At 60.2% G+C, this 54,355-nt stretch carries 63 protein-coding genes (1 of these 63 cut by a window edge); 47 read left to right on the top strand and 16 right to left on the bottom strand.

Annotation, left to right across the window (positions count from 1 at the left end; translation table 11 throughout):
- The 26 genes from rplB to bfr form a co-directional block, all read left to right on the top strand.
- A protein-coding gene (gene rplB, locus AC07XF_RS17060) for a 50S ribosomal protein L2 (RefSeq protein WP_003228734.1) crosses the window boundary here: on the top strand, positions 1-195 show its end. It extends 630 nt beyond the left edge of the window; the window shows 195 of its 825 coding nt (coding positions 631-825); its start codon lies beyond the left edge, outside the window; its stop codon occupies positions 193-195.
- Between the two features lie 16 nt (positions 196-211).
- Positions 212-487 (top strand): 30S ribosomal protein S19, encoded by a 276-nt coding sequence (gene rpsS, locus AC07XF_RS17055; protein ID WP_002555486.1) that lies wholly within the window; start codon positions 212-214, stop codon positions 485-487.
- 11 nt (positions 488-498) lie between these two features.
- Positions 499-831 carry a 50S ribosomal protein L22 gene (gene rplV / locus AC07XF_RS17050; protein ID WP_003103908.1) on the top strand — a complete coding sequence of 111 codons (333 nt, stop codon included), beginning with the start codon at positions 499-501 and terminating at the stop codon, positions 829-831.
- A 13-nt stretch (positions 832-844) separates the two neighbouring features.
- Positions 845-1,531: a 30S ribosomal protein S3 gene (rpsC, locus tag AC07XF_RS17045; RefSeq protein ID WP_007970424.1), complete on the top strand. Its 687-nt coding sequence runs from the start codon at positions 845-847 to the stop codon at positions 1,529-1,531.
- A gap of 12 nt (positions 1,532-1,543) precedes the next feature.
- Positions 1,544-1,957: a 50S ribosomal protein L16 gene (gene rplP, locus AC07XF_RS17040; protein ID WP_003228729.1), complete on the top strand. Its 414-nt coding sequence runs from the start codon at positions 1,544-1,546 to the stop codon at positions 1,955-1,957.
- The gene (rpmC, locus tag AC07XF_RS17035; protein ID WP_002555481.1) at positions 1,957-2,148 is read left to right on the top strand and encodes a 50S ribosomal protein L29; all 192 of its coding nucleotides are present in this window, start codon (positions 1,957-1,959) and stop codon (positions 2,146-2,148) included. Before rplP ends, rpmC begins: the two co-directional genes overlap by 1 nt.
- A gap of 2 nt (positions 2,149-2,150) precedes the next feature.
- Complete coding sequence (rpsQ, locus tag AC07XF_RS17030) at positions 2,151-2,417, top strand: 30S ribosomal protein S17 (protein WP_003176419.1); 267 nt, start codon at positions 2,151-2,153, stop codon at positions 2,415-2,417.
- Positions 2,418-2,440: 23 nt separating this feature from the next.
- A complete protein-coding gene (rplN, locus tag AC07XF_RS17025) occupies positions 2,441-2,809 on the top strand; it encodes a 50S ribosomal protein L14 (protein WP_002555479.1) in 369 nt (122 codons plus the stop codon).
- A gap of 11 nt (positions 2,810-2,820) precedes the next feature.
- Positions 2,821-3,135, top strand: coding sequence for a 50S ribosomal protein L24 (gene rplX, locus AC07XF_RS17020; protein WP_003186046.1), 315 nt, complete (start codon positions 2,821-2,823; stop codon positions 3,133-3,135).
- Between the two features lie 20 nt (positions 3,136-3,155).
- Positions 3,156-3,695: a 50S ribosomal protein L5 gene (gene rplE / locus AC07XF_RS17015; protein ID WP_003210069.1), complete on the top strand. Its 540-nt coding sequence runs from the start codon at positions 3,156-3,158 to the stop codon at positions 3,693-3,695.
- Positions 3,696-3,708: 13 nt separating this feature from the next.
- Positions 3,709-4,014: a 30S ribosomal protein S14 gene (rpsN, locus tag AC07XF_RS17010; RefSeq protein ID WP_003176414.1), complete on the top strand. Its 306-nt coding sequence runs from the start codon at positions 3,709-3,711 to the stop codon at positions 4,012-4,014.
- Between the two features lie 209 nt (positions 4,015-4,223).
- The gene (gene rpsH, locus AC07XF_RS17005; protein WP_003186040.1) at positions 4,224-4,616 is read left to right on the top strand and encodes a 30S ribosomal protein S8; all 393 of its coding nucleotides are present in this window, start codon (positions 4,224-4,226) and stop codon (positions 4,614-4,616) included.
- Between the two features lie 12 nt (positions 4,617-4,628).
- Complete coding sequence (gene rplF / locus AC07XF_RS17000; protein WP_003176412.1) at positions 4,629-5,162, top strand: 50S ribosomal protein L6; 534 nt, start codon at positions 4,629-4,631, stop codon at positions 5,160-5,162.
- A 10-nt stretch (positions 5,163-5,172) separates the two neighbouring features.
- Positions 5,173-5,523 carry a 50S ribosomal protein L18 gene (gene rplR / locus AC07XF_RS16995; protein WP_003186037.1) on the top strand — a complete coding sequence of 117 codons (351 nt, stop codon included), beginning with the start codon at positions 5,173-5,175 and terminating at the stop codon, positions 5,521-5,523.
- Positions 5,524-5,526: 3 nt separating this feature from the next.
- Positions 5,527-6,027, top strand: a complete 501-nt coding sequence (gene rpsE / locus AC07XF_RS16990) for a 30S ribosomal protein S5 (RefSeq protein WP_003186035.1) — start codon at positions 5,527-5,529, stop codon at positions 6,025-6,027.
- 2 nt (positions 6,028-6,029) lie between these two features.
- Entirely contained in the window at positions 6,030-6,206 is a 177-nt protein-coding gene (gene rpmD / locus AC07XF_RS16985; RefSeq protein WP_003176408.1) for a 50S ribosomal protein L30, read from the top strand.
- Positions 6,207-6,209: 3 nt separating this feature from the next.
- Entirely contained in the window at positions 6,210-6,647 is a 438-nt protein-coding gene (gene rplO / locus AC07XF_RS16980) for a 50S ribosomal protein L15 (protein ID WP_003228720.1), read from the top strand.
- Positions 6,648-7,976, top strand: a complete 1,329-nt coding sequence (secY, locus tag AC07XF_RS16975; RefSeq protein WP_003228718.1) for a preprotein translocase subunit SecY — start codon at positions 6,648-6,650, stop codon at positions 7,974-7,976.
- Between the two features lie 24 nt (positions 7,977-8,000).
- Complete coding sequence (gene rpmJ, locus AC07XF_RS16970) at positions 8,001-8,117, top strand: 50S ribosomal protein L36 (RefSeq protein WP_002555468.1); 117 nt, start codon at positions 8,001-8,003, stop codon at positions 8,115-8,117.
- A gap of 130 nt (positions 8,118-8,247) precedes the next feature.
- Positions 8,248-8,604: a 30S ribosomal protein S13 gene (gene rpsM / locus AC07XF_RS16965; RefSeq protein ID WP_009045849.1), complete on the top strand. Its 357-nt coding sequence runs from the start codon at positions 8,248-8,250 to the stop codon at positions 8,602-8,604.
- 30 nt (positions 8,605-8,634) lie between these two features.
- Positions 8,635-9,024: a 30S ribosomal protein S11 gene (gene rpsK / locus AC07XF_RS16960; RefSeq protein WP_002555466.1), complete on the top strand. Its 390-nt coding sequence runs from the start codon at positions 8,635-8,637 to the stop codon at positions 9,022-9,024.
- Between the two features lie 18 nt (positions 9,025-9,042).
- Positions 9,043-9,663, top strand: coding sequence for a 30S ribosomal protein S4 (rpsD, locus tag AC07XF_RS16955; protein WP_003176404.1), 621 nt, complete (start codon positions 9,043-9,045; stop codon positions 9,661-9,663).
- A gap of 22 nt (positions 9,664-9,685) precedes the next feature.
- Positions 9,686-10,687 carry a DNA-directed RNA polymerase subunit alpha gene (locus AC07XF_RS16950; protein WP_007970428.1) on the top strand — a complete coding sequence of 334 codons (1,002 nt, stop codon included), beginning with the start codon at positions 9,686-9,688 and terminating at the stop codon, positions 10,685-10,687.
- 42 nt (positions 10,688-10,729) lie between these two features.
- Positions 10,730-11,116, top strand: coding sequence for a 50S ribosomal protein L17 (gene rplQ, locus AC07XF_RS16945; RefSeq protein WP_007970429.1), 387 nt, complete (start codon positions 10,730-10,732; stop codon positions 11,114-11,116).
- Positions 11,117-11,354: 238 nt separating this feature from the next.
- Complete coding sequence (locus AC07XF_RS16940; protein WP_495027372.1) at positions 11,355-12,809, top strand: catalase; 1,455 nt, start codon at positions 11,355-11,357, stop codon at positions 12,807-12,809.
- 149 nt (positions 12,810-12,958) lie between these two features.
- Positions 12,959-13,423, top strand: a complete 465-nt coding sequence (gene bfr / locus AC07XF_RS16935; protein ID WP_007970123.1) for a bacterioferritin — start codon at positions 12,959-12,961, stop codon at positions 13,421-13,423.
- A gap of 166 nt (positions 13,424-13,589) precedes the next feature.
- Here the strand turns inward: bfr and uvrA are convergent, their stop codons facing one another.
- The gene (gene uvrA / locus AC07XF_RS16930) at positions 13,590-16,424 is read right to left on the bottom strand and encodes an excinuclease ABC subunit UvrA (protein ID WP_495027371.1); all 2,835 of its coding nucleotides are present in this window, start codon (positions 16,422-16,424) and stop codon (positions 13,590-13,592) included.
- 191 nt (positions 16,425-16,615) lie between these two features.
- Here uvrA and AC07XF_RS16925 point away from each other — a divergent pair, with 191 nt between their 5' ends.
- Together AC07XF_RS16925 and AC07XF_RS16920 are read left to right on the top strand one after the other, a co-directional pair.
- Positions 16,616-18,013, top strand: coding sequence for an MFS transporter (locus AC07XF_RS16925; RefSeq protein ID WP_495027370.1), 1,398 nt, complete (start codon positions 16,616-16,618; stop codon positions 18,011-18,013).
- A gap of 9 nt (positions 18,014-18,022) precedes the next feature.
- A complete protein-coding gene (locus AC07XF_RS16920; RefSeq protein WP_007984430.1) occupies positions 18,023-18,541 on the top strand; it encodes a single-stranded DNA-binding protein in 519 nt (172 codons plus the stop codon).
- 104 nt (positions 18,542-18,645) lie between these two features.
- Here AC07XF_RS16920 and AC07XF_RS16915 read toward each other — a convergent pair whose 3' ends face one another.
- A complete protein-coding gene (locus AC07XF_RS16915; protein ID WP_495027369.1) occupies positions 18,646-19,194 on the bottom strand; it encodes a cysteine hydrolase family protein in 549 nt (182 codons plus the stop codon).
- A 101-nt stretch (positions 19,195-19,295) separates the two neighbouring features.
- Here AC07XF_RS16915 and AC07XF_RS16910 point away from each other — a divergent pair, with 101 nt between their 5' ends.
- The 3 genes from AC07XF_RS16910 (at position 19,296) to AC07XF_RS16900 (ending at position 22,457) form a co-directional block, all read left to right on the top strand.
- Positions 19,296-20,288: a GlxA family transcriptional regulator gene (locus tag AC07XF_RS16910; protein ID WP_495027368.1), complete on the top strand. Its 993-nt coding sequence runs from the start codon at positions 19,296-19,298 to the stop codon at positions 20,286-20,288.
- A gap of 302 nt (positions 20,289-20,590) precedes the next feature.
- Entirely contained in the window at positions 20,591-21,700 is a 1,110-nt protein-coding gene (locus tag AC07XF_RS16905; RefSeq protein ID WP_495027367.1) for a DUF3182 family protein, read from the top strand.
- The gene (locus AC07XF_RS16900; protein ID WP_495027366.1) at positions 21,690-22,457 is read left to right on the top strand and encodes an alpha/beta hydrolase family protein; all 768 of its coding nucleotides are present in this window, start codon (positions 21,690-21,692) and stop codon (positions 22,455-22,457) included. Before AC07XF_RS16905 ends, AC07XF_RS16900 begins: the two co-directional genes overlap by 11 nt.
- A 130-nt stretch (positions 22,458-22,587) precedes the next feature.
- Here the strand turns inward: AC07XF_RS16900 and AC07XF_RS16895 are convergent, their stop codons facing one another.
- The 4 genes from AC07XF_RS16895 to AC07XF_RS16880 form a co-directional block, all read right to left on the bottom strand.
- On the bottom strand, positions 22,588-23,574 hold the full coding sequence (locus AC07XF_RS16895; protein ID WP_495027365.1) for a lysylphosphatidylglycerol synthase domain-containing protein: 987 nt from the start codon (positions 23,572-23,574) through the stop codon (positions 22,588-22,590).
- The gene (gene clsB / locus AC07XF_RS16890; protein ID WP_495027364.1) at positions 23,561-24,853 is read right to left on the bottom strand and encodes a cardiolipin synthase ClsB; all 1,293 of its coding nucleotides are present in this window, start codon (positions 24,851-24,853) and stop codon (positions 23,561-23,563) included. The genes AC07XF_RS16895 and clsB overlap by 14 nt, the downstream gene beginning before the upstream one ends.
- A complete protein-coding gene (locus AC07XF_RS16885) occupies positions 24,850-25,614 on the bottom strand; it encodes an endonuclease/exonuclease/phosphatase family protein (RefSeq protein WP_495027376.1) in 765 nt (254 codons plus the stop codon). The genes clsB and AC07XF_RS16885 overlap by 4 nt, the downstream gene beginning before the upstream one ends.
- Positions 25,615-25,865: 251 nt before the next feature.
- Positions 25,866-27,077 (bottom strand): MFS transporter, encoded by a 1,212-nt coding sequence (locus AC07XF_RS16880; RefSeq protein WP_495027363.1) that lies wholly within the window; start codon positions 27,075-27,077, stop codon positions 25,866-25,868.
- Positions 27,078-27,430: 353 nt separating this feature from the next.
- Between AC07XF_RS16880 and AC07XF_RS16875 the strand changes: the two genes are divergently transcribed.
- The gene (locus AC07XF_RS16875; protein ID WP_495027362.1) at positions 27,431-29,560 is read left to right on the top strand and encodes a mechanosensitive ion channel family protein; all 2,130 of its coding nucleotides are present in this window, start codon (positions 27,431-27,433) and stop codon (positions 29,558-29,560) included.
- 94 nt (positions 29,561-29,654) lie between these two features.
- Here the strand turns inward: AC07XF_RS16875 and AC07XF_RS16870 are convergent, their stop codons facing one another.
- Positions 29,655-33,968, bottom strand: a complete 4,314-nt coding sequence (locus AC07XF_RS16870) for a DNA glycosylase AlkZ-like family protein (RefSeq protein ID WP_495027361.1) — start codon at positions 33,966-33,968, stop codon at positions 29,655-29,657.
- Positions 33,969-34,272: 304 nt separating this feature from the next.
- On the opposite strand from AC07XF_RS16870, the gene AC07XF_RS16865 reads away from it, so the two are divergent.
- Positions 34,273-35,157 carry a sugar nucleotide-binding protein gene (locus AC07XF_RS16865; protein WP_495027360.1) on the top strand — a complete coding sequence of 295 codons (885 nt, stop codon included), beginning with the start codon at positions 34,273-34,275 and terminating at the stop codon, positions 35,155-35,157.
- Positions 35,150-36,079: an NAD-dependent epimerase/dehydratase family protein gene (locus AC07XF_RS16860; protein WP_495027359.1), complete on the top strand. Its 930-nt coding sequence runs from the start codon at positions 35,150-35,152 to the stop codon at positions 36,077-36,079. The genes AC07XF_RS16865 and AC07XF_RS16860 overlap by 8 nt, the downstream gene beginning before the upstream one ends.
- Before the next feature lie 244 nt (positions 36,080-36,323).
- Here AC07XF_RS16860 and AC07XF_RS16855 read toward each other — a convergent pair whose 3' ends face one another.
- The 5 genes from AC07XF_RS16855 to AC07XF_RS16835 all read right to left on the bottom strand — a co-directional run bounded on the left by AC07XF_RS16855 (position 36,324) and on the right by AC07XF_RS16835 (position 40,478).
- Entirely contained in the window at positions 36,324-37,022 is a 699-nt protein-coding gene (locus AC07XF_RS16855; protein ID WP_007984444.1) for an OmpW/AlkL family protein, read from the bottom strand.
- 222 nt (positions 37,023-37,244) lie between these two features.
- Positions 37,245-37,763 (bottom strand): DUF3299 domain-containing protein, encoded by a 519-nt coding sequence (locus AC07XF_RS16850; protein WP_495027358.1) that lies wholly within the window; start codon positions 37,761-37,763, stop codon positions 37,245-37,247.
- An 11-nt stretch (positions 37,764-37,774) separates the two neighbouring features.
- Positions 37,775-39,040 carry an ABC transporter permease gene (locus AC07XF_RS16845; RefSeq protein WP_116263835.1) on the bottom strand — a complete coding sequence of 422 codons (1,266 nt, stop codon included), beginning with the start codon at positions 39,038-39,040 and terminating at the stop codon, positions 37,775-37,777.
- A gap of 1 nt (position 39,041) precedes the next feature.
- Positions 39,042-39,752, bottom strand: a complete 711-nt coding sequence (locus AC07XF_RS16840) for an ABC transporter ATP-binding protein (protein ID WP_495027357.1) — start codon at positions 39,750-39,752, stop codon at positions 39,042-39,044.
- A 135-nt stretch (positions 39,753-39,887) separates the two neighbouring features.
- Positions 39,888-40,478, bottom strand: a complete 591-nt coding sequence (locus AC07XF_RS16835) for a DUF2796 domain-containing protein (protein WP_495027356.1) — start codon at positions 40,476-40,478, stop codon at positions 39,888-39,890.
- A gap of 135 nt (positions 40,479-40,613) precedes the next feature.
- On the opposite strand from AC07XF_RS16835, the gene AC07XF_RS16830 reads away from it, so the two are divergent.
- Positions 40,614-40,955, top strand: coding sequence for a hypothetical protein (locus AC07XF_RS16830; RefSeq protein WP_495027355.1), 342 nt, complete (start codon positions 40,614-40,616; stop codon positions 40,953-40,955).
- A 104-nt stretch (positions 40,956-41,059) separates the two neighbouring features.
- Here AC07XF_RS16830 and trxA read toward each other — a convergent pair whose 3' ends face one another.
- From trxA to AC07XF_RS16815, 3 genes are all read right to left on the bottom strand, one after another.
- Complete coding sequence (gene trxA / locus AC07XF_RS16825) at positions 41,060-41,932, bottom strand: thioredoxin (RefSeq protein WP_495027354.1); 873 nt, start codon at positions 41,930-41,932, stop codon at positions 41,060-41,062.
- Positions 41,933-42,131: 199 nt separating this feature from the next.
- Positions 42,132-42,785, bottom strand: a complete 654-nt coding sequence (locus AC07XF_RS16820) for a class I SAM-dependent methyltransferase (RefSeq protein WP_007984454.1) — start codon at positions 42,783-42,785, stop codon at positions 42,132-42,134.
- Positions 42,782-43,246, bottom strand: a complete 465-nt coding sequence (locus AC07XF_RS16815) for a YbaY family lipoprotein (protein ID WP_116263840.1) — start codon at positions 43,244-43,246, stop codon at positions 42,782-42,784. The genes AC07XF_RS16820 and AC07XF_RS16815 overlap by 4 nt, the downstream gene beginning before the upstream one ends.
- A 127-nt stretch (positions 43,247-43,373) precedes the next feature.
- On the opposite strand from AC07XF_RS16815, the gene nrdR reads away from it, so the two are divergent.
- The 12 genes from nrdR to AC07XF_RS16755 all read left to right on the top strand — a co-directional run bounded on the left by nrdR (position 43,374) and on the right by AC07XF_RS16755 (position 52,276).
- Complete coding sequence (gene nrdR, locus AC07XF_RS16810; RefSeq protein WP_003228656.1) at positions 43,374-43,838, top strand: transcriptional regulator NrdR; 465 nt, start codon at positions 43,374-43,376, stop codon at positions 43,836-43,838.
- Positions 43,835-44,968: a bifunctional diaminohydroxyphosphoribosylaminopyrimidine deaminase/5-amino-6-(5-phosphoribosylamino)uracil reductase RibD gene (ribD, locus tag AC07XF_RS16805; RefSeq protein WP_495027353.1), complete on the top strand. Its 1,134-nt coding sequence runs from the start codon at positions 43,835-43,837 to the stop codon at positions 44,966-44,968. Before nrdR ends, ribD begins: the two co-directional genes overlap by 4 nt.
- Before the next feature lie 47 nt (positions 44,969-45,015).
- Positions 45,016-45,681 (top strand): riboflavin synthase, encoded by a 666-nt coding sequence (locus AC07XF_RS16800; protein WP_495027352.1) that lies wholly within the window; start codon positions 45,016-45,018, stop codon positions 45,679-45,681.
- Positions 45,682-45,697: 16 nt separating this feature from the next.
- Entirely contained in the window at positions 45,698-46,789 is a 1,092-nt protein-coding gene (gene ribBA, locus AC07XF_RS16795) for a bifunctional 3,4-dihydroxy-2-butanone-4-phosphate synthase/GTP cyclohydrolase II (RefSeq protein WP_007984459.1), read from the top strand.
- A 238-nt stretch (positions 46,790-47,027) separates the two neighbouring features.
- Positions 47,028-47,504 (top strand): 6,7-dimethyl-8-ribityllumazine synthase, encoded by a 477-nt coding sequence (gene ribH / locus AC07XF_RS16790; RefSeq protein ID WP_003228649.1) that lies wholly within the window; start codon positions 47,028-47,030, stop codon positions 47,502-47,504.
- Positions 47,501-48,001 carry a transcription antitermination factor NusB gene (gene nusB, locus AC07XF_RS16785; RefSeq protein WP_008000432.1) on the top strand — a complete coding sequence of 167 codons (501 nt, stop codon included), beginning with the start codon at positions 47,501-47,503 and terminating at the stop codon, positions 47,999-48,001. Before ribH ends, nusB begins: the two co-directional genes overlap by 4 nt.
- Before the next feature lie 27 nt (positions 48,002-48,028).
- Positions 48,029-48,994 (top strand): thiamine-phosphate kinase, encoded by a 966-nt coding sequence (thiL, locus tag AC07XF_RS16780; RefSeq protein ID WP_495027351.1) that lies wholly within the window; start codon positions 48,029-48,031, stop codon positions 48,992-48,994.
- Positions 48,991-49,494: a phosphatidylglycerophosphatase A family protein gene (locus AC07XF_RS16775; RefSeq protein ID WP_007970166.1), complete on the top strand. Its 504-nt coding sequence runs from the start codon at positions 48,991-48,993 to the stop codon at positions 49,492-49,494. The genes thiL and AC07XF_RS16775 overlap by 4 nt, the downstream gene beginning before the upstream one ends.
- A gap of 52 nt (positions 49,495-49,546) precedes the next feature.
- Positions 49,547-50,287: a substrate-binding periplasmic protein gene (locus AC07XF_RS16770; protein WP_495027350.1), complete on the top strand. Its 741-nt coding sequence runs from the start codon at positions 49,547-49,549 to the stop codon at positions 50,285-50,287.
- 155 nt (positions 50,288-50,442) lie between these two features.
- Positions 50,443-51,060, top strand: coding sequence for a GTP cyclohydrolase II (gene ribA, locus AC07XF_RS16765; protein WP_007984463.1), 618 nt, complete (start codon positions 50,443-50,445; stop codon positions 51,058-51,060).
- A complete protein-coding gene (locus AC07XF_RS16760) occupies positions 51,057-51,476 on the top strand; it encodes an MFS transporter (RefSeq protein ID WP_495027349.1) in 420 nt (139 codons plus the stop codon). The genes ribA and AC07XF_RS16760 overlap by 4 nt, the downstream gene beginning before the upstream one ends.
- Positions 51,476-52,276 (top strand): cobalamin-binding protein, encoded by an 801-nt coding sequence (locus AC07XF_RS16755; RefSeq protein ID WP_495027348.1) that lies wholly within the window; start codon positions 51,476-51,478, stop codon positions 52,274-52,276. The genes AC07XF_RS16760 and AC07XF_RS16755 overlap by 1 nt, the downstream gene beginning before the upstream one ends.
- Before the next feature lie 108 nt (positions 52,277-52,384).
- Here the strand turns inward: AC07XF_RS16755 and AC07XF_RS16750 are convergent, their stop codons facing one another.
- Complete coding sequence (locus tag AC07XF_RS16750) at positions 52,385-54,244, bottom strand: TonB-dependent receptor domain-containing protein (RefSeq protein ID WP_495027347.1); 1,860 nt, start codon at positions 54,242-54,244, stop codon at positions 52,385-52,387.
- Positions 54,245-54,355 lie beyond the last annotated feature (111 nt).

The raw sequence follows: 54,355 nt of genomic DNA, 5'->3' as shown, positions 1-54,355 counted from the left end.
GCCAAGCGCTGGCGTGGCGTTCGCCCAACCGTTCGTGGTGTTGCCATGAACCCGGTTGACCACCCACATGGTGGTGGTGAAGGTCGTACCTCTGGTGGTCGTCATCCGGTATCGCCATGGGGCTTCCCGACTAAGGGCGCGAAGACTCGTGGTAATAAGCGTACCGACAAAATGATCGTCCGTCGTCGCAAGTAAATAGAGGGATACGACAGTGCCACGTTCTCTGAAAAAAGGTCCTTTTATCGATCTTCACCTACTGAAGAAGATCGAAGTGGCGGCGGAAAAGAACGATCGCAAACCGGTGAAAACCTGGTCGCGTCGTTCGATGATCCTGCCACAAATGGTCGGTCTGACCATCGCAGTACACAACGGTCGTCAGCACGTCCCAGTTCTCGTGAACGAAGACATGGTCGGCCACAAACTGGGCGAGTTTGCCGGTACCCGCACTTATCGCGGGCACGTGGCAGACAAGAAAGCCAAGCGTTAAGGGGTTAGGAAATGGAAGTAGCCGCTAAGTTGTCGGGCGCTCGAATCTCCGCCCAGAAAGCCCGCTTGGTCGCCGACCAGATCCGCGGGAAGAAGGTGGGCGAAGCGCTCAACCTGTTGGCTTTCAGCAGTAAGAAAGCCGCCGAGATCATGAAGAAAGTGCTGGAGTCGGCCGTAGCCAACGCCGAGCATAACGAAGGCGCAGACGTTGATGACCTGAAGGTCAGCACCGTTTTCGTCAACGAAGGGCGTTCGCTGAAGCGCATCATGCCACGTGCCAAAGGCCGTGCTGATCGCATCGTCAAGCGGTCTTGCCATATCACTGTCAAGGTTGCTGACAAGTAACGGAGTCGAAGAGATGGGTCAGAAAGTACATCCCATTGGCATTCGCCTGGGAATCGTCAAGGAGCACACCTCCGTCTGGTACGCAGACGGTCGGACTTATGCGGACTATTTGCTCGCAGATCTGAATGTGCGTGAGTACCTCCAAGACAAACTAAAAAGCGCGTCCGTAAGCCGTATCGATATCCATCGTCCGGCCCAAACTGCACGCATCACCATCCACACCGCTCGTCCAGGTATCGTTATCGGGAAGAAAGGTGAAGATGTTGAGAAACTGCGTCAGGACCTGACCAAGCAAATGGGTGTGCCTGTGCACATCAATATCGAAGAGATCCGCAAGCCGGAGCTCGACGGTATGCTGGTTGCGCAGAGCGTAGCTCAGCAGCTGGAGCGTCGCGTAATGTTCCGTCGTGCTATGAAGCGCGCCGTACAGAACGCCATGCGCATTGGTGCCAAAGGCATCAAAATCCAAGTGAGCGGTCGTCTCGGCGGTGCTGAAATCGCACGTACTGAATGGTATCGCGAAGGTCGTGTGCCATTGCACACCCTGCGTGCCGACATCGACTATGCCAACTACGAAGCTCACACCACTTACGGTGTGATCGGTGTAAAGGTTTGGATCTTCAAAGGCGAAGTAATTGGTGGTCGCCAAGAAGAACTGAAACCACAAGCACCAGCGCCTCGTAAAAAAGCTGCTAAGTAAGGGGTACGCCAAATGTTGCAACCAAAGCGTACGAAGTTCCGCAAGCAAATGACTGGTCACAACCGTGGCCTGGCATTGCGCGGTAGCAAAGTCAGCTTCGGCGAGTTCGCGCTGAAGTCTGTTGCTCGTGGTCGTCTCACCGCTCGTCAGATCGAGTCAGCGCGTCGTGCACTGACCCGTCACGTAAAACGTGGCGGCAAGATCTGGATCCGTGTATTCCCGGACAAGCCTATTTCCAAGAAGCCACTCGAAGTTCGGATGGGTAAAGGTAAGGGTAACGTCGAATACTGGGTTGCCCAGATTCAGCCAGGCAAAGTCCTGTATGAAATCGAGGGTGTTTCTGAAGAGCTGGCGCGTGAGGCTTTCGCCCTGGCTGCTGCAAAGCTGCCGCTCGCCACCTCCTTTGTTAAACGGACGGTGATGTGATGAAAGCGAATGAACTTCGTGAAAAATCCGCACAGCAGCTGAACGAGCAACTGCTCGGCCTGCTGCGCGACCAGTTCAATCTGCGTATGCAGAAAGCAACTGGCCAGTTGGGGCAGTCTCATCTGCTCTCGCAAGTTAAGCGTGACATCGCTCGCGTGAAGACTGTGCTCAACCAGCAGGCAGGTAAGTAATCATGGCTGAAGCCGAAAAAACTGTCCGTACGCTGACTGGCCGTGTTGTCAGCGACAAGATGGACAAAACCATCACCGTTCTGATCGAGCGTCGCGTTAAGCACCCGATCTACGGTAAATACGTTAAGCGTTCGACTAAGCTGCACGCGCACGACGAAACCAATCAGTGCCACATCGGCGACAAAGTCACTATTCGTGAAACTCGTCCTTTGGCCAAGACCAAGTCTTGGGCGCTGGTTGATGTTCTCGAACGCGCTGTGGAAGTCTAAGGACTAGGGGTCGGAGAAATTATATGATTCAGACTCAATCCATGCTCGATGTGGCCGATAACAGCGGCGCTCGCCGTGTTATGTGCATCAAGGTGCTGGGTGGCTCCCATCGTCGTTACGCTGGTATCGGTGACATCATCAAAGTTACCGTGAAGGAAGCAATTCCTCGCGGTAAAGTGAAAAAAGGCCAAGTGATGACTGCTGTTGTAGTCCGCACTCGTCACGGCGTACGTCGTGCAGATGGCTCCATTATCCGCTTTGATGGCAACGCTGCTGTTCTGTTGAACAACAAGCAAGAGCCGATCGGCACCCGTATCTTTGGGCCAGTGACCCGTGAACTTCGTACTGAGAAGTTCATGAAGATCGTCTCGCTCGCCCCAGAAGTGCTGTAAGGAGATCCGACATGCAAAAGATTCGTCGTGACGACGAGATCATCGTGATCGCCGGCAAAGACAAAGGTAAGCGCGGTAAGGTGCTGAAGGTTCTTGCTGACAACCGTCTGGTTGTTGGTGGTCTGAACCTGGTCAAGCGCCATACCAAGCCTAACCCGATGTCGGGCGTACAGGGCGGTATCGTCGAGAAAGAAGCGCCACTGCACGCTTCCAACGTCGCCATCTTCAACGGCGAAACCAACAAGGCTGACCGCGTTGGTTTCAAAGTAGAAGACGGTAAGAAAATTCGTGTCTTCAAGTCGACCCAAAAAGCGGTTGATGCTTGAACACTGCTAGGTAGAAGACCATGGCACGACTAAAAGAGATTTACCGGAAGGAAATCGCTCCGAAACTTAAGGAAGAACTTAAGCTTTCGAACGTGATGGAAGTTCCGCGCGTTACCAAAATCACCCTGAACATGGGTCTGGGCGAAGCGATCGGCGACAAAAAAGTCATCGAGCACGCTGTTGCTGACCTGGAAAAGATCACCGGCCAGAAAGTCGTTGTGACCTACGCTCGGAAATCCATCGCTGGCTTTAAAGTCCGTGAAGGTTGGCCGATCGGCGTCAAAGTGACCCTGCGCCGTGAGCGTATGTACGAGTTCCTGGATCGTCTGCTGTCGATCTCCCTGCCTCGGGTTCGCGACTTCCGCGGCCTGAATGCCAAGTCCTTCGATGGTCGTGGCAACTACAGCATGGGCGTGAAAGAGCAGATCATCTTCCCGGAAATCGACTACGACAAGATCGATGCTCTCCGCGGTCTGGACATCACCCTGACCACCACTGCCAAGAACGATGATGAAGGCCGCGCTCTGCTGCGTGCGTTCAAATTCCCGTTCCGCAACTGATTGGAGTAGGACCATGGCCAAGATGAGCATGAAAAACCGCGAGCTGAAGCGTCAGCTCACGGTTGCCAAGTACGCCAAGAAGCGTGCAGCACTGAAAGCAATCATCGTTGATCTGAACGCAAGTCCAGAAGCACGTTGGGAAGCTACAGTAGCTCTGCAGAAGCAGCCACGTGACGCAAGCGCTTCGCGCATGCGTAACCGCTGCCGCCTGACCGGTCGTCCACACGGCGTTTACCGCAAGTTCGGCCTCGGCCGTAACAAACTGCGTGAAGCTGCCATGCGTGGTGACGTACCGGGTCTGGTTAAAGCCAGCTGGTAAGTACTGTCAAAGTCTCGGTGTCCAGGATCGCAAGATCCTGACCACCGGTGGCCTTGAATCTGGATCAAGCCCCTTTTGGGGCTTGATTCATTTCTGGGGTGTGTCTAGAATACCCGGCTCGCCTGAGCCCGTGTTTTTCATGCCCGGAGATTCTCGGCGACACGTAATAGCCGCAAGGCTAATTTTTTTGTATTAGGAGCGTCTAGCCCATGAGTATGCAGGACCCGTTAGCGGACATGCTAACTCGTATCCGTAATGCCCAGATGGCTGAAAAGTCCGTCGTAAGCATGCCATCTTCCACGTTGAAGGTAGCTGTTGCCAAAGTCCTGAAGGACGAAGGTTACATTGCGGGTTATCAGATCAGCAGCGAAATCAAACCACTGCTGTCCATCGAGCTGAAGTACTTCGAAGGCCGTCCGGTTATCGAAGAAGTGAAGCGCGTTAGCCGTCCAGGCCTGCGTCAGTACAAGTCCGTCGATGATCTGCCAAAAGTTCGTGGCGGTCTCGGTGTGTCTATCGTCTCCACCAACAAGGGTGTGATGACTGATCGTGCTGCGCGCGCTGCCGGTGTCGGCGGCGAAGTTCTTTGCACTGTGTTCTAAGGGGGGATAAGCATGTCTCGCGTCGCTAAGAACCCCGTTAAGCTGCCAGCCGGTGTCGAAGTAAAATTCGCAGGCCAACAGCTTTCGGTGAAGGGTGCCAAGGGCACTCTCGAACTGAACATCCATTCGTCCGTTGAGATCGTTGAAGAAGCTGGTGAGCTGCGTTTCGCTGCTCGCAATGGCGATCAACAGACTCGCGCAATGGCTGGTACCACTCGTGCGTTGGTAAACAACATGGTCCAAGGCGTAAGCCAAGGCTTCGAGCGCAAGCTCCAGCTGGTCGGTGTTGGTTACAAAGCGCAAGCAAAAGGCACAGTGCTGAACCTGGCTCTTGGCTTCTCGCACCCAGTGGATTACGAACTGCCGGAAGGCATCACCGCTGAGACTCCTAGCCAGACCGATATCCTGATCAAGGGCATCGACAAGCAGCTGGTAGGTCAAGTGGCCGCCGAGATCCGCGACTTCCGTCCACCAGAGCCGTACAAAGGCAAAGGTGTGCGCTACGCGGACGAAGTCGTCCGTCGTAAAGAAGCCAAGAAGAAGTAGGGCATAGCAAATGACCGACAAAAAAGTTACTCGACTGCGTCGCGCTCGCAAAGCACGCCTGAAAATGCACGAACTCGAAGTCGTGCGTCTCTGCGTGTTCCGCTCTTCGCAGCACATCTACGCCCAGGTCATTTCGGCCGACGGCAACAAAGTCCTGGCAAGCGCCTCGACTTTGGATAAAGAACTGCGTGATGGTGCCACCGGCAACATCGACGCGGCCACTAAGGTTGGCCAGCTGGTCGCTACGCGTGCTAAGGCCGCTGGCGTCTCGCAGGTGGCTTTCGACCGCTCTGGCTTCAAGTACCACGGCCGCGTTAAAGCGCTGGCTGATGCTGCTCGTGAAGCTGGGCTGGAGTTCTAAGTTATGTCAAATAACGACCAAAAGCGCGACGAAGGCTACATCGAGAAGCTGGTTCAAGTTAACCGCGTAGCCAAAACCGTTAAAGGCGGCCGTATCTTCACTTTCACCGCGTTGACCGTGGTTGGTGATGGTAAGGGCCGTGTTGGCTTCGGCCGTGGCAAGTCGCGTGAAGTGCCTGCTGCGATCCAGAAGGCAATGGAAGCTGCTCGCCGCAACATGATCCAGGTTGATCTGAACGGCACCACCCTGCAGTACGCAATGAAGTCCGCTCACGGCGCTTCGAAGGTGTACATGCAGCCTGCTTCTGAAGGTACCGGTATCATCGCTGGCGGCGCTATGCGTGCTGTCCTCGAAGTTGCTGGCGTTCAGAACGTTCTGGCCAAGTGCTACGGCTCGACTAACCCTGTAAACGTGGTTCACGCCACTTTCAAGGGTTTGAAAGCAATGCAGTCTCCTGAATCCATTGCCGCCAAGCGTGGCAAAAGCGTCAAGGAGATCTTCTGATCATGGCTACCGTTAAAGTTACGCTGATCAAAAGCATGACCGGCCGCATCCCTAACCACAAACTGTGCGTTAAGGGTCTGGGTCTGCGTCGCATCGGTCACACTGTAGAGGTCCAGGATACTCCCGAGAATCGCGGGATGATCAACAAGGCTTACTACATGCTGCGTGTCGAGGGTTAATCGATGAAACTCAATGATCTGAGTCCAGCGCCGGGTTCCCGTCGCGAAAAGCATCGTCCGGGCCGTGGTATCGGTAGCGGTTTGGGTAAGACTGGTGGCCGTGGTCACAAAGGTCAGACCTCTCGCTCCGGTGGCACCATTGCTCCAGGCTTTGAAGGCGGTCAACAGCCGCTGCATCGTCGCCTGCCGAAGTTCGGTTTCGTTTCCCTGAAAGCCATGGACCGCGCAGAAGTGCGTCTGTCCGAGCTGGCTAAAGTGGAAGGCGACATCGTCACCGTGCAGTCCCTGAAAGATGCCAACGTGATCAACGTCAACGTACAGCGTGTGAAAATCATGCTGTCCGGTGAAGTGACTCGCGCTGTCACTATCGGCAAGGGAATCGGCGCCACCAAAGGTGCGCGTGCGGCTATCGAAGCAGCTGGCGGCAAGTTCGAGGAATAAATGGCTAAGCAAGGTGCTCTCTCTGCGCTCGGCAAAGGCGGTATGTCTGAACTCTGGGCTCGTCTGCGTTTTCTGTTCCTGGCGATTATCGTCTACCGAATAGGCGCACACATCCCGGTTCCAGGTATCAACCCGGACCGACTCGCGGACCTGTTTCGACAGAATGAGGGGACCATTCTTAGCTTGTTCAACATGTTTTCCGGCGGCGCGCTGGAACGGATGAGCATCTTTGCACTGGGGATCATGCCGTACATCTCGGCATCGATCATCATGCAGCTGATGACCGCCGTCAGCCCGCAGCTGGAGCAGTTGAAGAAGGAAGGTGAAGCTGGCCGTCGCAAGATCAGCCAGTACACCCGCTACGGCACTGTCGTCCTCGCTCTCGTTCAGGCTATTGGCATGTCCATTGGTCTGGCGGGGCAGGGCGTTGCGTTCACTGGTGACTTTGGCTTCCATTTCGTCGCGGTATCCACGTTTGTGGCTGGTGCGATGTTCATGATGTGGCTGGGTGAGCAGATTACTGAGCGTGGTGTTGGCAACGGTATCTCGATGTTGATTTTTTCGGGTATCGTCGCCGGTCTTCCGAGAGCGATCGGGCAGTCTTTCGAGTCTGCGCGTCAGGGTGATATCAATATCTTCGCCCTGGTTGCCATCGGTTTGCTGGCAGTAGCGATTATCGGTTTCGTGGTGTTCATTGAGCGTGGTCAGCGTCGTATTGCTGTTCACTACGCCAAGCGTCAGCAGGGCCGCAAGGTCTTTGCTGCGCAGACCAGCCACTTGCCGCTGAAGGTGAACATGGCCGGTGTTATTCCGGCTATTTTCGCGAGCAGCATTTTGCTGTTCCCGGCTTCGTTGGGTGCCTGGTTCGGCCAGTCTGAAGGTATGGGCTGGTTGCAGGACATCTCGCAGTCGATCGCTCCTGGTCAGCCGTTGAATATTCTGCTGTTTAGTGCAGGGATTATTTTCTTCTGCTTCTTCTATACGGCGTTGATGTTCAATCCGAAAGACGTAGCGGAAAACCTGAAGAAGTCCGGTGCCTTTATTCCGGGCATCCGTCCAGGTGAGCAGTCTGCGCGCTACATTGATGGCGTTCTGACTCGTTTGACCATGTTCGGTGCTCTTTACATGACGGCCGTGTGCCTGCTGCCCCAGTTCCTGGTGGTTGCAGCCAACGTACCGTTCTACCTTGGCGGGACCTCGTTGCTGATCGTCGTCGTGGTTGTGATGGACTTCATGTCCCAAGTACAATCGCACCTCGTTTCGCACCAGTACGAATCCCTGATGAAGAAAGCCAACCTGAAGGGTTACGGCAGCGGCATGCTGCGCTGACCCATAAGGTTCGAGGAGTTGGTGATGAAAGTTCGTGCATCGGTGAAAAAGCTGTGCCGTAACTGCAAGATTATTCGCCGCGAAGGTGTTGTTCGAGTAATTTGCAGCGCGGAACCGCGTCACAAACAGCGCCAAGGCTGAGTGTGATTGTGCTTCAAGCCCGGCAGCTAGTGCGCTGCCGGGTTGATTATTTGTTATTACAGCGATATTATCTCGCGCCCTATTTCTTGGCTTCCGGGGCGTAGGTAGCTGTCAATTGGAGTCCCACTGAATGGCCCGTATTGCAGGCGTTAACATTCCAGATAACAAGCATACTGTTATCTCGCTGACCTACATCTATGGTGTTGGTCGCACTACTGCACAGAAAATTTGTGCAGAGACTGGGGTAAACCCAGCAGCAAAGATCAAAGATCTGAGCGACGAGCAGATTGAACAGCTGCGTGGCGAAGTGGCGAAGTTCACCACTGAAGGTGACCTGCGTCGCGAAATCAACATGAAAATCAAGCGCTTGATGGACCTCGGTTGCTATCGCGGTCTGCGTCATCGTCGCGGTCTTCCAGTACGCGGTCAGCGTACCAAGACCAACGCGCGTACCCGTAAAGGTCCGCGTAAGCCGATCCGCAAGTAATCGCCCCAGCGAATCGACAGGAATTTAATCATGGCAAAACCTGCTGCTCGTCCTCGTAAAAAAGTTAAAAAGACAGTGGTTGATGGCATCGCCCACATCCATGCATCTTTTAACAACACCATCGTGACCATTACCGACCGTCAAGGTAACGCTCTTTCCTGGGCTACCTCCGGTGGTTCGGGTTTCCGCGGTTCCCGCAAGTCCACCCCGTTTGCTGCTCAAGTAGCTGCTGAACGTGCTGGTCAAGCTGCGCTGGAATACGGCCTGAAAAACCTCGACGTTAACGTCAAAGGTCCAGGTCCAGGTCGTGAATCCGCAGTCCGCGCTTTGAACGGCTGTGGCTACAAGATCGCCAGCATCACCGACGTGACGCCAATCCCGCACAACGGGTGCCGTCCGCCGAAGAAGCGCCGCGTGTAATCCAGGAGATTGTAAAGAATGGCTCGTTACATTGGTCCAAAATGCAAACTCGCTCGTCGCGAAGGCACCGATCTCTTCCTGAAGAGCGGCGTGCGCGCGATCGAATCGAAGTGCAACATTGAAGCAGCACCTGGTATCCACGGCCAACGCCGCGGTCGCCAGTCCGACTACGGCACCCAACTGCGTGAAAAGCAGAAGGTCCGTCGTATCTACGGCGTTCTCGAGCGTCAATTCAGCGGCTACTACAAAGAAGCTGCTGGCAAGAAAGGTGCAACTGGCGAAAACCTGCTGCAACTGCTCGAATGCCGTCTGGACAACGTTGTATACCGTATGGGCTTTGGTTCGACTCGTGCCGAATCCCGTCAGCTGGTATCGCACAAGTCGATCAGCGTAAACGGTCAGACCGTTAACGTTCCGTCCTACCAGGTTCGTGCTGGTGACGTGGTTGCAGTTCGCGAGAAAGCAAAAAACCAACTTCGCATTGTCCAAGCTCTCGATCTGTGTGCCCAACGTGGCCGCGTAGAATGGGTAGAAGTAGACACTGAGAAGAAGTCGGGCGTTTTCAAGAACGTTCCAGCTCGCAGTGATCTGTCCGCCGACATCAACGAAAGCCTGATTGTCGAGCTCTACTCCAAGTAAGGGCTAGAAAATAGGTGCATCCATGCAGATTTCGGTAAATGAGTTCCTGACACCCCGCCACATTGATGTGCAGGTTGTCAGTCCAACCCGCGCCAAGATCACTCTCGAGCCTCTCGAGCGTGGCTTTGGCCACACCCTGGGCAACGCGCTGCGCCGCATCCTGTTGTCCTCAATGCCCGGCTGTGCAGTAGTCGAGGCCGAGATTGACGGTGTGCTCCACGAGTACAGCGCCATCGAAGGTGTACAGGAAGACGTAATTGAAATCCTGTTGAACCTTAAAGGTCTGGCTATCAAGCTGCACGGCCGTGACGAAGTTACGCTGACCTTGTCGAAGAAGGGTTCGGGGGTGGTTACCGCTGCCGATATTCAGCTGGATCATGATGTCGAGATCGTTAACCCCGATCACGTAATCGCTAACCTGGCGTCTAACGGCGCCCTGAACATGAAGCTCGTAGTAGCTCGTGGTCGTGGTTATGAACCGGCAGACTCGCGTCAGAGCGATGAAGACGAAAGCCGCAGCATCGGTCGCTTGCAGCTTGACTCTTCGTTCAGCCCGGTTCGCCGTATCGCATACGTGGTGGAAAACGCCCGTGTCGAGCAGCGTACTAACCTGGACAAGCTGGTTATTGATCTGGAAACCAACGGTACTCTGGATCCTGAAGAGGCAATTCGCCGCGCTGCAACCATCCTGCAACAGCAGTTGGCTGCGTTCGTCGACCTCAAGGGTGACAGTGAGCCAGTGGTTGTCGAGCAGGAAGACGAGATCGATCCGATCCTGCTTCGCCCGGTTGACGATCTGGAACTGACTGTACGTTCGGCTAACTGCCTTAAGGCGGAAAACATTTACTACATCGGTGACCTGATTCAGCGTACCGAAGTGGAACTGTTGAAGACTCCGAACCTGGGCAAGAAATCCTTGACTGAAATCAAGGACGTTCTGGCCTCCCGCGGTCTGTCCCTCGGCATGCGCCTCGACAACTGGCCGCCTGCAAGTCTTAAGAAGGACGACAAGGCGACTGCCTGATCGTCGTAATCACCGAACGTAGTGTTTGGTAAGGAATGAACCATGCGTCATCGTAAAAGTGGTCGTCACCTGAGCCGCACCAGCTCGCACCGCAAGGCCATGTTCCAAAACATGGCGGTGTCGCTGTTCGAGCACGAGCTGATCAAAACGACTCTGCCAAAAGCCAAAGAACTGCGCCGCGTTGCCGAGCCGCTGATCACTCTGGCCAAGACAGACAGCGTTGCTAACCGTCGTCTGGCTTTCGACCGTACTCGTTCGAAAGCTATCGTTGGTAAGCTCTTCAACGACCTGGGCAAGCGTTACGCTACCCGTGAGGGTGGCTACCTGCGCATCCTCAAGTGCGGTTTCCGCGCTGGCGACAACGCGCCTATGGCGTACGTCGAGTTGGTTGATCGTGCTACTGCTGGCGAAGCTGTATCCGCCGAGTAAGACGTCAGTCTGAAACAAAGAACCGGGCCTAGTGCCCGGTTTTTTGTGTCTGTAAGAAATGTACCTTCGTATAATCCTTGGATCCTTCCCGTTGTCATATTATCGGTTGGGGGCTGATCATTAGTTATTTTCTATCGATGCCTGCAAGTTAATGAATTTGTAGGTGTAACATTGATGATCAATACTCCTTCTCAGCCGATAGCCGGCAGTTCAAGACCGACAGAGGAAGGAAGATCGCATGAGCCAAAACAAAACGCTTACCACCGCCAGTGGCGCTCCTGTTGCCGATAACCAGAATTCCCGTTCCGCCGGCCCTCGTGGCCCGCTGCTGCTCGACGACTTTCATCTGATCGAGAAGCTTGCCCACTTCAACCGTGAAAACATCCCTGAGCGCCGTGTGCACGCCAAAGGCTCGGGTGCCTACGGTACGTTCACCGTGACTCGCGATATCACTCAATACACCAGCGCAAAGCTGTTTGAGGCAGTCGGCAAGCAAACCCCGACTTTCCTGCGGTTTTCCACTGTGGGTGGTGAGCGTGGTTCGGCCGATACCGAGCGTGATCCACGCGGGTTTGCCTTGAAGTTTTACACCGAGGAAGGCAACTGGGACATCGTCGGCAATAACACGCCAGTGTTCTTCATTCGTGACCCATTGAAGTTTCCGGACTTTATCCACACCCAGAAGCGTTTGCCGCAAAGCAACCTGAAAAGTGCCCAGGCGATGTGGGACTTCTGGTCGCATTCGCCCGAGGCGTTGCACCAGGTCACCATCCTGTTCTCCGACCGGGGTATCCCTGACGGATACCGCCACATGCACGGCTTCGGCAGCCACACTTACAGCCTCATCAACGCTCAAGGCGAGCGTCACTGGGTGAAGTGGCACTACAAGAGCAAGCAAGGGATTAAAAACCTTGCGCCTGCCGAGGCTGCGCGCCTGGCGGGGACTGATCCGGATTACGCCCAGCGCGATTTATTCAATGCCATTGAGCGCGGTGATTTTCCGAAATGGCGCGTGTGCATTCAGATCATGAGCGAGGCGCAGGCAGCGGCGCACTACGAGAACCCGTTTGATGTGACCAAAACCTGGTCGCAGAAAGAGTTTCCATTGATTGAAGTCGGAGAGCTGGAGCTCAATCGCAATCCGCAGAACTACTTCGCGGAAGTCGAGCAAGCGGCGTTCGGCCCTAGCAATATGGTGCCAGGCGTTGGTCTCTCGCCGGATCGTATGCTGCAAGGCCGGGTGTTCGCCTATGCGGATGCTCACCGCTACCGTGTCGGCACCAACCACCAACAGTTGCCAGTCAACGCTCCGCGCAGTCCAGTCAACACGTATCAGCGTGATGGCTCGATGGCTTTTGGCAGCAATGGCGGTGCGGCACCGAACTACGAGCCAAACAGCTACGTAGAATCGCCGAAGCAGGCGCCTCGTTACGCAGAGCCGGCGTTGGCCCTCAGTGGTGCTGCCGATCGTTACGACCACCGTGAAGATACCGATTACTACAGTCACGCCGGCGCTTTGTTCCGCTTGATGACTGAAGAGCAGAAATCACTGCTGGTCAGCAACATCGCCGGTGCGATGGCGGGTGTGTCGAGTGATGTGGTTGACCGCCAGTTGCAGCATTTCTACAAGGCCGACCCGGCGTACGGAGAAGCAATCGCAAAGCTGCTCAACGTACAGCTTAACGAAGTCTAAATGAGAAGCAGAACCGCCCTTGTTTGGGCGGTTTTTTGCGTTATTTAAGCTGCTTTTCTCAGAATATCTTCGCTTTTATTGCGTCTGGCGAGTGACGATAGAGACATGTTGGTTCAAACTACAACTTTCAAGCAGGGAGATGTAGGGCGATGCAAGGCCACCCAGATGTGATCGATTACCTCAACACGTTGCTGACCGGCGAACTGGCCGCGCGTGATCAATATTTCGTCCACTCGCGGATGTATGAGGACTGGGGTTTCACCAAGCTCTACGAACGAATCAACCACGAGATGGAAGAAGAAGCCGGGCACGCTGATGCCTTGATGCGCCGGATTCTGATGCTCGAGGGCACTCCGCGCATGCGTCCGGACGATCTTGATGTCGGCACCACGGTGACCGAGATGCTCGAAGCGGATTTGCGCCTGGAATACAAGGTGCGGGCTGCGCTGTGCAAGGGTATCAAGCTCTGCGAGCAGCACAAGGACTACGTCAGCCGCGAAATGCTGCGGGTTCAACTGCATGACACCGAAGAAGATCACACTTACTGGCTCGAGAAGCAGTTGGGTCTGATCAAGTTGATCGGGCTTGAGAACTACCTGCAGTCCCACGCCTGATTGCATAGGGGAAGCCCCAACGTCTTTTGTAGGAGCGAGCTTGCTCGCGAAAAATCTGAAGGCGCTGCGTTATCGTTTACGACCTTCGCGAGCAAGCTCGCTCCTACAGATACAAAAAAAGCCCCTGTCACTGATGAAGTGACAGGGGCTTTTTAGTGGGGCCCGGTTAAGCCCGATCACGCTCCAGCAGCGGCTTGAGGTAGTAGCCGGTGTGAGATTGCTTCATCTCGGCCACTTCCTCCGGCGTGCCGACGGCAATGATCTGCCCACCCTTGGAACCGCCTTCCGGACCCAGGTCTACCAGCCAGTCAGCGGTCTTGATCACATCCAGGTTGTGTTCGATCACCACCACGGTGTTGCCGTGGTCGCGCAGGCGATGCAACACATCCAGCAGTTGCTGAATGTCCGCGAAGTGCAGCCCGGTAGTCGGTTCATCGAGGATGTACAGGGTTTTACCGGTATCGCGCTTGGACAGTTCGCGGGAGAGTTTCACCCGCTGGGCTTCACCGCCGGACAGCGTGGTCGCCGATTGCCCCAGCTTGATGTACGACAGGCCGACGTCCATCAACGTTTGCAGCTTGCGCGCCAGTGCCGGTACGGCATCGAAGAACTCCCGCGCTTCCTCGATGGTCATCTCGAGGGTTTCGTGGATGCTCTTGCCCTTGTACTTGATCTCCAGGGTTTCACGGTTGTAGCGCTTGCTCTTGCAGACATCGCACGGCACATAGATATCCGGCAGGAAGTGCATCTCTACCTTGATCAGGCCGTCGCCCTGGCAAGCCTCGCAGCGTCCACCCTTGACGTTGAAGGAGAAGCGCCCCGGCCCGTAGCCCCGGGAGCGAGACTCCGGTACGCCGGCGAACAACTCGCGGATCGGCGTGAACAGCCCGGTGTAGGTCGCCGGGTTCGAGCGCGGCGTGCGGCCAATCGGGCTCTGGTCGATGTCGACGACCTTGTCCAGGTGTTCCAGGCCCTTGATGCTGTCGTGGACGGCCGCTTCAAGGGTAGTGGCGCCATTTAGCGCTGTAGCGCTCAAAGGGAACAGCGTGTTGTTGATCAGCGTCGACTTGCCGGAGCCGGATACGCCGGTGACACAGGTCAGCAGGCCGATCGGAATCTCCAGGTCGACATTGCGCAAGTTGTTGCCACGCGCGCCTTTGAGCGACAGCGTCAGCTTCTTGTTGCGCGGTGTGCGCCTGGCCGGGACTTCGATCTTCACCCGGCCCGACAGGTATTTGCCCGTCAGCGAGTCCGGGTGCGCCATGACCTCGGCCGGTGTACCTTCGGCGACGATATGCCCGCCGTGCACGCCGGCGCCCGGGCCGATGTCCACCACGTAGTCGGCCAGGCGGATCGCGTCTTCGTCGTGCTCGACCACGATCACCGTGTTGCCGATATCGCGCAGATGCTTGAGGGTGCCCAGCAGCCGGTCGTTATCGCGCTGATGGAGGCCGATGGAGGGTTCGTCGAGGATGTACAGAACGCCCACCAGACCGGCGCCAATCTGGCTGGCCAGACGGATACGCTGGGCTTCGCCACCGGACAAGGTGTCGGCACTGCGGTCCAGCGACAGATAATCGAGGCCGACGTTGACCAGGAACTGCAGGCGCTCACGGATTTCCTTGAGGATCTTGTCGGCAATTTCGCCACGGCGACCGGTGAGCTTGAGCCCGCCAAAATAATCGGACGCATCGCCGATCGGCAGGTTGGTCACCGCCGGCAGGGTTTTCTCGCCGACCCACACGTGCCGTGCCTCACGGCGCAGGCGGGTGCCGCGGCAGTCCGGGCACGACTGGGTGCTGAGGAACTTGGCCAGTTCTTCGCGCACCGATGCCGATTCGGTTTCGCGGTAACGGCGCTCCAGGTTCGGCACGATGCCTTCGAACGGATGCGAGCGTTTGACGATGTCGCCACGATCGTTCAGGTATTTGAAATCGACGTTTTGCGAGCCGCTGCCGTGCAGGATGAATTTCTGCTGGTCGGCCGGCAGTTCGTTGAACGGCACTTCCAGGCTGAACTTGTAGTGCGAGGCCAGCGAGCCGAGCATCTGGAAGTAATAGACGTTGCGCCGATCCCAGCCACGAATCGCCCCTTCGGCCAAGGTCAATTCACCATTGACCAGGCGCTTGATGTCGAAGAACTGCTTCACCCCCAAGCCATCACAGGTCGGGCAGGCGCCGGCCGGGTTGTTGAAGGAGAACAGCTTGGGTTCCAGCTCGCTGATGGCGTGGCCGCAGATCGGGCAGGCGAAGCGTGCGGAGAAGATCATCTCTTCACCCGGCTCGTCATCCATCGGCGCTACCAGGGCGATGCCGTCCGCCAGCTTCAGCGCGGTCTCGAAGGATTCGGCCAGGCGTTGTTGCAGGTCGGCGCGAACCTTGAAGCGGTCGACCACGACATCAATGGTGTGTTTTTTTTGCTTGTCGAGCTTGGGTGCTTCGTCCAGCTCGTAAAGCTTGCCGTTGATCCGGGCACGGACGAACCCTTGGGCGCGCAGTTCTTCGAAAACCGACAGGTGCTCGCCTTTGCGCTCGCGGATGACCGGCGCCAACAGCATCAGCTTGCTGCCCTCCGGTTCGGCGAGAACCAGGTCGACCATCTGGCTGACGGTTTGTGCTTCCAGCGGGATGTCGTGATCCGGGCAGCGCGGAATACCCACGCGTGCATAAAGCAGGCGTAGGTAGTCGTAGATTTCGGTGATGGTGCCGACCGTCGAACGCGGGTTGTGCGAGGTGGACTTCTGTTCGATGGAGATCGCCGGCGAAAGACCTTCGATGGTGTCGACGTCGGGTTTTTCCATCATTGACAGGAACTGCCGGGCGTAGGCCGACAGCGATTCGACGTAGCGGCGCTGACCTTCGGCGTACAGGGTGTCGAAAGCCAGGGACGACTTGCCGGAGCCGGACAGGCCGGTGATGACGATCAGCTTGTCCCGTGGCAGGGTCAGGTCGATGTTCTTCAGGTTGTGGGTTCGAGCCCCACGAATCAGGATCTTGTCCAAGGTGGCCTCGCTTGGCGGGCGTCGAAAACGTAGGAGTATACGGCCAAATACTGGATGGATGCACACTATCAAACGAGAGGGTTACTGTCTTACATGAAGAGTGTGTCAGCAATGCGCGTCAAAGCGTCGCGATATACCCCGCCAATCGATGGGGCTGGTAGAATCGGCGCCGGTTCACATGAGGTTTTTCCATGCACGATCCCCACAGCGAGCGCATGAGTGGCAGCGAGACCCGCGCAGCAAGCGGTCTGGCCCTGGTGTTCGCCTTCCGTATGCTTGGCATGTTCATGGTGTTGCCGGTATTGGCGACCTATGGGATGGATCTGGCCGGGGCTACACCGGCCCTGATCGGCTTGGCGATTGGCGCTTATGGCCTGACGCAGGCCGTTTTCCAGATTCCTTTCGGTTTCATTTCCGACCGCATCGGTCGACGCCCGGTGATTTACCTGGGCTTGGTCGTCTTTGCCCTCGGCAGTCTGCTGGCAGCCAATGCCGATTCGATCTGGGGCGTGATCGCCGGGCGAATCCTGCAGGGCGCCGGGGCGATCTCCGCGGCGGTCATGGCCTTGCTGTCGGACCTGACCCGCGAGCAGCACCGGACCAAGGCAATGGCCATGATCGGCATGACCATCGGCCTGTCGTTTGCGGTGGCCATGGTGGTCGGCCCGCTGCTGACCCGCGCCTTCGGGTTGTCCGGGCTGTTCCTTGCCACGGGCGGCATGGCCTTGTTCGGCATCGTGATCGTGATGTTCATGGTGCCGCGCTCAACCGGCCCGTTGCAGCACCGCGAATCCGGTGTCGCGCGCCAGGCGCTGATCCCGACACTCAAGCACCCGGACCTGCTGCGTCTGGACCTGGGCATTTTTGTGTTGCACGCGATGTTGATGTCCAGCTTCGTCGCCTTGCCACTGGCGCTGGTCGAGAAAGCCGGGCTGCCCAAAGAGCAGCACTGGTGGGTGTACCTGACCGCGCTGCTGATTTCTTTCTTCGCCATGATCCCGTTCATTATCTACGGCGAGAAGAAACGCAAAATGAAACGAGTTTTACTCGGTGCCGTCGTGACGTTGATGCTCACTGAGCTATTCTTCTGGCAGTTCGGCGATAGCTTGCGGGCTCTGGTGATCGGTACGGTGGTGTTCTTCACCGCATTCAATCTGCTGGAAGCTTCGTTGCCATCGCTGATCAGCAAGGTTTCACCGGCAGGCGGCAAGGGCACGGCGATGGGGGTTTATTCCACCAGCCAGTTCCTCGGCTCGGCACTGGGGGGAATCCTCGGTGGCTGGCTGTTCCAGCATGGCGGTCTGTCGGTTGTGTTCCTCGGATGCGCCGGTCTGGCTGCCCTCTGGCTGGCCTTTGCTGTTACCATGCGCGAACCTCCCTACGTCACAAGCCTGCGCTTGCCGTTGTCGCCCGAGGCGATCCGCGAAGCGGGTCTGGTTGAGCGCCTGAAGGCGGTCGTAGGGGTAACAGATGCAGTCATCGTCGCAGATGAGGCGGCGATTTACATCAAACTGGACACCGAACTATTGGATCGCACCACCCTTGAGCGCCTGGTGAACAACCCGGCCGAGGCAGCGTGCGTAGCCTAGGAGAACGTTATGGCCCGTGGGGTTAACAAAGTCATATTGGTCGGCACTTGCGGCCAGGATCCCGAAGTTCGCTACTTGCCTAACGGTAATGCCGTGACCAACCTGAGTCTGGCGACCAGCGAACAGTGGACCGACAAGCAAACCGGTCAGAAAGTCGAAAAAACCGAATGGCACCGTGTGTCGATGTTCGGCAAAGTGGCGGAAATCGCCGGCGAATACCTGCGTAAAGGTTCGCAGGTGTACATCGAAGGCAAGCTGCAGACCCGCGAGTGGGAAAAAGACGGTATCAAGCGTTACACCACCGAAATCGTGGTCGACATGCAAGGCACCATGCAACTGCTGGGCGGCCGTCCACAGGGCGACCAGCAGGGCCAGGGTGGCGGTAACAACTACCAGCAATCCGCTCCGCGTCAGCAGGCTCCGCGCCCGCAGCAATCGGCACCGCAGCAGTCGCGTCCGGCACCACAACAGGCCGCACCGCAGCCGGCTCCGGATTTCGACAGCTTTGATGACGATATTCCGTTCTAAAGCAGCTGCAAGCCTCAAGCTACAAGCAGCAAGCTGACAAAACAAAACCCGCACTTCGGTCTGAAGTGCGGGTTTTTTATGGGCGGTGAAATTTAGTTGCAGACTCAGGCCGCGATGAACTCGTCGGTCGACACCACGCTGGCATACGCAAAGGCCAGGGACGACATAAAGGCCGCATGAACCTGCGCCGCCGGAACCGTTACGCCATTGAATTCCAGGTCACGGGTCGCGCAGGCATCGTGGATCACGGTGACCTTATAGCCAAAATCCGCCGCCGCACGGGCAATGCCGTCGACGCACATGTGGCTCATGCTGCCCACGATCACCAGCTCCTTGATGTCTTGCTCGTCGAGGATCGATTTCAGCCCGGTTTCGCGAAATGAATTGACGAAGTGCTTGAGCACCACCGGTTCGTCGGCGCGGTTGAGGACTTTGGGGTGCAGCTTCGCGCCTTCGGAGTTCGGGGTAAAAAACGGCGCCTCTTCGGTGGTGAATTCGTGGCGGATGTGCACCACCGGATCCCCCGCGTCGCGGAAGGCCTTGATCAGGCGTGCGGCGTTGTCGGCGGCGGCGTCGGCGCCAACCAGCGGCCACTTGCCTTGGGGGAAGTAGTCGTTCTGGATATCGACTACGATGAGCGCTTGCTTGGTCATGACTGTTTCCTCGAAGTGTGTGTTGGCGTGGAATGAAGTATTGGCTCTGGCAGGCGATCCGGGGATTGGCCGCACCGACAATAGAAGGGGGAAAACTGACAATGGACGCAGAAAGGGCAATCGCCGAACTGGGGGTGTTGATCTATCCCGGGGCGCAGATGGCGGCGGTGCATGGGTTGACGGATTTGTTCGGGGTGGCGAACCGGATCGCCGCCGAACATCAGTCTGCAGTGTTGCCGCTGCTGCGGGTCAGCCATTGGCAGGTGGAAGGCGATCAGGCGCCGGTTCGGGTCTTCGACAGCCATCCTGGCCCGGACCGCGCGCTGGTGGCCGTGTTGATTCCGCCGTCGATCACCGGTTTTTCCGAGGACAAGGCGCCACAGGGATTGATCCATTGGTTGCGTCAGCAACATGCCAGTGGCGCGACGCTCGGCGGGGTTTGCGTGGGGTCTATCCTGTTGGCCGAAAGCGGTCTGCTCGATGGTCGCAGCGCCACCACCCACTGGACTTCGGCCAAAACCTTCGCCGAACGTTATCCGGCGATCAGGCTCAAGGCCGATACGCCGATTGTCGATGACGGCGACCTGATTACCACCGCCGGGCTGATGGCGTGGTCCGAACTGGGGTTGCGTCTGGTCAACCGGCTGTTGGGGCCGAGCATCGCCACCAACACCGCGCGTTTTCTGGTGGTGGAGCACAGCGACAGCGCCAGTGAGTGCGGCAGTAACTTTGCGCCGATCCTCAGTCATGGCGATGCCGCGATCCTCAGGGTGCAACACTGGCTGCAAAGCACCGGGGCAACCGACGTATCGCTGGCGGCGATGGCCGAAAAGGCTGGGCTGGAAGAACGCACCTTCCTGCGCCGCTTCCGCGCGGCCACCGGACTCAAACCCACCGAATACTGCCAGCATCTGCGAGTCGGCAAGGCCCGGGAAATGCTCGAATTCACCAACGGCACCATCGACCATATTGCCTGGACGGTGGGTTATCAGGACCCCGGGGCGTTTCGCGCGACGTTCAGGAAAATCACCGGGCTGGCGCCGAGTGATTATCGGACGCGGTTTGGGGTGACACCGGGTGTTGCCGCACGATAGTCCCATCACCACAAATCCCCTGTGGGAGTGGGCTTGCTCGCGAAGGCAGAGTGTCATTCACCGCAAATGTTGACTGAAAGTCCGCATTCGCGAGCAAGCCCGCTCCCACATTGGTTCTGTGCCAGTCTTGAGTCGTGCAAAATGCCGGCATATCAAAGGGCATCGTGCAGAATAAAACAGGCCCCATGCCATCATGTTTTACCCAACCGGCTGATTTGAAAACCGTTTCCCTGCGCTGCGCCTTGGCCTGATCTCTGCACCCCTTCAGCTACATTCATCAAGCGTCGATTGAAGGGGGATACATGACCCCAACAAACCGCAAGAAACAGGTGGTCGCCCATTCCGTGCTCGCCGACGCACCGCTGCATGAAGTCGAAACCAACCGTGCGTTGGCCCGTTGGCTGGCGCAGATACTGGGGCTCAAGTATGGCGGCAGCTACGACCCGCAGTTGCACAGCGGGCGGGACCACTACCTGTTGCCGACCCAGACGCTGGTGGGCGCTGCGGCTGCCCGGCAACTGGGAGTCAAGGGGCCGGAGGATTTGTGGGGCGGCTATGTCGACCACGACTTCATCTGTACCAAAGCCATCAGTCACGGCTTGTTGAACCACCATGCCCATGCCCCACCAGGTTGGGCACCGTTGTTTTCCGAGCGGGTGCGCAGCGTAGTGCTTGATGGCCTCAGCGTGTTTTCCGTGAAAGATGCACGGCCGGCGGCGGAGCATTTGTTGTGCGCCGGGCCGATCCGCCTGAAGCCGATTCATGACTGCGCCGGACGTGGACAGGAAGTGATCAAGAGCCTCGACGAATTCGATGAAGTGCTTGCCAGGCCAGAGGCTGAGGCTATGTTCACCGAAGGCGTGGTGCTCGAACAGGACCTGGAGCAAGTGGTGACCCACAGCGTCGGCCAGAGTTTTATCGGCGGCAAGGTGCTCAGTTACTGCGGTGAGCAATACCTGACCGAAGACGCGCAGGGCGATGCGGTGTATGGCGGTTCCGATCTGCTGGCGGTGTCCGGTGGCTATGACCAATTGCTCAAGCTGGATCTGCCGGAAGACGTGCGCCTGGCGATCCATCAGGCACAGGTTTTCGATAAAGCCGCGGATGAAGCCTATCCGGGCTTTTATGCTTCGCGGCGCAACTACGACATTGCCCAGGGTATTGGCAGCGACGGCCAGCGGCGCAGTGGCGTGCTCGAACAGTCCTGGCGCATGGGCGGTGCCAGTAGCGCCGAGGTGGCGGCCTTGCAGAGCTTCGTCAACGATCCGGGGATGCGCGCGATTCGTGTGTCGTCGGTGGAATCCTACATCGAGCGGCCGCTGCCGGCAGATGCCATCGAGGTGTACCGCGGGCCGGCGCAGACCAATGACTTTCTCCTCAAGTACGTGACGGTTGAATCCTATGACGGCTAGAAGCGAATCCATTCAAATCGACATAGACAATGAACAGATGAGCGGGACTTTTCTGAGTCCGAAATCGAAGGTCCCCGGCGTGCTCTTCGTGCATGGCTGGGGCGGTAGTCAGGAACGGGACCTTGATCGCGCCAAAGGCATCGCCGGGTTGGGCTGTGTGTGCCTGACGTTTGATCTGCGCGGGCACACCGGCGGCACCGGTGGCACCGGCATTCCATTGTCCCGGGTGACCCGGGAAGACAATTTGCGTGATCTGCTGGCGGCCTATGACCGTTTGCTCGCGCACCCGGCCCTCGATACCTCGGCGATTGCCGTGGTCGGCACCAGTTACGGTGGTTATCTTGCCGCGATTCTGACCTCGCTCAGGCCCGTTCGCTGGCTGGCGCTGCGGGTGCCAGCGCTGTATCGCGATGAGCAATGGCACGCGCCGAAACGCGATCTGGACAAGCTGGATCTGCACGATTACCGAAGCACTCTGGTGTGCGCCGACAGCAATCGTGCCTTGCATGCCTGTTCGCTATTCACCGGGGATGTGCTGTTGGTGCAGTCGGAGACCGACGACTACGTGCCCCATTTGACGATCATGAGTTACCGCGCGGCGTGCCGGCAGACTCACTCGCTGACCCACCGCATCATCGACGGTGCCGACCATGCCTTGAGCGACCCGGTTTCACAGCAGGCTTACACCTCGATTCTGGTGGGCTGGATTACCGAGATGGTGGTGGGGGAGCGGTTGAGCATTATTCAATCATCCTGAGATTTGCGCTGTGCTTGCGGACGCCTTCGCGAGCAAGCCCGCTCCCACAGTTGATCGTAGGCGAGCACAAAAAATGTGTTCACCGTGGCTTCCTGTGGGAGCGCGATGGCGTCCTCACCCGCACCGCCAATCACCTGGGTTTCTTCGCAATCCGCAACGACTTGGCCTTGGCCTCCACCAGCAAATACATCACCAGGGCAATCAACAACGGCAGGATGAAGTAAATCGCCCGATAGGCCAGCAATCCCGCCACCAGGCTGCCCCGCGAAACCTCGTGTTGCAGCAGCGCCACGAACACCGCCTCGAGCACGCCGAGCCCGGCCGGGATGTGCGTGATGACTCCGGCGATGGCGCTGATCAACAACACGCCCAGCACCAGTGGATAGTCGAGCTTGCTCGGCAGCAACGTGAAAATCACCGCCGCCATCAGCGACCAGTTCAGCGCCCCGAGCGCCAGTTGCAGCACCGCCATGCGCAACGACGGCAGGTCAATCTCCAGGCCGCGAATCGCCCACTCCCGACGCTTGGCAAACCGGCACGCCGCCAGGTACCCGGCGCTCAGCAGCAATAACAAGACCCCCACGCCTTGCAGCGCACTGCTGCTGAGTTTCCAGCCCGGCGGCATGCGCACCAGCCCGCTGCTGAACACCGCGCCGGCAATCACCATGTAGCCGAACCAGTTGGTCGCCAGGCTCAGGCCAAGGATTTTCGCGATGTTGCTCTTGCTGACCCCGAGCCGCGAATACAATCGGTAACGCATGGCGATGCCGCCGACCCAGGCGCTCAGATTCAGGTTGAAGGCGTAGCTGATGATCCCCACGGGCAGGATCTGCTTCCAGGTCAGGTTCTGACGGATGTAGGTGCGGCCGATCAGGTCGAAGCAGGCGTACACCAGAAAGCTCAGTAGCGTCAGCCCCGACGCAATGATCAGCGTGCGCACCTTGAAATCGGCCAGGGTATCGAACACTTCGTTCCATTCGATGCGCTGGGCGAGCATCGTGAACAGCACGATCAGCGTCAGGAAAAACAGCATCGTCAGCGGTCGTTTCCAGCTGCGCCAGTGGGACTTGCCGGGGCTTTTTACGTGAGTTGCCGCGTGGGTCTCAGCGCGATTCATGGTCAGCACTCCCGGTCGGAGGAGGGACGGGTTTCAGGCGAGGTTTATGCGCCGGCAACCAACCGGCCCACGCCGGGAAATGCCGCAGGAAGTGAAACACCAGAAAGCCGATGGTCATGTGCCAGACACGCCCGCGTGGCGCGATGTCGGGAGCCATGACCGTGCAGTGGTTATCGCTGAGGTCTTCCAGGCGATCGAACAGATGACGATTGAAGTCGCGGTCGCGGATCAGCACGTTGGCTTCCAGATTCATCGACAGGCTCAACGGGTCGAGATTGCTCGAGCCAACGGTGCTCCAGTCTTCGTCCACCAACGCGACCTTGCCGTGCAGCGGGCGGTCGCAATATTCGTAGATCTTCACGCCGGACTTGAGCAAGTAATCGTAGGTCATGCGCGCTGCGAGCCTGGCCACCAGCATGTCTGGCTGGCCCTGCAGGATCAGCCGCACATCCACGCCCCGGCGCGCGGCGTTGCGGATCTCGCGCAGCAAGCGGAAACCGGGAAAGAAGTAGGCGTTGGCGATCACCACTCGCCGCTGTGCCTGACGCAGCACCTGGCGATAAACCTCTTCGATGTCGCTCGGGTGTTCCCCGTTGTCGCGGTACACCAGCCGCACCTGGCCATCATGATCGTTGAGGGCCAGTTCCGAACGCCGCACCCGGCGCCGCTGCCACCAGTATTTGGCCCGCACCGGGCGACCGCATTGCAACAGGGCGAAGTGATGGATGTCGGCCACGGCCGGGCCTTGCACTTCCACCGAATAATCCTGCTTGGCCTCGGGGCCGAAGTCGGCCAGGTGATCGGCGGAAAAATTGATCCCGCCGATGAAGGCAATGGTGCCGTCCACCACCACAATCTTGCGGTGCAAGCGCCGGAACCAGTTGGTGCGGATGCCCAGGCGTTTCGGTGCCGGGTCAAACATTTGCAGGTGTACGCCGGCCGCGGTCAGGTCGGTGAGGAACCCGGTACTCAGTTCGCCGCAGCCAAAGCCGTCGAGGCTGACGGTGGTGCGCACGCCACGCTGAGCGGCTTCGATCAGAATCTGTTGCAGCTCATTGCCGACCTTGTCCTCGAACAGGATGAAGGTTTCCAGCAGGATTTCACTTTGCGCCCGGCGCAGGGCTTCAAACACCCGGGGAAAATACGCTTCACCGTTTTCCAGCAACTCGACGCGGTTGCTGCCTTGCCAGCCGTATTCGACATCGACCGCTATCGGCTCGCGGTTGGGCGGAGCGGGGATGTGTTCCAGCGTGACTTTTTCCATCGGCTGGCCGCTCATAGCTCGATCTCCACCGACAGCGGGGCGTGGTCGGAAAGGTGCGACCAGGGCCGGATTGTCAGCACGCGTGGATGACTGGCCTTGAGGTTGCGTACGTAGATGCGGTCCAGGCGCAATACCGGCAAGCGCGCGGGGAAACTGCGCGCAGGTTTGCCATGGTGTGCGGCGAAGACTTCACGCAAACCGATGGGCTTGAGCAACGCATCGGCGCGCTGGCGCCAGTCATTGAAGTCTCCGGCGACGATCACCGGGGCGTCGCCGGGCAGGGCGTCCAGACGCTGGGCGAGCAATTTCAGTTGTGCCGTGCGGTGGGTTTCGCGCAGCCCCAGGTGCACGCAAATGGCATGTACCTCCTGGCCGTCGCCGGGCAAGCGCAACACGCAATGCAAGAGCCCGCGGTTCTCGTGCCCGCTGATGGACACGTCGAGGTTGTCGTGGCGGATGATCTGGAATTTCGACAGCAGCGCATTGCCGTGATCGCCCGCCGGATACACCGCATTGCGTCCATAGGCGAACTGCGGCCACAGGGTGTCGGCGAGGAACTCGTATTGCGGCATCGTCGGCCAGTTGGTGTAGCGCTTGGGGTGCTGCTCGTGGGTGCCGTGGACTTCCTGCAAAAACACCACGTCGGCAGATACGCTGCGCACCGCTTCACGCAGTTCTGGCAGGATGAAACGCCGGTTGAACGCGGTGAAACCTTTATGGGTGTTGATCGTCAGCACCGTGAAACGACAAGTGACGGACGGACTCTGTACTCGCATGTCGGTTGCGTTTGAGTGTGCGGGAATACCGGTGTGATTCGCTGTCATGTCACCTGCCACCTGACTGCACCTGTTTTTGGATGACTGCGGGGCAGTGGCGAAAGTTTCGATGGGGCTACGGACGGTACACAGTCAACGCATCACAACAGATTCAATGTGGGAGCGGGCTTGCTCGCGAAAGCGGTGTGTCAGTCACCTCATTGTTGAGTGTGCTGACGCCTTCGCGAGCAAGCCCGCTCCCACAGGGTTTATCAGTGTCCCGCTATAACGCGCGCGGAGCCCTCAGCCGGTTCGGCGAACACCGGGCCGAGGCGATCAAGACGTCCACTCCACGCGGTCAATGCCAGCGCCACCAGCACCACCAGGCCACCGATCCACGCGGTATGAATCAATCCCATGTGGGCGACGATCAGGCCACCGCCCCAGGCGCCACCGGCAATGCCGAGGTTGAACGCTGCGATGTTCAGGCCGGATGCCACGTCCACGGCGTGGGGCGTGTGATGTTCGGCCTGGCGCACCACGTACACCTGCAATCCCGGCACGTTGCCGAATGCCACGGCGCCCCAGACCAGTACGGTGGCCAGCGCCAGCCAAGGATTGCCGGCAGTGAAGGTCAGCGCGAACAACACGGCGGCGAGCAGGGAAAAAATGATTTTCAGGGCGCTGATCGGACCGCGTTTGTCCGCCAGTTTGCCGCCCCAGATGTTGCCGACGGCCACGGAGATGCCGTAGACCAGCAACACCAGGCTGACGGCGCTGGCACTGAAGCCGGAGAGGTCCTGAAGAATTGGCGCGAGGAAGGTAAAGGCGGTGAACGTGCCGCCGTAGCCGACTGCCGTCATCGCATACACCAGCAACAGGCGAGGTTGCTTGAGCACCTGCAATTGCTGCAAGAACGACGCGGGTTTGCTGTGGGCGATATTTTTCGGCACGTAGATCAGGCTGCCGATGAAGGCGATGACACCCAGTGCCGAAACGGCGAGGAAGGTTTCACGCCAGCCGAAATGCTGGCCGATGAATGTCCCCAGCGGCACGCCGGTGACCAGTGCTACGGTCAGGCCGGTGAACATGATGGCAATTGCGCTGGCGGCTTTTTCCTTCGGCACTAGACTGGTGGCGATGGTCGAGCCGATCGAGAAAAATACCCCGTGGGCCAGGCCGGTGACGATCCGTGCGAGGATCAGCGACTCGTAGCTCGGTGCTTGCCACGCCAGCAGATTGCCGAGGGTGAACAGCACCATCAGCGACAACAACAGCAATTTGCGCGGCACCTTGCCGGTGAGGGCGGTCAGCACCGGGGCGCCAACGGCGACGCCAAGGGCATACAGGCTGACCAGCAGGCCGGCGGATGGCAGGCTGACGCCGAGATCGGCACCGATGGTGGGTAACAGGCCAACGATGACGAACTCGGTCGTCCCGATGGCGAAGGCGCTGAGGGTCAGCGCGAGCAGGGCAATGGGCATGGCTGCAACTCCGGTGGTTGATTCGATGGAGCGCAGTGTCGGGATTTTGCTCGTGCGGAAAAATACAGGGATGGACATTTGATATTTGCCCTGGACGCAAAGATCGCAAGAGCGGGTGTTAGTCTGTGGCGAGGGAGCTTGCTCCCGTTCGACTGCGCAGCAGTCGTTAACCCATTGCATGCGGTGTATCAGATGTTTCCGAACGGTAGGTTTTGGGGGCGCTTCGCACCCCAACGGGAGCAAGCTCCCTCGCCACATGGCGGATCGCCATCCGGATATCCAGAGGCAATGCCCGAACTTGCCCGGCATTTCTCGATCAGTTCCTTACAGACACAGCCAAAGGAGCGGGTGCTTTGATCAGGCTCAAGAGCGCGATACTGCTGGGGGCGTTACTGCTTCTGGGCAGCGAGGAACTGGAAGCCGCCGCGATACCGGGGCTGCCGGCCGCCGCGACCGCCGCGACACCGCCGGCCCACCCCGAGCCGCTGGTACAGGGCGGCTTGCTCGGTGCCATCAGTTCAAGCATTGATGAGGTCCAGACCAAACTCGATCTCAACGAAAACCTGGTCGACGCCTGGCGCCTGCGTGCCGATCGCGCAGCCGAAGAAGTGGATCAACTGGTCAATCACTCATCGGCCCGCTCGAGCTGGAGCGTCGCCGGGGATTTCCTGTTGTTGACCTGCGTGTGGGCGGCCGTGTTTGCCGGGCTTTGGCTGCTTGGGCGGCTGACCGTCAGACGCCTGTGCGAACAGCGTTTACTGCTCAGTCGCGAACGGGGCCAGGCGTTGCTCGGTTACGTGCTGCCCTACGCCCTTCCGGCGGTGATCAGTTTGCCGTTGACGATTTATGCCAGCCAGTTTTTGCCGATATCGGCCGGCCGGGCGCTGGCGCTGTGTTTGGCTTATGCCACAAGCGCGGGGATCTTTGCCGCGTCCTTGGTGATGTCGCTGATGGTGGTGTTCAATGCCGGCCACAAGCGCCGGGCGGTGCAGATCATCCGTGAGAAAAGTCCCCGGCCGTTATTCGGTATCGGTTTTCTGGTGGCCTTGAGCGATGCGCTGACCAGTCCGCAGATCTCCCTTCAACTGGGCAGCAACCTCACCAGCAGCATTGCGGTGTTCACTGGGCTGGCGGCCTCGATTTCATTCGGCTTGCTGGTGATTCGCATGCGTCGCCCGGTGGCCCATGTCATCCGTATCCTGCCGTTGGCTCAACGGCTCAGCCAACCGGCATTACGTGAAACCCTGCGGATTTTTTCCGGGCTCTGGTATTGGCCGATTCTGTTGATGGTGCTGGTTTCGGTGATCAATCTGGTGGGCATTGGCGACGACAACCAGAAAGTGATGCGCAGCGCGTTGTTCACCACCGTGCTGCTGATTGCGACGGTGTTCCTCAGCACCACGCTGCATCATCTGTTCAAGGCGCGCAGCGAGTCGGATCTGCGCCGCAGCGGTGCTTACAAGGAGCGCTTCCTCAACCTTTCCCACGCCTTGCTGCGCATCGGCATGGCCGTCGTCTTTATCGATATTCTCGGCCGTATCTGGGGCGTGTCATTGTTCGAGTTTGCGGTGAGCAATGCCGTGGGCCGGGCGATCAGTGATTCCCTGAGCCACATCGGCCTGATCCTGCTGGTGACCTGGATGGTCTGGGTGGTGCTCGATACGGCGATTCAGGAAGCCCTGAAACCACCGGCCAACAAGCGCTCGGCGCGCCAGCCGAGTACGCGGGTAAAAACCATCCTGCCACTGCTGCGCAACGCGATCAAAATCATCCTGGTGGTGATTTGCGCGATCACCACCATGGCCAACCTGGGGATCAACGTTGCACCGTTCCTGGCCGGTGCCGGGGTCGTCGGGCTGGCGATCGGTTTCGGCTCACAGCAACTGGTGCAGGACGTGATCACCGGACTGTTCATCATTATCGAAGACACCCTGTCCATCGGTGACTGGGTGGTGCTCGATTCCGGTCACGCCGGCACGGTCGAAGGCTTGACCATCCGCACCTTGCGCCTGCGTGATGGCAAGGGCTTCGTGCACTCGGTGCCGTTCGGCCAGATCAAGGCCGTGACCAACCAATCGCGGCAATTCGCCTATGCGTTTTTCTCGGTGCAATTCACCTACGACACCGATGTCGACAAGGCCATCGAACTGATCCGCGAGGCCGGGCATTCCATCAGCAGCGACGCGTTCCTGCGCTACAACCTGCAAGGGCCGCTGGATGTGTTTGGCGTCGACAAAATGGACCTCAACGGCGTGGTGCTGACCGCGCAATTCCGCACGGTGTCCGGTGGCCAATATGCAGTGAGCCGGGCGTTCAACCAGCGTTTGAAAAAGCTTGTGGATAACTGCCCGTGGGTGCATTTCGCGCAGACTTATCCACAGCAGGCGCTGGTGCCGCGGCATCCCCTCGAACCACCGCTGGAGTCCGGGGCTGAGCCGGAGCATGGGGCGGTGTTGATGCCGGATCGGCCGCGGTCTCAATAGCAACACCCCTGTAGGAGCTGGCTTGCCAGCGAAGGCGCATGGTCAGGCAACATTGATGTTGAGCCTGACGGCCTCTTCGCTGGCAAGCCAGCTCCTACAGAATCAGTTTTTTATGTATTTCAGCGCCCATCTGCTGATCCAGTTCCTCCCAGAACTGTTGCTTGCCGGCAATCTCGGCAGCAACCGGCAAACCATCGCGATACACCAGCCGATTGCTCGCCAGCGCCGGGACTTTCGCGCCGGGCAATAGCGTGCCGGCGAGGTTCAGCGGATCGACCCCGCACACCGCGACCAAACTCCCGTCATGGGGCCGACGTCGCACCTCCCGCAGCAATGGAATCGCCTCGGGCAGGGCGAATTGCTCGCCCGCCAGGCCACTGACAAAACGCCCGCCGCGAATGTCGCCGCGTGCCTCCAGGCGATGGAAAGTACGTAGCAGTTCACGCCAGCTCGGCAGCCAGTCCGCCTCACGTTCCAGTAACCGCCAGAACACCACACCGTAGCGCCGCAGCAAGGTCATGGCGACGTGTTCCAGGGTGTCGCCCGGCGTCGGTGCGGCACGCTGGTTTTCCATCACCGGCGCGGCAGGCGCGCGGCGCAACAAGGCCCAGCGCCCGGCGTCGTCCATGCCACCGATAAATGCCCCGCGTCCGCGCCGACTGTTGCGGGTCTGGCGCTTGCTGACCGGGGTGATCAGTGCGCGCAATCCGGCGAAGCTGTCGGCATTCACCAGCCCCGCGCCCACCAGTTCCTGCAGGGCGATTTCCAGCTCCGAACGCAGCAGGTGGGCCTCATGGATCAGCTCATCGAAAAACAGTGCGCCGTGCTGGCTGAGGGCGGCGTGGACTTTTTGCGTTTTCGGCGACAGTTCGCTGACCGGCGTCTGCTCGGTCAAGCCGCTCCAGAGTCCGACCCGGTTGCGCGGCAGCAACACGATCGGCGTACTGCGTAGCGCGGTGCTGGCGCTTTTGTTGTGTGCAGTCAGGCGCGTCCACACCAGTCTGCCGCTGCGACACAACTCATCCAGCCAGGTCGCCGAGTAGTCCTTGATTCGCGTCGGCAGGATGTCGCTGTCCCAGGCCGAGGCAGCGGCGGGGTAGCCTTCAAATTGCGCAATAACGGCTGGCAATACTGCCGCGCCCTGGCCCTGGCTCGCGGTCGACACATGCTGCCAGTCGAACAGGAATCGCATGAAGTCCTGCAACGCCACCGGTTCGATTTCCCGACGCAGGCGCTTGACCGTGTAGCGGTGAATCCGCGCCAGCAAGTGCCGCTCGCACCATTCTTCCCCGGTGGTTCCCGGGGTGAAGCGGCCGCGCAGTACGTAGCCTTCGCGTTCCAGTTGCGCCAGGGCCTGGTTCACTTGTGCGGCGGGCAAACCGAGTGGTTCGGCAATCCGATTGAGCGCAAGTGGCCCGAAGGCGCTGAGCCGCGCGCGGACCAGTTCGAGTACGGCTTCGTCGGGTTCCCAGGCTTCATCGAAGTCCGGCAGCGCTTGCAGGGGGGGCGTCAATTCGGCTTGTGGATAGATCGCCCTCAGGCAAGTCAGGCGCTCCAGCGCCAGCCACAGCGATTGTCCGGCATTGATCTGCAAACGGCTCGCGCGTCCGCTGTCGGCCAGGGTATTGAGCCAGTCGAGCCACTGCAGGTTGGCGCGAGCCTCTATATCGGTGATGCACGCCAGGCTCATCAACGCTTCGTGCATTTCATCGACACCGCAGGGCGCTGGCCAGGCTTCGTCACGCACGGCGGCAATCGCCTCGGCGTCCAGCGCACCGAGATCGTCGGTGGATTGCGGGTCGCTCCAGCGGCGATTGAGCACCGCTTGGGTGCGTCGCTCCTCCAGCGGTGCATCGTCGAGGAAGGTGTAGGGGCGGGCGCTGAGAATCTCTGCCGCCAGCGGCGAAGGCGCCGGCAAGTCGCGGCTGATCAGGCGAATGTCGCCGCATTCCATGCGCCGCAACAGTGCCAGCCAACCTTGGGTGTCCATGGCGTCGTGCAGGCAATCGTCGAGGGTCTGCTCCACCAGTGGATGGTCGGGAATCTCCCGTTCGCCGGCGAGGTTTTCCACGCAGGCGATCTGATCGGGAAACACGCTGGCGATCAGGTCTTCGCTTTTCATCCGCTGGATTTGCGGCGGGACTTTGCGCCCGCCGCTGTAGCGCGGCAGGGCCAGGGCCACGCCGGCATTCCAGCGCCAGCGCACGCCGAACAGCGGTGCGTCGAGCACGGCTTGAATCAGGATGTGCTCGGCGCTGTTGCTGTGCAGGTAGCGCCAGACATCGTCCAGTTCAAAACTGTGGCTGGTGGACAGCGACAGCACGATGGCGTCTTCGCTGGCGGCGGCCTGCAATTCGAAGTTGAAGGTGCGACAGAAACGCTTGCGCAGGGCCAGGCCCCAGGCACGGTTGATGCGGCTGCCGAACGGTGTGTGAATGACCAGTTGCGTGCCGCCTGACTCGTCGAAAAAACGCTCCATCAACAGCGTGTCTTGCGATGGCAGGGCACCCAGTGTCTGCCGTGCGCGGGCCAGGTAGTCCACCAGTTGTTCGGCGCTGGCGACGTTCAGGCCCAGGGTCTCGATCAGCCAGTCGAGTGCTGGCTGCAAGTTGCCAGGCATGGCACCCAGCAGGTCGTCGAGTTGTGCCTGCAAGCGCGCCACCGCCGAGGACAATTCGGCGCTGCGCCCCGGCGCTTCACCGAGCCAGAACGGGATGGTCGGCGGTTGGCCCTGGGCATCCTCGACCCGAACCTTGCCGGTTTCCACACGCAGGATTCGATAGGACGTATTGCCCAACTGGAAGACATCCCCGGCAATGCTTTCCACCGCGAAGTCTTCGTTGATGGTGCCGATGTTCAGCCCTTGAGGCTCCAGCAGCACGCTGTAGTCGGCGTTATCCGGAATGGTCCCGCCACTGGTCACCGCCGTCAGTTTCGCGCCACGGCGACCGCGCAGGGTGCGGTTTACGGCGTCGCGGTGCAGGTAGGCGCTGCGGATGCCCTGACGCCCGTTGTAGCCCTCGGCGAGCATCTGCAGCAGCGCCTGGTAGTGTTTGTCGTCGAGTCCGGCGTAGGGCGAGGCACGGCGCAGCATCTCCAGCAGCGCTTGCTCCGGCCATTCCTGGCAACTGACCTCGGCGATGATCTGCTGCGCCAGCACGTCCAGCGGCGCTTGCGGGATCAACAAAGTGTCGAGTTCACCCCGGCGCACGCAGTCGAGCAACGCGGCGCACTCGATCAAATCGTCGCGGGTGGTGGCGAACAAACGGCCCTTGGGCGTGCCGCCGACCTGGTGTCCGGAGCGGCCGACCCGTTGCAGAAAACCGGCAATCGATCGCGGCGAGGCGATCTGGCACACCAGGTCGACGTCGCCGATGTCGATCCCCAGCTCCAGCGACGCCGTGGCGATCAGCACTTGCAGGTCGCCGCGCTTGAGTCGCTGCTCGGCGTCCAGGCGAAATTCCTTGGCCAGGCTGCCGTGGTGGGCCGCCACGGCGTCCTTGCCCAGGCGTTCGCTCAGGTGACGGCTCAGGCGTTCGGCCAGGCGCCGGGTGTTGACGAAAATCAGCGTGGTCCGGTGCTCGCGGGCGAGGGTGGCGAGGCGGTCGTAAACCAGTTCCCAGACATCGTTGGCCATCACGGCCGATAGCGGCACGGGCGGCACTTCGATGTCCAGGTCGCGGGGGCGGGCGTGGCCGATATCGATGATCTCGCACGGACGGTCGCGACCGACCAGGAAGCGCGACACCGCTTCGATGGGTTTTTGCGTGGCCGACAGGCCGATGCGCAGAAGCGGCGCCGGGCAGAGTGCTTGCAGGCGTTCGAGGCTCAAGGCCAGATGACTGCCGCGTTTGCTGGCGGCCATGGCATGGATCTCGTCGATGATCACCGTTTGTGTGGTGCCGAGCATCTGCCGGCCGGAATCAGAGCCGAGCAGCACGTACAGGGATTCCGGGGTGGTCACCAGGATGTGCGGCGCCGTCTTGCGCATCGCCGAACGGTCTTTTTGTGGCGTGTCACCGGTGCGCACGGCGGTGGTGATCTGCAATTCGGGCAGGCCCATCACGCGCAATTGCCCGGTAATGCCGGCCAGTGGGTTTTGCAGGTTGATCTGGATGTCGTTGGACAGCGCCTTGAGCGGCGAGACGTAGACCACCAGGGTTGCGTCGGGCAGGCCTTCGGCGGATTCCAGGCCGCGGTGCACCAGGTCGTCGATGACGGCGAGAAAGGCCGTGAGGGTCTTGCCGGAGCCGGTGGGCGCGGCGATCAGGGTCGAGCGGCGCTGGCGGATCAACGGCCACGCCCGGGCCTGGGCGGCAGTGAGCGCCGGGAATGTGTGGCTGAACCAGGCGCTGACGGCAGGGTGAAAGCCGCTCAGGGCACTGTCTGCGGGGATGGGCAGGTTCATGCAGCAAGTTATGCGGGTGGGGGCTGAAGATGCAAGTACCGCTCGGGATCTCTATTGGCTGACAGGGCCTCTTCGCGGGCAAGCCCGCTCCTACAATGGATTTGTGTACGCCGGCCACTGTAGGAGCGGGCTTGCCCGCGAAGAGGCCAGTCCAGGCACCGCAAAAGTCGGACATCTACACTTTACGGGTGACGGTTGCGCACTAAACCCGCAAAATGCAACGATTCCGGCAATTATCTACGACGCCGCCTGAGCGCGGTGTCGATAAAGCCATCGTTCCAATCAGACTGGGCCTGCTGACTCTATGCGAATGCGCCTTATGTTACTGGGCGGCGGAAATGCCCTTGGGCAGGCGCTGATTCGCCTCGGTGCGGAGGAAGACATCGGTTTCCTCGCCCCCCGCCCGCCCGAAAACGGCTGGGATGCCGCGAGCCTGACACAACTGCTCGACGACACCCGTCCCGATGCGTTGATCAACCTTGCCTACTACTTCGACTGGTTTCAGGCCGAAGCGGTCAGCGAACAGCGCCTGGCCGGGCAAGAGCGCGCGATCGAGCGTCTGGCGGAACTGTGCCAGCACCACAACATCGTTCTGCTGCAACCTTCGAGCTATCGAGTATTCGATGGCTCCCGCGCCACCGCCTACAGCGAAAAAGACGAACCGGTGCCCCTGGGCCAGCGCGGCCAGGCCTTGTGGCGGATCGAACAAAGCGTTCGCGCCACCTGCCCGCAACACGTGCTGCTGCGTTTCGGCTGGTTGCTGGACGACAGCCCGGACGGCGCCCTTGGCCGCTTTCTCGCCCGTGCCGAACAACCCGAAGAACTGCTGATGGCCGATGACCGGCGCGGCAATCCGACGCCGGTTGACGATGCCGCCCGCGTGATTATTTCAGTGCTCAAGCAACTCGATTGTGCCGCGCCGCTGTGGGGCACCTACCACTATGCCGGGCATGAGGCGACCACGCCGCTGGCGCTGGGGCAGGCGATTCTGACCGAAGCCCGCAGCCTGCATCCGCTGGCCATCGAAGCCCCGACCGCCCAGGCCCACGCCGCGCGTCCGGATGCAGCCGAAGAACCGCAACACGCGGTATTGGCCTGCAAAAAAATTCTGCACACCTTCGGAATCAAACCGCGCGCCTGGCGTGCGGCGCTTCCCGCTCTACTGGACAGGTTCTATCGCCATGGCTGACGGTCCCGTTTTGATCACCGGCGGTGCCGGTTTCATTGGTTCGCACCTGACTGACGCCCTGCTTGCCAAGGGCCATGCGGTGCGAATTCTCGATGACCTGTCCACCGGCAAGCGCAGCAATCTGCCGCTGGATAATCCCAGGGTCGAACTGATCGTCGGCGACGTGGCCGATGCGGCTGTGGTTGCCCAAGCCATGACCGGTTGCAGCGCCGTGGCGCACCTGGCCGCCGTGGCTTCGGTGCAGGCCTCGGTGGACGATCCGGTGCGCACGCACCAGAGCAACTTCATCGGCACACTGAACGTCTGCGAAGCCATGCGCCAGACCGGGGTCAAACGCGTGCTGTTTGCTTCCAGCGCGGCGGTGTATGGCAACAATGGCGAAGGTGAGTCGATCGACGAAGACACGCCCAAGGCGCCGCTGACGCCTTATGCGGCGGACAAACTGGCCGGTGAGCATTACTTCGATTTCTACCGCCGCCAGCATGGGCTGGAGCCGGTGATTTTCCGCTTCTTCAACATCTTCGGCCCGCGCCAGGATCCGTCCTCGCCGTACTCCGGGGTGATCAGCATTTTCAGCGAGCGCGCGCAAAAGGGCCTGCCGATCACGGTGTTCGGTGATGGCGAGCAGACCCGGGATTTTGTCTACGTCGAAGACCTGGTCGACTTGCTGGTACAGGCCATCGAAAAGCCCCAGGTCGAAGTCGGTGCGGTCAACGTTGGCTGGAACCAGGCGACGACTCTCAAGCAGATGCTCGAAGCGCTCGAAGCCGTGGTCGGCCAGCTGCCGCCAGTGAGCTACGGCCCGGCGCGCTCCGGTGACATCCGTCATTCACGGGCGGACAACCGGCGTCTGCTGGAGCGCTTTCACACCTCCTCGCAAACGCCGATGAGCGTGGGGCTGGCGCGGTTGCTGGGGCGCTGAGGATCTTGCAGATACAAAAAAGGCGCCTTTGACAGGCGCCTTTTTTGTGGCCGGAATTTGCGTTAAAACGGACGCAATCCCTGTGGCGAGGGAGCTTGCTCCCGCTCGACTGCGTAGCAGTCGCAATCCAGGCAATGCGGTTTGTCTGAGTCACCGCTTCTGCCGGTTTTGGGGCTGCTTCGCAACCCGACGGGAGCAAGCTCCCTCGCCACAACAGCCTCATTCACCACCACGTGAACGTTCGTTAGAACTTGTAGCCCAGGCCGACCATGTACACAAACGGATCGACGTCGACGTTGACCTTGGCGCGGGTGCCCGGTGCAATTGAGTTGTTTTCAACGGTGGCGCGGGTGTCGATGTCGATGTAGCGCACCTGGGCGTTGAGCAGGATGTTGTCGGTCAGCATGTAGTCGGCACCGACCTGCCAGGCCAGGCCCCAGGAGTTCTTCGCCTTGAAGTTGCTGAAACCGGCGGATTTGGCTTCGCTGCTGAGGCTTTCGTCGTAGATCCAGGTGTAGTTGATGCCACCGCCGACGTACGGCTGGAAGGCTGACTTCGAATCCAGCGGGTAGTAGACCACGCTCAGGGTTGGCGGCAGGTGTTTCAGGGAGCCGAGTTTGCCGTTGGCAGCCGGCAGGGCAGTGCCTTTGAGTTTCACGTCATGCTCGAACGGAGTGGCGGCGAGCAGTTCGATCCCCCAATTGTTGGTGAGCATGTAGGCGAAGTTCAGGCCCAGCTGCGTGTCACTGTCCATGGTCGCCTTGCCGCCCAGGTTGGTACCGGCCAGCGGCCCCTGATCGACCTTCACACTGGAGCTGTCGGCCTTCGGGTTAACGGTGATGGCGCCCGCACGAAGGATGATGTCACCCGCCTCGTGGGCGTGGGCGAGCGGGGCTGCGAGCGCGAGGGCAACCAGCGTAGCGCTGAGCATGGACTTGTTCATGGGGGCTCCAGAGGACGTTAAAAGTGTTCGATGTCCAATGGTAAGTTGCCTAACGAATCGGTCTTTTGATGCAGCTCAATGAATGTGGGAAGGGGTTGGACTTTGTAGTGATTTTGATGGCCCCTTCGCGAGCAAGCCCGCTCCCACAGGGGGAACGCATTCCAATGTGGGAGCGGGCTTGCTCGCGAAGACGGCATTTCTAACAACACAAAACGACCGGATTCACTCCGGCAATTCATACAGATAAATCTTCTCCGCCTCCATCTGATACCCGGCATCCGCCAACTCGCTGGTGGACGCCTTGACCTGCAACGCGCCCTCGATCCAGTAAGGCTGATACAACTCGTCGAGCTTCACGCCGACTTCGCTTTTGACGTGCACGATCTGGTTCGACGGCGGTGGCGGTACGTGGATGCAGGCGCCGAAATACGGCACCAGCAGAAACTCCGTGGTGCGTCCTTCCTCGCTCACTTCCAGCGGCACGATGTAGCCCGGCAGGCGAATGTTCTGGCCATCGAGGGCCTTGACCACCGGTGCATTGGGCATGTCCTGCTTGGCGGCGGGTGCCGACTCGGCCGACAGCGCGTTGCTCATCTGCGACAGGTCGTGCAACGGCGTCATGTTCGGTACTTCTTTCGGCGCATCCGGCGGAATCATCTCCGACCAGGTCAGGTCTTTTGGCTGGGCCGCCCACAGGGGCAGGGCGACCAGCATCAACAGCGCAAGTACAGCGCGGGGCATTTTCAACGTCCTCATAAGCGGATCGACAGGCCATCGGCCAGGGATTGGCGATAGGCGCGCCAGGCCGGCACGCTGCCCATCAGCAGCGCGGCGATCAGGATGCCACCGAGCAGTGTCCATTCATACTCGCTGGGCCAGGACAGTGGCAGGTACAAACCGTAATTGGCCTGCACATAACCCTGGGCCGCCGCGATGCACACATACAGCAACGCCACGCCAGCGATCACACCCGACAGCGCCAGGGCAAAGGCTTCGAGCACCAACAGCGTCGCGATGTGCCAGGGGCGTGCGCCCACCGAGCGCAGGATCGCCATTTCCCGGCGTCGCTCGTTGAGGCTGGTGAGAATGGCTGTGAGCATGCCGATCAACCCGGTCAACACCACAAACAGCGAAACCACGAACAAGGCTTTTTCTGCCGTGCCCATCAAACTCCACAGCTCTTGCAGCGCCACGCCCGGCAGGATCGCCAGCATCGGCTCGCCGCGGAATTCGTTGATTTCGCGCTGCAGGGCAAAGGTTGAAATCTTGTTGTTGAGGCCGAGCATGAATGCGGTGATCGCTTGCGGCGTCAGGTCCATGTTGCGCGCCTGATCGGCCGTGATACGACCCTCGCCACGGGCCGGCACGCCGTTGTGCCAGTCGATGTGAATCGCTTCCATGCCGCCGAGGCTGATGTGCAGCGTGCGGTCCACCGGCGTGCCGGTGCGCTTGAGAATGCCGACCACGGTGAACGGCTTGTCGTCGTGCTTGACCAGGCTGATCGCCGCCACGCCGTGAGCCAGCACCAGTTTGTCACCGAGTTTGTAATGCAGCGCATCCGCCACTTCGGCACCGAGCACGACTTCGAACGGGTCGGTGGCGAAGGCCCGGCCATCGGCCAGTTCCAGGTGTTGCTGGCGGCCGTACTGGTAATGCTCGAAGTAGGCTTCGGTGGTGCCCATCACCCGGTAGCCGCGATGGGAATCGCCGAGGGACATCGGGATCGCCCACTTCACTTTCGGGTTGTTGGCGAAGTGTTCGAAGCTGTCCCAGCGAATATTGTTGGTGGCGTTGCCGATGCGGAACACCGAGTACAGCAACAGGTTCACCGAGCCTGAGCGGGCGCCGACGATCAGGTCGGTGCCGCTGATGGTGCTGGCGAAACTCGCCTTGGCTTCGGTGCGCACGCGCTCCACCGCCAGCAACAGGCACACCGACAAGGCGATGGCGAACGCGGTGAGGATCGCGGTGAAACGGCGGTTAGCCAGGCTGGCCATGGCTAGACGAAACAAATACATCTCAAACCTCGGACGGGGTGGCGGCGCGATTGAGTTCGGCCAGCGACAGGTTGTGATCGAACAGCGGCGCCAGGCTCTGGTCATGGCTGACGAACAACAGGCTCGACCCGGCTTCGCGGCACTCGGCGAACAGCAGGCGAATGAAGTTCTCGCGGGCGTCGTAATCGAGGGCCGAGGTCGGCTCGTCGGCGATCACCAGTTCCGGTTGGCCGATCAGCGCGCGGGCAGCGGCGACCCGTTGCTGCTGGCCGATGGACAGCGAGTCGGCGCGGCGACCGAGGATGTTTTCATCCTTCAAACCCAGGTGGGCGAGTAGCGTGGCGGCCGCTTTGTCGACGCTGCCGTGTCGCTGTTTCGCCCGTTCGGCACGCAGTTTCGAGAAGTGGCAGGGCAGTTCGACGTTCTCGCGCACCGACAGAAACGGCAGCAGGTTGAACTGCTGGAAAATGTAGCCGGTGTGATCGACGCGAAAGTGGTCGCGGGCGCCGGCCGAAAGCTGCGTCAGCTCCTGGCCGAGCAGACGGATGCTGCCGCGATCAGGCTTTTGCACGCCGCCAAGCAGGCCGAGCAGGGTGGTCTTGCCACTGCCGCTGGGGCCTTTGAGGAACAGGGTCTCCCCGCGCTCCAGGCGAAACGCCGGGATGTCCAGCAGTGGCGGGTGACCGGGCCAACTGAAGCCCAGATTGGACAGTTCGATGAGTGCTTGGGTCATGTGAAACCGGTCAGGTTGGTGGTGAACCCTTGTGGGAACGGGCTTGCTCGCGAATGCGGTGTGTCAGAGACATTGATGCAAACTGATACGGCGCCTTCGCGAGCAAGCCCGCTCCCACATTTGATTTGCGGTAGATCAGAATTTCAGGGCGGCAGCCTTGGCCGTCACTTCAACGCCTTGCTGCCCGCTCGGGCCGATCAGTTGTACCTGAATTTTCCGGGTGGCCGGGAACGTGTTGAACATGTTCGCCAGGTCCAGGGTCTTCAATGCGTCTGGTGTGGCGCAGGTGAACTGATAGCGAGCGTGGATTTCGCTGTGATCATGGTGATGTTCGTGGCCGTCTTCGTCCTTGGCGTCTTCATCATGGTCATCGTCGGCATCGGGCTGGTCACCGAACAACGGGCTTTCCAGTTCCTGGTTTTCCACCACGCAACCGGCGGCTTTTGGCAGGTTGAACAGGGCCAGCGGTTGCTCAAGCCGGGTACGTGCGGCGACGACTTTGGCTTTGTCTGCATCGCTGGTGGCGACGTGCTCGAAACCCACCAGGTTCATGGCCGGACTTTCCAGCTCCAGCTCCAGGGTCTTGCCGTCCAGCACAGCGTTCAGGCGCCCCACGCCATGTTCGTGGGCACCCAGGCTGCCATGCTCATGATCGTGTTCGTCGGCAGCATGGGCGACAACCAGCGGCAACATGGCAAACGGCAGAGCGAGAAGCAGACGGCGCATGGCGAGTCTCCGAAAAGTAAAATGAAGAAATTGTTATGTAATCTTATAACGTAAGTGCGGAGAGTTTGACTGCCTGCTTGGCGTTGCACAAGTCCCATGGGAGCATGCAGGGAAGAAATGTGCGGGAGCAGACTTATGTTGCGAATTCGCGGAAGCATCGGCGACTGGCCGGTGGATTTGACCCTGGAAATGGACGACGCGGACTGGGCGCGACTAGGGGCGCAGTTGCAGGTGGAAAAATCCGCAGTCAGCGCGCCGGCGGCGAAACCGCTGAATCAGGATGATGCGCTGTGGCAGATCGCCAGGGATTTGCTGCGCAAGGCCGGGCAGTTGAGTGGACCGGATCTGCTCGATCAGCTGGAAGGATTGACTGGCAGCGCGGTGGCGGGCAAACGCCTGCTGGTGCGTTTGCGCCATTGTGCGGATGTGAAAGTGGAAAGCGGCGGCGATACACCGTTGTACCGCTGGTTGTTGTAGGAGCGAGCTTGCTCGCGAAGGGCGTCAGGGCACCGCAGTCATACAGGTAGCCCTCATTATCGTTGACGCCCATCGCGAGCGAGCTCGCTCCTACAAGGTGGCGCTTAGTACAGCGCAGCAAACAACTTGCGACGGTACGTGCTCACCAGCGGATGATCATTGCCCAGCAACTCGAACACCTGCAGCAAGGTCTTGTGCGGCAAGCCTTCGCTGTAAGTGCGGTTGCGGATGAACAGCTTGAGCAATGCATCCAGCGCGGCGTCGTACTGCTGACGGGCCAGTTGCTGGATGGCCAGTTGATAAACCGCTTCATCGTCCTGGGGATCTTTCGCCAGCCGGGCCTTCAGGTCGGCGGCATCCGGCAAGTCCCTGGCCAAACCGAGAAACTTGATCTGCGCCTTGGCACCGGCCAGCGCGGCCTTGTGCTCGTCGCTCTTGACCGCATCCAGCACGGCTTGCGCTTCGCCCAGTTCACCGCGTTCGGTCAGGCAACGGGCGTACAGGATCAGCGCCTTGGCGTTGGTGTTGTCTTCACCCAGCAGCACTTTGAGCAGGGCTTCGGCATCGGCAAAGCGGCTTTCATCGAACAGCGCCTGGGCCTGTTCGAACGGATCGGCGGCGGCCGGTGGCGGCATCTGTACATGGGGCTCGAGCAGGGCGCGAACGGCGGATTCCGGTTGTGCACCGGCAAAACCGTCGACAGGCTGGCCGTCCTTGAACAGCACCACGGTCGGCAAGCTGCGGATGCCGAAGCGGGCGACAATGTCTTGCTCGATGTCGCAGTTGACCTTGGCCAACAGCAATTCGCCCTGATAGCTCTCGGCAATGCTCTGCAACATCGGCATCAGCACTTTGCAGGGCGCACACCATTCGGCCCAGAAATCCACCAGCACCGGTTTGTGGAAAGAGTTCTCGATCACCGACTGGTCGAAATCGGCAGTCGTGGCGTCGAAGATGTACGGCGTTTCCTGACTCATGGGCAATCTCGTAGAAGCGTGAATGGGGCAACTATACGGCTTGGTGGGGGGCGGCCGGAAGCGGGGTAGTCGTGAGAGGTATGTTGCCTGAACGGGCGCCTTCGCGGGCAAGCCCGCTCCCACAGGGATTGAAGTTGGCCACAAGATTTGTGGTGCACACCAACCACTGTGGGAGCGGGCTTGCTCGCGAAGCTTTTAGCTAGCGCTGCGCGTGGTACAGGCTCACATGCCGAAACTCGTGGGGCTCGGCCAGATCCGGCAGGGTCATGGCTTCAAGCATTTCGATGCGCCGGTACAAGGGATGGCGAAAATCCCGCACTCGAGAGTCCGCCACCAGCGCCTCCCGGCCGCGACTGAGGAACTGGTCGAGCAGCGGCAGGTTCGCCCGGTCGTACAACACATCTGCCACCAGAATCAGATCGAAGCGATCGGCCTCGGCGAAAAAATCCGTCGAGTAATTGAGCTGTACATCATTGAGTTCGGCATTCGCCCGGCACGCGGCAATCGCCAGCGGGTCGAGGTCGCAGGCTAGCACTTCCAGCGCGCCGGCCTTGGCCGCGGCAATCCCCGCCACGCCAGAACCCGCGCCGAAATCCAGTACCCGCTTGCCTTCGACCCAATCTGGGTTTGCGGCCAGATAACGGGCCACGGCCAGACCACTGGCCCAGCAGAAACTCCAGTACGGCGGTTCATGCAGGATGCGCCGGGTTTCTTCCGGGCTGAAGGCGCGGTCCATGTTGTCGCCGTCGATCAGCCATAGCTGCAAATCGGTTTCCGGCAACGGGCAGGCCACCAGTTGTGCATCGCCGAGCAATTCAGCCAGGGCCCGTTGCAGGTCGAGCGGTGCACTCATGGGGCTTTGACAAATTGCAGTTGGCCCAGGGCCTGGGTGGTCGGCTGGGTAATCAACTGCGACGGCAGGTGCAGGATCAACTGGCCGGACTGACTGGCGCGGCCGCGCAGTTCAACGCGGGCACCGACCGGGAAGGATTCCGGATTGAAGCGCAAGTGAAACGGCAGCACCTGGTTGTTGCCGATCAGGCTGGAACTGGCGAGCAATTGTTGCGGGCGGTCTTTTTCGTCGATCACCAGCAGCGCCAGTTCGACTTCAGCGCCGGCCGGCACACCTTGCAGGGTGCCGCTCAATTCGCGCTGATACGCGGGCAGCGGGCCAAGTTCGGCAGCCTCCCGGGCCTTCTTCTGCGCTTGCTGCGGCGCCGGGCCTGGCGTTGGCGGCTGGGGCTTGGGTGCATCGCTGCCGCAAGCCACCAGCAGGCTGAAAACACTGAGCAAAACGAGCGGGCGTAACGACATTGGTGGCTCCATAAAGCTGAATTCCATGGATCAAGTGATCATCCCGTCTGTATACCGCAAACCCTATGGCTTGTCTTGCCACCGGGATGCGCTACCATGGCCCTCCCTTTTTTTGTTGCCTGCCACCATGCACTGTCCCTTCTGCGGTGCCAACGACACCAAGGTCATCGACTCGCGTCTGGTCGCCGAGGGCGAACAGGTGCGCCGCCGGCGTGAATGCCTGGCCTGCGGCGAGCGTTTCACGACGTTCGAGACGGCTGAACTGGTGTTGCCGCGCCTGATCAAAACCGACGGCAGTCGCCAGCCGTTCGACGAAGAAAAACTCCGTGCCGGCATGCAGCGTGCGCTGGAGAAGCGCCCGGTGAGCGTCGAGCGCCTCGAATCGTCGCTGGTGCACATCAAACACAAACTGCGTGCCACCGGCGAACGCGAGGTCAAATCCCTCGTGGTCGGCGAGCTGGTGATGGCCGAGCTGCAAAAACTCGACGAAGTCGCCTACATCCGCTTTGCTTCGGTCTATCGCCGCTTCCAGGACCTCAACGAGTTCCGTGAAGAGATCGATCGCCTGGCCCGTGAACCGGTGAAAGAATGACCACGACTGCCGAACAAGCCATCCTCGACGCTCATTTCATGGCCCGTGCCCTGGAACTGGCGCGCAAGGGGCATTACACAACGCACCCCAATCCGCGGGTCGGTTGCGTGATTGTGCAGGGCGGGCAGATTGTCGGCGAAGGCTGGCACGAGCGCGCCGGCGAGCCCCACGCCGAAGTCCACGCCTTGCGCGCCGCCGGTGAGCAGGCGCGTGGCGCTACCGCTTATGTGACGCTTGAGCCTTGCAGCCACCACGGCCGCACGCCGCCCTGTGCCGATGCGCTGGTGAATGCCGGTGTGGCCCGCGTGGTCGCGGCGATGCAGGACCCGAACCCGGAAGTCGCCGGTCGTGGCCTGCAACGCCTGGAACAGGCCGGCATCGTCACCGAAAGCGGCGTGCTGGAAGGCGAGGCGCGCAAGCTCAATCAAGGCTTCCTCAAACGCATGGAACACGGCTTGCCGTTCGTGCGGGTCAAGTTGGCCATGAGCCTGGATGGCCGTACGGCAATGGAAAGCGGCGAAAGCCAGTGGATCACCGGCCCGGCCGCACGTTCGGCGGTGCAACGCCTGCGCGCCCAGGCGAGCGTGGTGCTGACCGGCGCCGACACGGTGCTGGCGGACAACGCGCGGTTGACCGTGCGCGCCGATGAGCTGGGGCTGGACGCCGGGCAAACGGCACAAGCCATGAGCCGTCCACCGCTGCGCGTGCTGGTCGACGGTCGCCTGCGGGTGCCGCTGGATGCACCGTTCTTCAAGGCCGGCCCGGCGCTGGTCGCCACCTGCGTGGCGGTGGAGGAGCAGTACGCCAACGGTCCGGAATGCCTGATCGTGCCCGGTTATGATGGTCAGGTCGATTTGCGTCAGCTACTGGTCGAATTGGCTGCTCGTGGAGTCAACGAAGTGCTGGTCGAGGCCGGTCCGCGTCTGGCGGGTGCCTTTGCCCAACTCGGTTTGGTGGACGAGTTCCAGATTTTCATCGCCGGCAAGTTCCTGGGCTCCTCGGCGCGGCCGCTGCTGGACTGGCCGCTCGCGCAAATGAAGGATGCGCCGGAACTCAAAATCACCGAAATTCGTGCAGTTGGCGATGACTGGCGAGTCATCGCCATCCCAGTGCCAGCAGCAAGCGTATAATTTCCGGCCATCGCGCAAGCTTTGGCTTTGTTCTCGAGGAGAACCTCATGTTTACCGGCATCATCGAATCCATCGGCAGTATTCGTGCATTGACCCCAAAGGGCGGTGATGTGCGGGTTCACGTCGAAACCGGCAAGCTCGACCTGAGCGACGTCAAACTGGGCGACAGCATCGCGGTCAACGGCGTGTGCCTGACTGCCGTTGAATTGCCGGGCAACGGCTTCGCTGCTGACGTCAGTCGCGAAACCCTCGACTGCACCGCCATGAACGACCTGAAAAGCGGCAGCCCGGTCAATCTGGAAAAAGCCTTGACCCCGACCACTCGCCTCGGCGGGCACCTGGTCAGCGGTCACGTCGATGGCGTGGGCGAAGTGGTTGCCCGTACCGAAAACGCGCGCGCCGTGGAATTCCGCATTCGTGCGCCCAAGGACCTGGCCAAGTACATCGCCCATAAAGGTTCGATCACCGTCGACGGCACCAGCCTGACCGTGAACGCGGTCGATGGCGCCGAGTTCCTGCTGACCATCATTCCGCACACCCTGAGCGAAACCATCATGGCGTCGTATCAGCCTGGTTGCCGGGTGAACCTGGAAGTGGACTTGCTGGCCCGTTATCTGGAGCGCCTGTTGCTGGGCGACAAGGCCGCAGAGCCTGCAAAATCCGGAAACATTACCGAAAGCTTTCTGGCCGCCAACGGCTACCTCAAATCCTGACTCAAGGGGGTGCCTTGTGGCGCTCAATAGCATCGAAGAACTGGTTGAAGACATCCGCCAAGGCAAGATGGTCATCCTCATGGATGACGAAGATCGCGAGAACGAAGGCGACCTGATCATGGCCGCCGAGTGCTGCAAGCCCGAGCACATCAACTTCATGGCCAAGCACGCCCGTGGCCTGATCTGCATGCCGATGAGCCGCGAGCGCTGCGAACTGCTCAAGCTGCCGCTGATGGCTCCGCGCAACGGTTCCGGTTTCGGTACCAAGTTCACCGTGTCCATCGAAGCCGCCACCGGCGTGACTACCGGTATTTCCGCGGCCGACCGTGCGCGCACCGTGCAGGCTGCTGCCGCCCGTGATGCCAAGGCTGAAGACATCGTCAGCCCGGGTCACATCTTCCCGCTGATGGCCCAGGCCGGTGGCACCCTGGCTCGTGCCGGCCACACTGAAGCGGCCTGCGACCTGGCGCGCATGGCCGGTTTCGAACCGAGCGGCGTGATCTGCGAAGTGATGAACGACGACGGCACCATGTCCCGTCGCGCCGAGCTGGAGGCTTTTGCCGCCGAACACGACATCAAGATCGGCACCATCGCCGACCTGATTCACTACCGGATGATTCACGAACGTACCGTTCAGCGGATTGCCGAGCAGCCACTGGACAGCGAACTGGGCCAATTCAACCTGGTGACCTATCGTGATTCGGTGGAAGGCGACGTGCACATGGCACTGACCCTGGGCAATGTCTGCGCCGAAGAGCCGACCCTGGTTCGGGTGCACAACATGGACCCGCTGCGCGACCTGCTGATGGTCAAGCAGCCGGGCCGCTGGAGCCTGCGCGCCGCGATGGCCACGGTTGCCGAGGCCGGCAGCGGCGTGGTGCTGTTGCTCGGTCACCCGCTCGATGGCGACGTATTGCTGGCGCATATCCGCGAAACCGCCGATCACGCAGCGGTGAAAAAACCGACCACCTACAGCACTGTGGGTGCCGGTTCGCAGATTCTGCGGGACCTGGGCGTGCGCAAAATGCGCCTGATGTCGGCACCAATGAAATTTAATGCGATATCCGGTTTCGATCTGGAAGTTGTAGAATACGTGCCCTCCGAATAAGACACCGGGTTTTGGCATCGTTGTTCACTTGAGGCTTGTTTGATTTACTGTGGCGAGGGAGCTTGCTCCCGCTTGGGTGCGCAGCGCCCACAAAAGGGGCTGCTACGCAGCCCAGCGGGAGCAAGCTCCCTCGCCACAAAGTGAACGTCGTTGCGGGATTCCGGCGCTGTATTCGCGGTTCAAATATCACTGAGGGACGCGTACGAGACGCGTCCCGGCTCTTTAAGAGATCTAACGAATGACCCTGAAGACCATCGAAGGTACCTTCATCGCCCCTAAAGGCCGCTACGCTCTGGTAGTGGGCCGTTTCAACAGCTTCGTCGTTGAAAGCCTGGTCAGCGGTGCAGTTGATGCCCTGGTTCGCCACGGCGTAAGCGAAAGCGACATCACCATCATCCGCGCACCTGGCGCCTTCGAAATTCCGCTGGTTGCACAGAAAGTCGCTCAAAAGGGCGAGTTCGCGGCAATCATCGCCCTGGGCGCAGTCATTCGTGGCGGCACTCCGCATTTCGAATACGTGGCTGGCGAATGCACCAAGGGCCTGGCCCAGGTGTCCATGGAGTTCGGCGTACCGGTTGCATTCGGCGTGCTGACCGTTGACTCCATCGAGCAAGCCATCGAGCGTTCCGGCACCAAAGCCGGCAACAAAGGTGCTGAAGCTGCCCTGTCCGCTCTGGAAATGGTCAGCCTGCTGGCGCAGTTGGAGGCCAAGTGATTAGCGACGAAAGCGATCGTTTCAACCCGCGCGATCCAAAGCCTGCGGATGCCGGCAAGCCATCGAAAAGCGTCAAGCGCCGCGAAGCCCGTCAGCTCGCGACTCAGGCGTTGTACCAATGGCACATGGCCAAGCAGTCGCTGAACGAGATCGAAGCGCAGTTCCGGGTCGATAACGATTTCACCGATGTCGACGGCGCGTACTTCCGCGAAATCCTGCACGGGGTTCCGCAGTTCAAGACCGAAATCGACACTGCACTCAAGCCTTGCCTGGACTTGACCATCGAAGAGCTGGACCCGGTTGAACTGGCGGTTCTGCGCCTGTCCACCTGGGAGCTGCTCAAACGCGTCGACGTGCCGTACCGCGTTGTGATCAACGAAGGTATCGAACTGGCCAAGGTCTTCGGTTCTACCGATGGCCACAAGTTCGTCAACGGTGTGCTCGACAAGCTGGCCCCGCGTCTGCGTGAAGCTGAAGTGAAGGCGTTCAAGCGCTGATTGGCGCTTGAATGTCTTATTGGCGCCATGGGCGAGTTTGAGCTGATCCGCAATTTCTTTGCCGCCGCGCCTTGTGCGCAAGGCGGCGAAGGCGTTGCCCTCGGGATCGGCGATGACTGCGCCTTGCTGGCTGTTCCTCCCGGGGAGCAGTTGGCGATTTCTACCGATACGCTGGTGGCCGGCGTGCATTTCGCCGATCCCTGCGATCCCTTTCTGCTCGGTCAGCGTTCGCTGGCCGTGGCCGTCAGCGACCTGGCTGCCATGGGCGCCACCCCCGTTGCCTTTACCCTTGCCCTGACCTTGCCGACGGTAACCGCCGAATGGCTGCAAGCCTATGCCCATGGTTTGAACCAGATGGCGCAAAGCTGCGGCGTGGCGCTGGTAGGCGGCGACACCACCCGTGGGCCGCTGAGCCTGACCATGACCGTGTTCGGGCGTGTACCGGGCGGTCTGGCGTTGACCCGCAGCGGTGCACAACCGGGCGACCTGCTGTGTGTGGGCGGCGACCTAGGCAATGCCGCCGGTGCCTTGCCCTTGGTGCTCGGACAGCGCACGGCCGAAGCCAGCGTTGCCGAGCCATTGCTGGCGCATTACTGGTCGCCGCAACCACAGCTCGGCTTGGGGCAGGCGCTGCGTGGCAAGGCGACTTCGGCAATGGATATCTCCGACGGTTTGCTCGCTGATTGCGGGCATATCGCACTGGCCTCGAAGGTCGGTATCGAAGTCGAGCAGGATCGTCTGCCGCTGTCGCAGAGCCTGGTCGACTTTCTCGGCCAAGCGGACGCACAGGTTGCGGCCCTGAGCGGCGGCGACGACTACATCCTGGTTTTCACCTTACCGTCCGTCGAGTTGTCACTATTGTTGGCCGACGGCTGGCCGATCCATGTGATTGGGCAGGTGGTGACGGGGCAGGGCGTGAGGCTGCTGGACGCCGATGGCAAAGACATCACCCCGCAAACCCGGGGTTATCAACATTTTCGGGAGTCACCGTGACAGATCATCCCAAACAGGTCCCGGCGGAATTCGTACCGCCGTCGGTCTGGCGTAATCCGTGGCATTTCCTGGCGTTCGGCTTCGGCTCGGGCACCTTGCCAAAGGCGCCCGGCACTTGGGGGTCGTTAGTTGCGCTTCCCTTTATTCCGTTGTGGCAGATGCTGCCCGATTGGGGCTACTGGCTGATGCTGGGCATCACCATGCTGTTCGGCTTCTGGCTGTGCGGCAAGGTGGCCGATGATTTGCGTGTGCACGACCATGAAGGCATCGTCTGGGACGAAATGGTCGGGATGTGGATCACCCTGTGGCTGGTGCCGGAAGGTTGGCAATGGTTGCTTGCGGGTTTCTTGATGTTCCGCTTCTTCGATATCCTCAAGCCGTGGCCGATTCGCTGGATTGACCGGCACGTACATGGCGGTGTCGGCATCATGCTGGATGATGTCCTGGCCGGGGTTTTCGCCTGGTTGGCGATGCAGGGACTGGTGTGGTTTTTCGCCTGATCGGGGATTTCCAGGCGTTAATCAGGAGAGCTGTTAATCGGGGGAAGCAGGGATGGTTCTACGCGGATTGATGTTGATGGCGTTCGCGATGTCTTGCTCTTTTGTCCAGGCAGGGGGAGGGGGTGCTACGCCGCCGTCGGTGATTCATCTGGCCAGCGAAGACTGGGAGGACTACACCGCTGCTGACGGTCATGGGCTGGGTTGGGACGTGCTACGGCAAGTGTTCGAGCCGGCGGGCGTCAAAGTCGACATCCGCACTGAGCCCTACTTGCGCTCCCTGGGCCTGGCCGAACGGGGTGAGGTCGATGCCTGTGTCGGTTCCTATCGTGACGAATCCGAGGGCGTGCTCTATCCCCATTGGAGCTTCGACACCGATCACATCTATGCCTTGGGCCTGGCCAGCAGCCCGGTACCTACCCCGGAAACCCTGGGCAATTATCGACTGGCCTGGGTCCGCGGCTACGATTACCAGCACTACTTGCCCAATGTGCGCCACTTCGACGAAGTGATGCGGCGTACCGGCATCGTGTCGATGCTGACCCACAATCGCGTCGACTTCTATATCGATGCCCTGACCGAAATCGATATCGTCCTCAACCGCGCCAAGGATCCGTCCCAGCTGCGGCGTACCCATATCGCAGAGTTGCCGCTGTATCTGTGTTTCGCCAAGACCGCAAAGGCGCGAACCCTGATGGCTTTGTTCGATCAGCGCATGGAGCAACTGGTGAAAAGCGGCGAGCTGAAACCAATTTTCGAGCGCTGGAAGCAGCCGTATCCGTTTGATTCGAATTGACACGGTTCTTACGGCTGATGATGTACCCAATGTGGGAGGTTGTTATCAAACTATTTGATAGTTATCGCCGATAATTCAGCCTAAGCGTCCTCCGGAACCTGCTGTTACAATGCCGGCTCTGCGAATCTTCAGACTTTTAGATCAGGAGCACACCGGTGCCTGTCGTTTTTGTCGCCGCTTCCAAGCTGCCAACGCCTTTTGCGCAATTCACCATGCACGGCTTTCTCGATGAGGCCACCGGCCGCGAGCACGTTGTGTTGAGCCTGGGTGAGTTCGCCGACGGTGCCCCGGTACTCGGCCGGTTGCACTCCGAATGCCTGACGGGCGATGCCTTGTTCAGCCAGCGTTGCGACTGCGGCTCGCAACTGGAGGCCGCCTTGCAGGCCATCGCCCGCGAAGGTCGTGGCGTTTTGCTCTACCTGCGTCAGGAAGGCCGGGGCATTGGCTTGCTGAACAAGATCCGCGCCTATGAGCTGCAGGACGGTGGCGCCGATACCGTTGAAGCCAACGAGCGCCTGGGTTTTGCCGCCGACCAGCGTGACTACGCCATGTGCCTGCCAATGCTGGAGCACCTGGGCGTGAAGTCACTGCGCCTGATGACCAACAACCCGCGCAAGGTCAAAGCCCTGACCGACATGGGGATCGCAGTCGCCGAGCGCGTGCCGCTGCACACCGGCCACAACCCGCATAACCGTCTCTATCTGGCGACCAAGGCCAGCAAGCTCGACCACATGATGGGCAATGAACATCAGGGCGAGGTAGACCGGGCGTGACTCGCAGTCAGGTGCGGCGGCGATTGTCCGTCAACTGGTGGCAATACCTGGCACTGGCGTTGTTGCCGCTGTTTGTGATCAACGCGGTGTTCGGCCAGGCCGAAGCCATTCTGCCGGTGCTGGCGATGCCGTTGTTCATCGCCGGTGTCGCCTCGATGTTTGTCAGCCTGAAGTTTTTCGGCGCCTACAAACACGCGCTGATCGCCACCCAGAAAGCCCTCGATACCCCTGAAGAGCCTGCCGCCTGGATCAGCCTTGCGGCCAAGCGCCGCACGGCATTCCTTGCCGCCGGTCTGCCGGCCTGGATCGGTGCCCTGGCGGTGTTCGTCGGTCTCGAAGCGGTACCGCTGATGCTGCTGGCGCTGTCGACCGTCGTGCTGTTCTATCTCTACCGTATTCCGCGTCAACTCGGTTGATGCGCGCGGTCTGGCTGGCGCTGTTGCTGCTGGCCGTCAACGGCTCGGCAGTCGCGGTCGAGCGGGTTGTCAGCCTGGCACCATCGCTTTCTGAAATTGTCGTTGAGCTGGGTTCCGTCGACCTGCTGGTCGGTGTGCTGGACGCCGGTGAACGTCCTGCCGAACTCAAGAACCTGCCCTCCGTTGGCCGCTATGGCCAGTTGGACATGGAGCGCCTGCTCAGCCTGAAACCCGATCTTTTGCTGCTATGGCCCGGTAGCGTCGGCCCGGCCCAGCGCGACCAACTCAAGCGCCTGAATATTCCCACTTTCGTCGCCGAACCCCACAGCCTGGACCAGCTCGCCGCGCAGATCGAGGCCATTGCCGCTCAGCTCGGCCGGCCTGAACGCGGAATTTCATTGGCCACCGGTTTACGCCAGCGGCTGGATGAATTGCGCCAACGCTATCGACGGGATCAACCATTGCGGGTGTTCTATCAGGTGTGGGATCGACCGCTGTACACCGTCGGTGGCGAGCAGATCATCAGCGATGCGCTGGATGTCTGCGGCGCTCGAAATGTGTTTGCCGACCTGACGCTGCCAGCACCGCAAGTCAGTGTGGAAGCCGTGTTGCAGCGTAATCCCGAGGTGATCCTGGCCAGCGATCAGGCACAACTTGATGCGTGGAAAGCCTGGCCGCAGGTTGCGGCCGTGGCGCAAGGACAGTTGCGATTGGTGACGGACAAAGGCCTGGAGCGGCCGAGCGGGCAGATGATCGAAGCGACCGCCAAGCTTTGCCAGTTGATCGCGCCCGACCGCTGAGACCGAGTTGACTGTTTCGCGAGCAAGCCCGCTCCCACAGGATCGCGCTAAACCTGTGGGAGCGGGCTTGCTCGCGAAGAGGTCGGCCCAGACAGTACAAGGTCCGGATCAGATCTCCGGCGTCCACGTTACCCCGAACATCCACGCCCGACCTTCCTCGCGATACCCGTGCTGGCTACCTTGGTAGCTGTACAACGCCCGGCTGTAACCCTTGTCCAGCAGGTTATCGACCTTCAGTTGCAGTCTGATTTCACGATTGAGCTCCCAACTGCTGCGCAGTCCCAACAAGGCATAGCCGCCGAGCGGCTGTTGATTGTTCAGGTCGTCGTAGCTGCTGCTGACCGCTTGCCAACTGGCGCCGAGGCCCAGGCGATCGAATTGCCGATCCAGGTCCAGGCTCAAGGTGCGCCGCGCACGACGGGCCAGGGTATGGCCAGTGTCGCGATCCCTCGGATCGATAATCGCCACGCCAAGGTTGCTCTGCCAGCCGAACAATTCCTGCTTCAATGCCGCTTCAAAGCCGTTGATCCGCGCGGAGGCAACGTTCTCCGGGCGCGAGTTGCTGCCGAAGATGATCGCGTCTTCAAGGTCGGTGCGATACAGCGAAGCCTCCAGGCGACTGCTCTCAGTCAACTGGCTGCGCCATTGCAGCTCATAGCTTTTCGAGGTTTCAGGCTTCAGGTCCGGGTTGCTGAAGTCGGGGTAGTACAGATCGTTGAACGTCGGCGCGCGGAAGCCTTCGCTGTAGGTCAGCAGCATTTCGTTGTCCGGGTTCAGCGGCAGGGTGAAGGTGCTGCTCCAGGTATTCTGGCTACCGAACTGCTGGTTATCGTCGTGACGCAGGCCCAACTCCGTGGAGAAACTGTCCGCCTGAAAGCGATGCTGGATAAACGCGGCGCGGTTCCAGCGGCTGTCCTCGTCGTACGCCGTGCTGCTGTTGATCCGGTCTTCATACCAGTCGCCGCCCAGTAGCAGGCTGTTGCGCTCGTTGAGCGTCAGGTCGTTCTGCCAGGTTACCGAGTCGCGGTAAGTATTGAAAACACTGCGTTCATCGCTGAGCTTGTCGAGGGCCTTCTCGCGATTTTCGCTGTGGCCGAAATCAATGCGGGTTTTCCACAGATCGTTGACCCGTGCATCGACGTAGCTGCTGACGCTACTGACATCGAAGTTGCTGTAGGGCTGTTGCTGGACCGACGCGAACGGGCTGTCGAACTCGCTTTTGCCACGGTTATCCAGCACGTTGGCGCCGATCTCGATGTCATCGCCGAGGGCATGGCTCAAGCTCAGGCTGAACGACTGGTTGCGATACTCGTCATGGTCGCCGTCGCTGGGGTGTGACTCGTGGGTGCGATTGATCCCCGCAGTTTCGTCGAGGCTGGCGCCGAGGTTGAAGCGAGTTCGCTCATCACCACCGGACAGGCCAAGGCTGTGCTCCCAGGTCTGGTTGCTGCCAAAACCCGTGTGCAGGCGCGGTTGCAGACCTTGCTCGTCGCCACGGCGGGTGAAGATCTGGATCACCCCGCCAATCGCATCGCTGCCATAAATCACCGAACGAGAGCCGCGCAGCACTTCCACACGCTCGACTTGCTCGATATTGATGTGTTGCAGATTGCTGTCGCCGGAGGTCGAGCTGCCGATGCGCTGGCCGTCTACCAACACCAGGCTCTGGGCCGACTGGGTGCCGCGAATGTAGATGCCCGGCAAACTGCCGCGCCCACCCGATTGCGAGACTTGCACGCCCGGCACCCGACGTAGCAGATCGGTAACGCTATCGGGTTGCAGGCGATCGATGTCTTCACGGGTGAACACCGTGTTGGCGGCACTGCTGTCGTTGCGCGCTTCAACCTGGCGGTTGGCGCTGATCAATACGTCGGGCAGCTTCAGGGCTTGATCGCGTTCGAAGGTGTCGGCCAGCAGCGGGCCGGCCGGCAGCAGGCTCAGCGTCAGGGCGAGGGGGGAGAGTTTCATTGGGAGTCCGTCGGTGTTTCGTGGCGCACACAAATCAAATGTGGGAGCGGGGGGGGGGGGGGGGGGGGGGGGGGGGGGGGGGGGGGGGGGGGGGGGGGGGGGGGGGGGGGG

Source organism: Pseudomonas sp. GW821-FHT01C01, assembly GCF_059422645.1.
Note: the sequence above shows the minus strand (reverse complement) of the source record. Positions and strands in the feature narration are given on the sequence as shown.

Coding starts and splice junctions, on each gene's coding strand:
- rplV (WP_003103908.1), top strand. CDS start 499: ATGGAAGTAGCCGCTAAGTTGTCGGGCGCTCGAATCTCCGCCCAGAAA.
- rpsC (WP_007970424.1), top strand. CDS start 845: ATGGGTCAGAAAGTACATCCCATTGGCATTCGCCTGGGAATCGTCAAG.
- rplP (WP_003228729.1), top strand. CDS start 1,544: ATGTTGCAACCAAAGCGTACGAAGTTCCGCAAGCAAATGACTGGTCAC.
- rpmC (WP_002555481.1), top strand. CDS start 1,957: ATGAAAGCGAATGAACTTCGTGAAAAATCCGCACAGCAGCTGAACGAG.
- rpsQ (WP_003176419.1), top strand. CDS start 2,151: ATGGCTGAAGCCGAAAAAACTGTCCGTACGCTGACTGGCCGTGTTGTC.
- rplN (WP_002555479.1), top strand. CDS start 2,441: ATGATTCAGACTCAATCCATGCTCGATGTGGCCGATAACAGCGGCGCT.
- rplX (WP_003186046.1), top strand. CDS start 2,821: ATGCAAAAGATTCGTCGTGACGACGAGATCATCGTGATCGCCGGCAAA.
- rplE (WP_003210069.1), top strand. CDS start 3,156: ATGGCACGACTAAAAGAGATTTACCGGAAGGAAATCGCTCCGAAACTT.
- rpsN (WP_003176414.1), top strand. CDS start 3,709: ATGGCCAAGATGAGCATGAAAAACCGCGAGCTGAAGCGTCAGCTCACG.
- rpsH (WP_003186040.1), top strand. CDS start 4,224: ATGAGTATGCAGGACCCGTTAGCGGACATGCTAACTCGTATCCGTAAT.
- rplF (WP_003176412.1), top strand. CDS start 4,629: ATGTCTCGCGTCGCTAAGAACCCCGTTAAGCTGCCAGCCGGTGTCGAA.
- rplR (WP_003186037.1), top strand. CDS start 5,173: ATGACCGACAAAAAAGTTACTCGACTGCGTCGCGCTCGCAAAGCACGC.
- rpsE (WP_003186035.1), top strand. CDS start 5,527: ATGTCAAATAACGACCAAAAGCGCGACGAAGGCTACATCGAGAAGCTG.
- rpmD (WP_003176408.1), top strand. CDS start 6,030: ATGGCTACCGTTAAAGTTACGCTGATCAAAAGCATGACCGGCCGCATC.
- rplO (WP_003228720.1), top strand. CDS start 6,210: ATGAAACTCAATGATCTGAGTCCAGCGCCGGGTTCCCGTCGCGAAAAG.
- secY (WP_003228718.1), top strand. CDS start 6,648: ATGGCTAAGCAAGGTGCTCTCTCTGCGCTCGGCAAAGGCGGTATGTCT.
- rpmJ (WP_002555468.1), top strand. CDS start 8,001: ATGAAAGTTCGTGCATCGGTGAAAAAGCTGTGCCGTAACTGCAAGATT.
- rpsM (WP_009045849.1), top strand. CDS start 8,248: ATGGCCCGTATTGCAGGCGTTAACATTCCAGATAACAAGCATACTGTT.
- rpsK (WP_002555466.1), top strand. CDS start 8,635: ATGGCAAAACCTGCTGCTCGTCCTCGTAAAAAAGTTAAAAAGACAGTG.
- rpsD (WP_003176404.1), top strand. CDS start 9,043: ATGGCTCGTTACATTGGTCCAAAATGCAAACTCGCTCGTCGCGAAGGC.
- AC07XF_RS16950 (WP_007970428.1), top strand. CDS start 9,686: ATGCAGATTTCGGTAAATGAGTTCCTGACACCCCGCCACATTGATGTG.
- rplQ (WP_007970429.1), top strand. CDS start 10,730: ATGCGTCATCGTAAAAGTGGTCGTCACCTGAGCCGCACCAGCTCGCAC.
- AC07XF_RS16940 (WP_495027372.1), top strand. CDS start 11,355: ATGAGCCAAAACAAAACGCTTACCACCGCCAGTGGCGCTCCTGTTGCC.
- bfr (WP_007970123.1), top strand. CDS start 12,959: ATGCAAGGCCACCCAGATGTGATCGATTACCTCAACACGTTGCTGACC.
- AC07XF_RS16925 (WP_495027370.1), top strand. CDS start 16,616: ATGCACGATCCCCACAGCGAGCGCATGAGTGGCAGCGAGACCCGCGCA.
- AC07XF_RS16920 (WP_007984430.1), top strand. CDS start 18,023: ATGGCCCGTGGGGTTAACAAAGTCATATTGGTCGGCACTTGCGGCCAG.
- AC07XF_RS16915 (WP_495027369.1), bottom strand. CDS start 19,194: ATGACCAAGCAAGCGCTCATCGTAGTCGATATCCAGAACGACTACTTC.
- AC07XF_RS16910 (WP_495027368.1), top strand. CDS start 19,296: ATGGACGCAGAAAGGGCAATCGCCGAACTGGGGGTGTTGATCTATCCC.
- AC07XF_RS16905 (WP_495027367.1), top strand. CDS start 20,591: ATGACCCCAACAAACCGCAAGAAACAGGTGGTCGCCCATTCCGTGCTC.
- AC07XF_RS16900 (WP_495027366.1), top strand. CDS start 21,690: ATGACGGCTAGAAGCGAATCCATTCAAATCGACATAGACAATGAACAG.
- AC07XF_RS16895 (WP_495027365.1), bottom strand. CDS start 23,574: ATGAATCGCGCTGAGACCCACGCGGCAACTCACGTAAAAAGCCCCGGC.
- clsB (WP_495027364.1), bottom strand. CDS start 24,853: ATGAGCGGCCAGCCGATGGAAAAAGTCACGCTGGAACACATCCCCGCT.
- AC07XF_RS16885 (WP_495027376.1), bottom strand. CDS start 25,614: ATGCGAGTACAGAGTCCGTCCGTCACTTGTCGTTTCACGGTGCTGACG.
- AC07XF_RS16880 (WP_495027363.1), bottom strand. CDS start 27,077: ATGCCCATTGCCCTGCTCGCGCTGACCCTCAGCGCCTTCGCCATCGGG.
- AC07XF_RS16870 (WP_495027361.1), bottom strand. CDS start 33,968: ATGAACCTGCCCATCCCCGCAGACAGTGCCCTGAGCGGCTTTCACCCT.
- AC07XF_RS16865 (WP_495027360.1), top strand. CDS start 34,273: ATGCGAATGCGCCTTATGTTACTGGGCGGCGGAAATGCCCTTGGGCAG.
- AC07XF_RS16860 (WP_495027359.1), top strand. CDS start 35,150: ATGGCTGACGGTCCCGTTTTGATCACCGGCGGTGCCGGTTTCATTGGT.
- AC07XF_RS16855 (WP_007984444.1), bottom strand. CDS start 37,022: ATGAACAAGTCCATGCTCAGCGCTACGCTGGTTGCCCTCGCGCTCGCA.
- AC07XF_RS16850 (WP_495027358.1), bottom strand. CDS start 37,763: ATGCCCCGCGCTGTACTTGCGCTGTTGATGCTGGTCGCCCTGCCCCTG.
- AC07XF_RS16845 (WP_116263835.1), bottom strand. CDS start 39,040: ATGTATTTGTTTCGTCTAGCCATGGCCAGCCTGGCTAACCGCCGTTTC.
- AC07XF_RS16840 (WP_495027357.1), bottom strand. CDS start 39,752: ATGACCCAAGCACTCATCGAACTGTCCAATCTGGGCTTCAGTTGGCCC.
- AC07XF_RS16835 (WP_495027356.1), bottom strand. CDS start 40,478: ATGCGCCGTCTGCTTCTCGCTCTGCCGTTTGCCATGTTGCCGCTGGTT.
- AC07XF_RS16830 (WP_495027355.1), top strand. CDS start 40,614: ATGTTGCGAATTCGCGGAAGCATCGGCGACTGGCCGGTGGATTTGACC.
- trxA (WP_495027354.1), bottom strand. CDS start 41,932: ATGAGTCAGGAAACGCCGTACATCTTCGACGCCACGACTGCCGATTTC.
- AC07XF_RS16820 (WP_007984454.1), bottom strand. CDS start 42,785: ATGAGTGCACCGCTCGACCTGCAACGGGCCCTGGCTGAATTGCTCGGC.
- AC07XF_RS16815 (WP_116263840.1), bottom strand. CDS start 43,246: ATGTCGTTACGCCCGCTCGTTTTGCTCAGTGTTTTCAGCCTGCTGGTG.
- nrdR (WP_003228656.1), top strand. CDS start 43,374: ATGCACTGTCCCTTCTGCGGTGCCAACGACACCAAGGTCATCGACTCG.
- ribD (WP_495027353.1), top strand. CDS start 43,835: ATGACCACGACTGCCGAACAAGCCATCCTCGACGCTCATTTCATGGCC.
- AC07XF_RS16800 (WP_495027352.1), top strand. CDS start 45,016: ATGTTTACCGGCATCATCGAATCCATCGGCAGTATTCGTGCATTGACC.
- ribH (WP_003228649.1), top strand. CDS start 47,028: ATGACCCTGAAGACCATCGAAGGTACCTTCATCGCCCCTAAAGGCCGC.
- thiL (WP_495027351.1), top strand. CDS start 48,029: ATGGGCGAGTTTGAGCTGATCCGCAATTTCTTTGCCGCCGCGCCTTGT.
- AC07XF_RS16770 (WP_495027350.1), top strand. CDS start 49,547: ATGGTTCTACGCGGATTGATGTTGATGGCGTTCGCGATGTCTTGCTCT.
- AC07XF_RS16755 (WP_495027348.1), top strand. CDS start 51,476: ATGCGCGCGGTCTGGCTGGCGCTGTTGCTGCTGGCCGTCAACGGCTCG.
- AC07XF_RS16750 (WP_495027347.1), bottom strand. CDS start 54,244: ATGAAACTCTCCCCCCTCGCCCTGACGCTGAGCCTGCTGCCGGCCGGC.